Annotated in this window: 55 protein-coding genes (2 of these 55 running past the window's edge); 15 read left to right on the top strand and 40 right to left on the bottom strand. The window is 68.9% G+C overall.

Features of this window, described 5'->3' with window-relative positions:
- From ABDC25_RS04775 to ABDC25_RS04755, 5 genes are all read right to left on the bottom strand, one after another.
- Positions 1 to 575, bottom strand: partial view of a UvrD-helicase domain-containing protein gene (locus ABDC25_RS04775; protein ID WP_347125080.1) — the 5' end (the start) only. Its footprint begins 1,900 nt before the window's first position; 575 of the gene's 2,475 nt are visible here — the first part of the coding sequence; it begins with the start codon at positions 573 to 575; the stop codon falls past the left edge of the window.
- 89 nt (positions 576 to 664) lie between these two features.
- On the bottom strand, positions 665 to 1,276 hold the full coding sequence (locus ABDC25_RS04770; protein ID WP_021198877.1) for a LysE family translocator: 612 nt from the start codon (positions 1,274 to 1,276) through the stop codon (positions 665 to 667).
- A 165-nt stretch (positions 1,277 to 1,441) separates the two neighbouring features.
- The gene (locus tag ABDC25_RS04765; RefSeq protein WP_347125077.1) at positions 1,442 to 4,558 is read right to left on the bottom strand and encodes a lamin tail domain-containing protein; all 3,117 of its coding nucleotides are present in this window, start codon (positions 4,556 to 4,558) and stop codon (positions 1,442 to 1,444) included.
- A 262-nt stretch (positions 4,559 to 4,820) separates the two neighbouring features.
- Entirely contained in the window at positions 4,821 to 5,840 is a 1,020-nt protein-coding gene (locus ABDC25_RS04760; RefSeq protein WP_021198879.1) for an ABC transporter permease, read from the bottom strand.
- Complete coding sequence (locus tag ABDC25_RS04755; RefSeq protein WP_021198880.1) at positions 5,837 to 6,796, bottom strand: ABC transporter ATP-binding protein; 960 nt, start codon at positions 6,794 to 6,796, stop codon at positions 5,837 to 5,839. The genes ABDC25_RS04760 and ABDC25_RS04755 overlap by 4 nt, the downstream gene beginning before the upstream one ends.
- Positions 6,797 to 6,885: 89 nt before the next feature.
- Here ABDC25_RS04755 and ABDC25_RS04750 point away from each other — a divergent pair, with 89 nt between their 5' ends.
- Both ABDC25_RS04750 and ABDC25_RS04745 read left to right on the top strand, forming a co-directional pair.
- Positions 6,886 to 7,284 (top strand): YccF domain-containing protein, encoded by a 399-nt coding sequence (locus ABDC25_RS04750; RefSeq protein WP_021198881.1) that lies wholly within the window; start codon positions 6,886 to 6,888, stop codon positions 7,282 to 7,284.
- Positions 7,285 to 7,338: 54 nt separating this feature from the next.
- Complete coding sequence (locus tag ABDC25_RS04745; RefSeq protein ID WP_167253289.1) at positions 7,339 to 7,800, top strand: hemerythrin domain-containing protein; 462 nt, start codon at positions 7,339 to 7,341, stop codon at positions 7,798 to 7,800.
- 23 nt (positions 7,801 to 7,823) lie between these two features.
- Here ABDC25_RS04745 and ABDC25_RS04740 read toward each other — a convergent pair whose 3' ends face one another.
- Positions 7,824 to 8,810, bottom strand: coding sequence for a glycerophosphodiester phosphodiesterase family protein (locus ABDC25_RS04740; protein ID WP_347125074.1), 987 nt, complete (start codon positions 8,808 to 8,810; stop codon positions 7,824 to 7,826).
- Positions 8,811 to 8,901: 91 nt separating this feature from the next.
- Here ABDC25_RS04740 and ABDC25_RS04735 point away from each other — a divergent pair, with 91 nt between their 5' ends.
- Positions 8,902 to 9,828: a Bax inhibitor-1/YccA family protein gene (locus ABDC25_RS04735; RefSeq protein WP_021198884.1), complete on the top strand. Its 927-nt coding sequence runs from the start codon at positions 8,902 to 8,904 to the stop codon at positions 9,826 to 9,828.
- A 168-nt stretch (positions 9,829 to 9,996) separates the two neighbouring features.
- Complete coding sequence (locus ABDC25_RS04730) at positions 9,997 to 10,269, top strand: GlsB/YeaQ/YmgE family stress response membrane protein (RefSeq protein ID WP_021198885.1); 273 nt, start codon at positions 9,997 to 9,999, stop codon at positions 10,267 to 10,269.
- A gap of 79 nt (positions 10,270 to 10,348) precedes the next feature.
- On the opposite strand, the gene ABDC25_RS04725 is transcribed toward ABDC25_RS04730, so the two are convergent.
- The gene (locus ABDC25_RS04725) at positions 10,349 to 11,647 is read right to left on the bottom strand and encodes an RNA polymerase sigma factor (protein WP_347125071.1); all 1,299 of its coding nucleotides are present in this window, start codon (positions 11,645 to 11,647) and stop codon (positions 10,349 to 10,351) included.
- A 24-nt stretch (positions 11,648 to 11,671) separates the two neighbouring features.
- Positions 11,672 to 12,100, bottom strand: a complete 429-nt coding sequence (locus ABDC25_RS04720; RefSeq protein ID WP_029258591.1) for a YciI family protein — start codon at positions 12,098 to 12,100, stop codon at positions 11,672 to 11,674.
- 130 nt (positions 12,101 to 12,230) lie between these two features.
- On the opposite strand from ABDC25_RS04720, the gene ABDC25_RS04715 reads away from it, so the two are divergent.
- Positions 12,231 to 12,896, top strand: a complete 666-nt coding sequence (locus ABDC25_RS04715) for a DNA alkylation repair protein (protein ID WP_021198888.1) — start codon at positions 12,231 to 12,233, stop codon at positions 12,894 to 12,896.
- Positions 12,897 to 13,003: 107 nt separating this feature from the next.
- Here the strand turns inward: ABDC25_RS04715 and ABDC25_RS04710 are convergent, their stop codons facing one another.
- Genes ABDC25_RS04710 through ABDC25_RS04700 form a run of 3 tightly spaced genes read right to left on the bottom strand, consistent with a single transcriptional unit; the run spans position 13,004 to position 16,496 of the window.
- On the bottom strand, positions 13,004 to 14,392 hold the full coding sequence (locus ABDC25_RS04710) for a glycosyltransferase (protein WP_347125069.1): 1,389 nt from the start codon (positions 14,390 to 14,392) through the stop codon (positions 13,004 to 13,006).
- A gap of 8 nt (positions 14,393 to 14,400) precedes the next feature.
- Complete coding sequence (gene guaA / locus ABDC25_RS04705) at positions 14,401 to 15,987, bottom strand: glutamine-hydrolyzing GMP synthase (protein WP_021198890.1); 1,587 nt, start codon at positions 15,985 to 15,987, stop codon at positions 14,401 to 14,403.
- Positions 15,984 to 16,496 carry a DUF3817 domain-containing protein gene (locus ABDC25_RS04700; protein WP_021198891.1) on the bottom strand — a complete coding sequence of 171 codons (513 nt, stop codon included), beginning with the start codon at positions 16,494 to 16,496 and terminating at the stop codon, positions 15,984 to 15,986. Before ABDC25_RS04700 ends, guaA begins: the two co-directional genes overlap by 4 nt.
- Before the next feature lie 120 nt (positions 16,497 to 16,616).
- On the opposite strand from ABDC25_RS04700, the gene ABDC25_RS04695 reads away from it, so the two are divergent.
- Positions 16,617 to 17,240 carry a glyoxalase gene (locus ABDC25_RS04695; RefSeq protein ID WP_029266983.1) on the top strand — a complete coding sequence of 208 codons (624 nt, stop codon included), beginning with the start codon at positions 16,617 to 16,619 and terminating at the stop codon, positions 17,238 to 17,240.
- 70 nt (positions 17,241 to 17,310) lie between these two features.
- Here the strand turns inward: ABDC25_RS04695 and ABDC25_RS04690 are convergent, their stop codons facing one another.
- The 3 genes from ABDC25_RS04690 to ABDC25_RS04680 form a co-directional block, all read right to left on the bottom strand.
- Positions 17,311 to 21,900 (bottom strand): ExeM/NucH family extracellular endonuclease, encoded by a 4,590-nt coding sequence (locus tag ABDC25_RS04690; RefSeq protein WP_347125066.1) that lies wholly within the window; start codon positions 21,898 to 21,900, stop codon positions 17,311 to 17,313.
- A 267-nt stretch (positions 21,901 to 22,167) separates the two neighbouring features.
- Entirely contained in the window at positions 22,168 to 22,929 is a 762-nt protein-coding gene (locus ABDC25_RS04685) for an SURF1 family cytochrome oxidase biogenesis protein (RefSeq protein ID WP_347125933.1), read from the bottom strand.
- 59 nt (positions 22,930 to 22,988) lie between these two features.
- A complete protein-coding gene (locus ABDC25_RS04680) occupies positions 22,989 to 24,104 on the bottom strand; it encodes a GuaB3 family IMP dehydrogenase-related protein (RefSeq protein WP_021198895.1) in 1,116 nt (371 codons plus the stop codon).
- A gap of 74 nt (positions 24,105 to 24,178) precedes the next feature.
- Between ABDC25_RS04680 and ABDC25_RS04675 the strand changes: the two genes are divergently transcribed.
- Positions 24,179 to 25,264 (top strand): FAD-dependent oxidoreductase, encoded by a 1,086-nt coding sequence (locus tag ABDC25_RS04675; protein WP_347125064.1) that lies wholly within the window; start codon positions 24,179 to 24,181, stop codon positions 25,262 to 25,264.
- 13 nt (positions 25,265 to 25,277) lie between these two features.
- Here the strand turns inward: ABDC25_RS04675 and ABDC25_RS04670 are convergent, their stop codons facing one another.
- The 12 genes from ABDC25_RS04670 to ABDC25_RS04615 form a co-directional block, all read right to left on the bottom strand.
- Positions 25,278 to 26,966 carry an ATP-binding cassette domain-containing protein gene (locus ABDC25_RS04670; protein ID WP_347125062.1) on the bottom strand — a complete coding sequence of 563 codons (1,689 nt, stop codon included), beginning with the start codon at positions 26,964 to 26,966 and terminating at the stop codon, positions 25,278 to 25,280.
- 97 nt (positions 26,967 to 27,063) lie between these two features.
- Positions 27,064 to 27,615: an OsmC family protein gene (locus tag ABDC25_RS04665; RefSeq protein WP_347125060.1), complete on the bottom strand. Its 552-nt coding sequence runs from the start codon at positions 27,613 to 27,615 to the stop codon at positions 27,064 to 27,066.
- Positions 27,616 to 27,718: 103 nt separating this feature from the next.
- Positions 27,719 to 28,081, bottom strand: coding sequence for a type II toxin-antitoxin system VapC family toxin (locus ABDC25_RS04660; protein ID WP_347125931.1), 363 nt, complete (start codon positions 28,079 to 28,081; stop codon positions 27,719 to 27,721).
- On the bottom strand, positions 28,081 to 28,329 hold the full coding sequence (locus ABDC25_RS04655) for an AbrB/MazE/SpoVT family DNA-binding domain-containing protein (RefSeq protein ID WP_021198899.1): 249 nt from the start codon (positions 28,327 to 28,329) through the stop codon (positions 28,081 to 28,083). The genes ABDC25_RS04660 and ABDC25_RS04655 overlap by 1 nt, the downstream gene beginning before the upstream one ends.
- Positions 28,330 to 28,365: 36 nt before the next feature.
- Positions 28,366 to 30,171, bottom strand: coding sequence for an ATP-binding protein (locus tag ABDC25_RS04650; RefSeq protein ID WP_347125058.1), 1,806 nt, complete (start codon positions 30,169 to 30,171; stop codon positions 28,366 to 28,368).
- Positions 30,168 to 30,515 (bottom strand): response regulator, encoded by a 348-nt coding sequence (locus tag ABDC25_RS04645; protein WP_021198901.1) that lies wholly within the window; start codon positions 30,513 to 30,515, stop codon positions 30,168 to 30,170. The genes ABDC25_RS04650 and ABDC25_RS04645 overlap by 4 nt, the downstream gene beginning before the upstream one ends.
- On the bottom strand, positions 30,512 to 30,655 hold the full coding sequence (locus tag ABDC25_RS04640) for a hypothetical protein (protein WP_021198902.1): 144 nt from the start codon (positions 30,653 to 30,655) through the stop codon (positions 30,512 to 30,514). Before ABDC25_RS04640 ends, ABDC25_RS04645 begins: the two co-directional genes overlap by 4 nt.
- On the bottom strand, positions 30,652 to 32,139 hold the full coding sequence (locus tag ABDC25_RS04635; RefSeq protein ID WP_347125055.1) for a glycosyltransferase: 1,488 nt from the start codon (positions 32,137 to 32,139) through the stop codon (positions 30,652 to 30,654). Before ABDC25_RS04635 ends, ABDC25_RS04640 begins: the two co-directional genes overlap by 4 nt.
- On the bottom strand, positions 32,139 to 32,852 hold the full coding sequence (locus ABDC25_RS04630; RefSeq protein ID WP_021198904.1) for a PHP domain-containing protein: 714 nt from the start codon (positions 32,850 to 32,852) through the stop codon (positions 32,139 to 32,141). Before ABDC25_RS04630 ends, ABDC25_RS04635 begins: the two co-directional genes overlap by 1 nt.
- Positions 32,849 to 33,838, bottom strand: a complete 990-nt coding sequence (locus tag ABDC25_RS04625; RefSeq protein WP_347125053.1) for an ATP-grasp domain-containing protein — start codon at positions 33,836 to 33,838, stop codon at positions 32,849 to 32,851. The genes ABDC25_RS04630 and ABDC25_RS04625 overlap by 4 nt, the downstream gene beginning before the upstream one ends.
- Positions 33,838 to 34,878 carry a response regulator gene (locus ABDC25_RS04620; protein ID WP_029258603.1) on the bottom strand — a complete coding sequence of 347 codons (1,041 nt, stop codon included), beginning with the start codon at positions 34,876 to 34,878 and terminating at the stop codon, positions 33,838 to 33,840. The genes ABDC25_RS04625 and ABDC25_RS04620 overlap by 1 nt, the downstream gene beginning before the upstream one ends.
- A gap of 143 nt (positions 34,879 to 35,021) precedes the next feature.
- On the bottom strand, positions 35,022 to 35,336 hold the full coding sequence (locus ABDC25_RS04615) for a DUF2277 domain-containing protein (RefSeq protein ID WP_029258604.1): 315 nt from the start codon (positions 35,334 to 35,336) through the stop codon (positions 35,022 to 35,024).
- 153 nt (positions 35,337 to 35,489) lie between these two features.
- Between ABDC25_RS04615 and ABDC25_RS04610 the strand changes: the two genes are divergently transcribed.
- Positions 35,490 to 35,954, top strand: coding sequence for a hypothetical protein (locus tag ABDC25_RS04610; RefSeq protein WP_081860083.1), 465 nt, complete (start codon positions 35,490 to 35,492; stop codon positions 35,952 to 35,954).
- A 71-nt stretch (positions 35,955 to 36,025) separates the two neighbouring features.
- On the opposite strand, the gene guaB is transcribed toward ABDC25_RS04610, so the two are convergent.
- A complete protein-coding gene (gene guaB, locus ABDC25_RS04605; RefSeq protein WP_021198909.1) occupies positions 36,026 to 37,528 on the bottom strand; it encodes an IMP dehydrogenase in 1,503 nt (500 codons plus the stop codon).
- A gap of 317 nt (positions 37,529 to 37,845) precedes the next feature.
- Here guaB and ABDC25_RS04600 point away from each other — a divergent pair, with 317 nt between their 5' ends.
- The 4 genes from ABDC25_RS04600 to ABDC25_RS04585 all read left to right on the top strand — a co-directional run bounded on the left by ABDC25_RS04600 (position 37,846) and on the right by ABDC25_RS04585 (position 41,918).
- Positions 37,846 to 39,129 carry a branched-chain amino acid ABC transporter permease gene (locus ABDC25_RS04600; RefSeq protein WP_347125929.1) on the top strand — a complete coding sequence of 428 codons (1,284 nt, stop codon included), beginning with the start codon at positions 37,846 to 37,848 and terminating at the stop codon, positions 39,127 to 39,129.
- Between the two features lie 5 nt (positions 39,130 to 39,134).
- Complete coding sequence (locus tag ABDC25_RS04595) at positions 39,135 to 40,112, top strand: branched-chain amino acid ABC transporter permease (RefSeq protein WP_021198911.1); 978 nt, start codon at positions 39,135 to 39,137, stop codon at positions 40,110 to 40,112.
- Between the two features lie 67 nt (positions 40,113 to 40,179).
- Positions 40,180 to 41,148: an ABC transporter ATP-binding protein gene (locus ABDC25_RS04590; RefSeq protein ID WP_136024563.1), complete on the top strand. Its 969-nt coding sequence runs from the start codon at positions 40,180 to 40,182 to the stop codon at positions 41,146 to 41,148.
- Positions 41,145 to 41,918, top strand: coding sequence for an ABC transporter ATP-binding protein (locus tag ABDC25_RS04585; RefSeq protein ID WP_021198913.1), 774 nt, complete (start codon positions 41,145 to 41,147; stop codon positions 41,916 to 41,918). The genes ABDC25_RS04590 and ABDC25_RS04585 overlap by 4 nt, the downstream gene beginning before the upstream one ends.
- A 92-nt stretch (positions 41,919 to 42,010) precedes the next feature.
- On the opposite strand, the gene ABDC25_RS04580 is transcribed toward ABDC25_RS04585, so the two are convergent.
- From ABDC25_RS04580 to groES, 3 genes are all read right to left on the bottom strand, one after another.
- Positions 42,011 to 43,267: an ABC transporter substrate-binding protein gene (locus tag ABDC25_RS04580; protein WP_021198914.1), complete on the bottom strand. Its 1,257-nt coding sequence runs from the start codon at positions 43,265 to 43,267 to the stop codon at positions 42,011 to 42,013.
- A 144-nt stretch (positions 43,268 to 43,411) separates the two neighbouring features.
- Positions 43,412 to 44,341, bottom strand: a complete 930-nt coding sequence (gene rarD, locus ABDC25_RS04575) for an EamA family transporter RarD (RefSeq protein ID WP_029266996.1) — start codon at positions 44,339 to 44,341, stop codon at positions 43,412 to 43,414.
- Between the two features lie 178 nt (positions 44,342 to 44,519).
- A complete protein-coding gene (groES, locus tag ABDC25_RS04570) occupies positions 44,520 to 44,816 on the bottom strand; it encodes a co-chaperone GroES (RefSeq protein WP_017203655.1) in 297 nt (98 codons plus the stop codon).
- Positions 44,817 to 44,974: 158 nt separating this feature from the next.
- Here groES and ABDC25_RS04565 point away from each other — a divergent pair, with 158 nt between their 5' ends.
- On the top strand, positions 44,975 to 46,180 hold the full coding sequence (locus ABDC25_RS04565) for an SAM-dependent methyltransferase (protein WP_167253267.1): 1,206 nt from the start codon (positions 44,975 to 44,977) through the stop codon (positions 46,178 to 46,180).
- Positions 46,181 to 46,187: 7 nt separating this feature from the next.
- Here ABDC25_RS04565 and ABDC25_RS04560 read toward each other — a convergent pair whose 3' ends face one another.
- The 10 genes from ABDC25_RS04560 to ABDC25_RS04515 form a co-directional block, all read right to left on the bottom strand.
- On the bottom strand, positions 46,188 to 47,051 hold the full coding sequence (locus ABDC25_RS04560; protein ID WP_152525863.1) for a hypothetical protein: 864 nt from the start codon (positions 47,049 to 47,051) through the stop codon (positions 46,188 to 46,190).
- Positions 47,052 to 47,421: 370 nt separating this feature from the next.
- Positions 47,422 to 48,561, bottom strand: coding sequence for a hypothetical protein (locus tag ABDC25_RS04555; protein ID WP_347125047.1), 1,140 nt, complete (start codon positions 48,559 to 48,561; stop codon positions 47,422 to 47,424).
- 3 nt (positions 48,562 to 48,564) lie between these two features.
- Entirely contained in the window at positions 48,565 to 49,050 is a 486-nt protein-coding gene (locus ABDC25_RS04550) for a hypothetical protein (RefSeq protein WP_021198919.1), read from the bottom strand.
- Positions 49,047 to 50,114 (bottom strand): tRNA (adenosine(37)-N6)-threonylcarbamoyltransferase complex transferase subunit TsaD, encoded by a 1,068-nt coding sequence (gene tsaD, locus ABDC25_RS04545; protein WP_021198920.1) that lies wholly within the window; start codon positions 50,112 to 50,114, stop codon positions 49,047 to 49,049. The genes ABDC25_RS04550 and tsaD overlap by 4 nt, the downstream gene beginning before the upstream one ends.
- Positions 50,111 to 50,599, bottom strand: coding sequence for a ribosomal protein S18-alanine N-acetyltransferase (rimI, locus tag ABDC25_RS04540; protein WP_347125045.1), 489 nt, complete (start codon positions 50,597 to 50,599; stop codon positions 50,111 to 50,113). Before rimI ends, tsaD begins: the two co-directional genes overlap by 4 nt.
- Positions 50,596 to 51,219: a tRNA (adenosine(37)-N6)-threonylcarbamoyltransferase complex dimerization subunit type 1 TsaB gene (gene tsaB, locus ABDC25_RS04535; RefSeq protein WP_347125043.1), complete on the bottom strand. Its 624-nt coding sequence runs from the start codon at positions 51,217 to 51,219 to the stop codon at positions 50,596 to 50,598. Before tsaB ends, rimI begins: the two co-directional genes overlap by 4 nt.
- 59 nt (positions 51,220 to 51,278) lie before the next feature.
- On the bottom strand, positions 51,279 to 51,650 hold the full coding sequence (locus ABDC25_RS04530) for a flagellar assembly protein FliW (protein WP_347125041.1): 372 nt from the start codon (positions 51,648 to 51,650) through the stop codon (positions 51,279 to 51,281).
- A complete protein-coding gene (locus tag ABDC25_RS04525; RefSeq protein ID WP_029258616.1) occupies positions 51,647 to 52,528 on the bottom strand; it encodes a flagellin in 882 nt (293 codons plus the stop codon). Before ABDC25_RS04525 ends, ABDC25_RS04530 begins: the two co-directional genes overlap by 4 nt.
- Positions 52,529 to 52,541: 13 nt before the next feature.
- A complete protein-coding gene (gene flgK / locus ABDC25_RS04520; protein ID WP_021198925.1) occupies positions 52,542 to 53,951 on the bottom strand; it encodes a flagellar hook-associated protein FlgK in 1,410 nt (469 codons plus the stop codon).
- Between the two features lie 13 nt (positions 53,952 to 53,964).
- Complete coding sequence (locus ABDC25_RS04515; RefSeq protein WP_021198926.1) at positions 53,965 to 54,447, bottom strand: flagellar protein FlgN; 483 nt, start codon at positions 54,445 to 54,447, stop codon at positions 53,965 to 53,967.
- Between the two features lie 196 nt (positions 54,448 to 54,643).
- On the opposite strand from ABDC25_RS04515, the gene ABDC25_RS04510 reads away from it, so the two are divergent.
- Together ABDC25_RS04510 and ABDC25_RS04505 are read left to right on the top strand one after the other, a co-directional pair.
- Positions 54,644 to 55,444, top strand: a complete 801-nt coding sequence (locus ABDC25_RS04510) for a sigma-70 family RNA polymerase sigma factor (RefSeq protein ID WP_029267007.1) — start codon at positions 54,644 to 54,646, stop codon at positions 55,442 to 55,444.
- 108 nt (positions 55,445 to 55,552) lie between these two features.
- Positions 55,553 to 55,639: the 5' portion of a flagellin gene (locus ABDC25_RS04505; protein WP_021198928.1), read on the top strand. It continues 744 nt past the right edge of the window; the window shows 87 of its 831 coding nt (coding positions 1-87); its start codon is at positions 55,553 to 55,555; its stop codon lies beyond the right edge, outside the window.

Here is a 55,639-nt window from a genome sequence, read left to right as displayed (position 1 = left end):
AAGACGCGCTCGGCTGGGTCGCTCATGTTGGCCTGACGCGCATACGACTCGGCATCGGACAGCTCGTTCTTCAGCTTCGAGATGCGCGACTGCACGGACGCGGGTGTGAGCCCGTAGGCATCGGCCTCGTGCTCTTTGACCAGGCGCTTGAGGAGAGCCCGCGAATCGCCCGAATCGTAGATGGTGAACGACTTCGTGTACCCGAACTGCTCGGCCTCGCGACGCAGGATGCGCACGCACGCGGAGTGGAACGTGGAGATCCACATGCCACGGGCGGCATCGCCGATCAGCCCTTCGACACGCTCGCGCATCTCGCCCGCGGCCTTGTTGGTGAAGGTGATCGCGAGGATCTGGCTCGGCCATGCCTCTCGGGCCCGCAACAGCGAGGCGATGCGGCGGGTGAGCACGCTCGTCTTGCCCGATCCGGCGCCCGCGACGATGAGCAGCGCCGGGCCGCGGTAGGTGACGGCCTCGAGCTGCTGAGGGTTGAGGCCGGCGAGGAGATCGTCCTGCCCCGGGGCTCCCGACGAGCGAGGACCGGCGGAGGAGGGGACGATGAGAGGAGCTTCGGTCATGGCCCTATGAGTCTAGGCGTCGGCACCGACACCGCGGCACGGCCTCGCGCCGTCCGGAGGCCTGCTCACGACGCGGCGTCCCGAGCAGGCTACCGGGTCTCCAGCGCGAGACGTCCGGCCAGGAGCACGTACGTCGCGGCGAAGGAGCGGCGCAGCCACGTCATGACCCTCGGTCGCCCCAGCACCTGGGCGCGCATGGTGGCCGCGAAGACGCCGTACAGCGCGAAGACCACGAACGTGAGCGCCATGAACACCAGGCTGAGCCCGACCATCTGCCAGGTGCCGTTCGGCGTCTGGGCCGGGACGAACTGGGGCAGGAAGGCGAAGAAGAAGATCGTGAGCTTGGGATTGAGCACGTTGATGAGGACAGCGGTGCGGATCACTCGCCAGGACGACAGCGGGGCGACGCTCTCGTCGGCCTGGATCAACGACTTGTCCCTCATGGTCTGCCAGGCGAGGAACAGCAGATAGGCGATGCCGAGCCACTTGATGGTCTCGAACGCGATCGCGGAGGCGTTCAGGATCGCTGCGAGCCCCGTGATCGCGGCGATCATGTGCGGGATGACACCGAGGGTGCAGCCGAACGCGGCGATGACTCCGGCTCGGCGACCTCGCGAGATGCCCGCCGCTATCGAGTAGACGGCACCGGTCCCCGGCGTCGCGACGATCACCAGGGTGGTCAGCAGGAATGCGATGCTCATCGACGGCCCTCCGCGCGCGGTCCTTCCGCGCCTCCCCCATGTCTAGCGGTGCCGGTGCCCTGCGCGCATCCTCCGCTGCAGATGATTCACGCGGAGCGGCGGGCACGTGACCGTCCGGCCGCCGGAGGGGGCACACGAGCGCACGCGCGCGCCCCCTCCCATGGCTCATGCCGTGCGCTTGCGCCGCACGGCCACCGCACCGGCGGTGAGCAGCATCAGCGCCAGTGCGACGGCGGCGACGGGGAGTTCCGCACCGGTCGTCGCCAGCCCACCGACCCCTGCCCCGGCCTCTCCCCCGGCCCCGGCCCCGCTACCCGCCGCGACGCGGAGGTCCGCCCAACCGAGGAGCGCGCCGCTCGCGTCGAACACCGCGATCCTGTGCGCGCCGAGCGGAGCGTTCGCCGGGACGGTCACCGAGATGGTGCCCGCGTCCGTGAGCGTCCCCGACGCGATCCGCGTCGGGTCGGAGTACATCCACACCGACACGTCCGTTCCCGTGCCGCCGGCCCCGACCGTGATCGTGACCTTCTGCCCGCGGGTCGCGACCGACGGGTCCACCGTCAGACCGTGGCGATTGTCGTCGACGAGGCCGGTGCCCGGGAGCGGCGGGGTCTCGCCGCCGGGGGTGCCGTCGTCGACTCCCGGCAGCGTTCCCGTGCGCAGCGCCTCGGAGGCGAACCCGTCGGCGAACCACCACACCGGGCGCTGTCCGTCGACCGACAGCGAGGCCGGCGCGGTCGCGAAGCCCTCGTTGTTGATGTCGGGCATCCCGGCAGGGCGGGCGTAGTGCACGAGGCTCGGCTGCCCGGTGCCGTTCAGCGTGATCTCGGCGGAGCGGCCCTGGCAGCCGTCGTCGCACACGGCCCACAGGGTGTTACGCACGGTGTCGTAGTCGAGCGCCATGACTCCGGTGAGACCGGGAGCGATCTCCGACACGAGCGTCGCGGAGCCGTCGGCCCCGAGGGCGAATGCGTAGACGTGACCGTTGTCCTCGACCGCGACGAAGAACAGCCCGTCACCGTGACCGGCGTAGTCCTTCGGGTCGTACGCCGCACCCGTCCTGTCATCGAAGAGCTTTCCGGCGAGCGCGGCATCCGGCACCCACTGCACGGCCTCCATGCCGAGGTTCGCCCCGACGGCAGGAAGCAACGCGGTCAGATCCCATTCCTGCTGGGCGACGAGATCGCCGTCCGAGGCCTCGGGGTCGACCTTCAGCACCACGTTCTGGTTCACGCCCTTGGCGCTGTTGTCGCGTTCGGACGCCACGTAGACGAAGCCGTCTCCGTCGACCGTGATGCCTTCGGTGTCGGGGCCCGCGGCGCCCGGGTTCGCGGCGTCCTTCTGGAAGCGCACACGCTTGCCCGCATCCCAGCCGTCGACCTTCTCGACCGAGCCGTCGGCGTGCGCCTCGAGCTTCCAGATACGGCCTTGTCCGTTGTCGACCGCCCAGAGGAACGCGCCGTCGGCGGTCTCCTGCACGTCGAGCCCCGAGCTGTCCTCGAGGAACGTCGGGATGCTGTCCACCACGCGCACCTCGGCAGAGCCGGGCCACGGCGACACGGCGACCTCACCGGTGCACACGTTCGCGGTGCCCTTCGTGGGCGCTGCGGTGACGGCGAACGCGCCGCTCGTGTCGGGGCAACGCCCCCAGGTGGTGGCGGCGTGGCCCGCACCCCAGGTGGTCTCGTCCACGAGCAGGTCGCCGTCGAACACCCGCACCGCATCGCCAGCGCCGAGGCCGAAGCCGAGCTGCGCCCGCTCGATCACGAGGTACTCCCCCGCACCGATCGACGTACCGGCCGGGATCGCGTACGCGTGGGTGTCGTCGTCGTCCTTCACCACGATGCCCGACACATCGAGCGCCGTGCTCGTCGGGTTCACGAGCTCCACCCAGTCGTCGGGCGAGCCGCCGTCGGATTCGACCTCGTTGATGCGCACGGGGTTGCCGCAGGCGTTGCGCAGCCCCTTGGTCGAGACCGCGATGTCGACGAAGTCGCCGGTGGCATCAGCGCAACGCGCGAGGACCCCTGCGGCATGCGCGGCGTACACGTGCTCATCGACCGTGTTGCCGTTCGCGTCGCGGATCGACACGGTATCGCCGTTGCCGAGACCGAAGACGAAGTTCGTGGGCTGGTCGAAGACGAAGTAGCCTCCGGGCTGCAGGATCGTGCCTGCGGGCAACGGAGTGGTTTCACCGGCGTGGCCGACGGGGTCGCTGTCCATCACGGTCCAGCCGGAGAGGTCGACCGCCGTGCTGCCGGTGTTGACGACCTCGACCCAATCTGTGGTGTCGCCGTTCGACTCGATCTCGTTGATCACGACGTCGGGCATGACGCACGAGTTCGTGGCGCCCGGGGTCGGGTGCGCGAGCACGAAGGAGCCGACGCCGTCAGGGCAGCGCGCCAGGGTGGCCGCGGCGAAGTCGCCGTCGATCGCCGCGTGCCCCTGCCACGGGAGCGTGTCGTCGATCATCGCGCCCGAGGTGTCGTAGAGGCGGATGCGGTCGGCGCTGCCGATGCCGATCGGCTCGCGGAATGCGGCCTCGACGCCTCCGGAGACCCCGACCGTACCCTCTTCGACCACGAGGAACTGTCCCGCGCCGATCTGCGTTCCCGGGAGGAACTGCCAGCGGTGATCGTCCGAGTTGTCCCGGATCTCGTAGCCCGAGATGTCGAGCGCAGCGGTGCCGGGGTTGTAGAACTCCACCCAGTCGGCCGGCTGCGAGTCGACCTCGTTGATCACGATGGAACCGGCGACAGGAGCAACCTCGCAATCGTTCGCAGCGCCGGGCGTCACCTGCGTCGCCGGCGCCCAGGTACCCGTGCCGTCAGGGCAGCGCGCCCACACCGACAGCGGCGCGGTGTTCGCATAGGCATAGGAGTCGACCTCGGTGCCGTCCGGGTCGAAGAGCACGACCTCGTCGCCCTTGCCGAGCCCGAACGCGAAGTCGACGTCCTTCACCAGCACCAGGAACTCCCCCGGGGCGAGCGACGTGCCATCCGGGGCCGCGCCGAAGGTGTCGCGCTTCTCGTCCGCGATCTTCCACCCCGCGAGATCGACCACCTCGGTCCCGGCGTTGTAGATCTCGACCTGGTCGGCGAGGCCGGTCGCCGCGTCGTCGTAGACGATCTCGTTCAGGACGAGACTCGGAGCGGTCGACGTCGCCACGGACGGGCGGATGCCGGGGTCGGCGCCGATCGCGGCGATGGGAGTGGCGAGCAGGGCGGCGGCGCTCAAGGCGCACACCGCCGTGACCGCCGCTGCACGGTGCAGGCGGGGCATGGAGGACTCCTGGGTGGCTGGGCCGGCAGACCCCAGGGTGCAGGGCCGGACCGGAGGGGGGACTCAGTCGGGTACCCGCCCAGACCACCGACCCCACGTGGCCGCAGAGGATCCGCCGAGTGCACGGCAGATGAACGGAAGGTGGCCATCCGCTGCCCACGCCTTCGCCGTTCCCGGTTCCCGTCCCGGTCGCACTTGCCGCCGCATCAGAGCGTCCGGAACGGCGGGTGGTGCGACCGGAACGTGCCCGAGGGGAAGAGCCTCAGGCGATGCGCGTGCCCGGGGGCAGCCGGCGAGCCGGCGTCCGCGTGCGCGCCCATGCCCCCGCGAACAGCGAACCCGCGATGACGATCTGCACCCCCAGGCCGACGAACCAGCTCGGCACCGTCGAGTCGATCACCTCTTGGGGTGTGCGGTACCCGCCACCGGGGTCGCACTCGTCCCAGCGCTGTTCCAAGGGCGAGAGCTGCGCGCTGCGCAATCCGTACTTGATCTGACCGAACATGTCGACGGGATAACCCCCCGTCGCGTACTCGGTCGGGGTCGCGTCGGCGAGCACGACGAACGGGTTCGCGGCGAGCGTCCACCACACCAGATCGAACCGAGGCACATCCTGGGTGCTGTTCACCTCCCAGCGATCACAGTCCGGCGTGCCGTTCGCGTCGTACGGGCGCGAGTACACGGTCGCTTCGCTGCGCACCGCCATGCCGCCGAGTCCGAACACGATGAGCGTTCCGAACACGAGCGCGGCGACGACCAGGTAGGTCGTCGCGACCGAGAACAGCGGACGCGCGATGAGTCCGCTCAACCCCACTCCGATCGCGGCCACGATGATGATCTCGGCCGCGAGCACGAGCAGGGAGATGAGCAGCACGGCCGGGTTCGCTCCCCCACCCAGCAACGACAGGGCCAGGAACGGCACCGCGACCACCAGGAAGGCGCCGCCGGTCGCCACGGCCGCGACGAGCTTGCCGAGCATGATGTCGCCGGTCGACGCGGCGGTCACCTGCACGGCCGCGAGCGTCGCGGCATCGCGATCCCCGTTGATCGCGTTGCCGCTGAGCGTCGGCGACACCAGCACGACCAGCAGCAGCACGATGTTGACGACGATCGAGTAGACGCCGGCACCGACCGCATCGCCCCAGGAGTACACGGCGAACGAGAGCCCCGTGACCCCGAGCAGCACCAGGGCGAAGACCCCGAGCAGCACATACCAGCCCACGCTGCGCAGGCGCTGGGTCAGTTCGAGTCGGGCGATGATGCCGATGTTCGCGAGGCTCATGCGCCCGCCTCCGTTCCGGTGGATGCCTGGGGTGGTGTCGCATGATGCAGGTTCAGGAACGTGTGCTCCAACTGGTTCTGCGCCGGAGCGAACTCCACGACCGGGAGCCCCGCCTCGATCAGATGCCGAAGGGCCTGTGCTGCGGCATCCTCTCCCTCGAATCCGACGAGCACCGCTCCGCGATCCTGCGAGAGGGATTCGGGGGCGATGCCGAGATTCGAGGCCACCTGCCAGGCATCGGCCTTCATCCGATCCTCGGTCGCACCGGCGAGACGCACCCGCCACGCGCGCAGCATGCTCCGCGCCGGTGCGGCATCGACGACGGCACCGGCGACGAGGAAGACCGCGTCGTCGACGACCTCTTCGAGCTCCGAGAGGATGTGGCTCGAGATCAGCACGGTGCGCCCCTCCGCCGCGAAACGGCGCAGCAGCACCCGCAGCTGCACCCGCGCCTCCGGGTCGAGACCGGAAGCCGGTTCGTCGAGGAGCAGCACCTGCGGGTCATTCACCAATGCGCGTGCCAGGCCCAGCTTCTGCTTCTGCCCTCGCGACAGCACCTTGGCCGGGGAGTCGGCGAGTTCGGTCAGCCCGACGAGGGCGAGCAGCTGCTCCGCACGGACCGCGGCCTGCGGCTTCTCGATGCCGTACAGGCGGGCGGTCGTGACGATGGTCTCCCGTGCGGTGAGCGACGGCCACGCACCGAGAGCGTCCGGCATCCATCCGAGCAGGCGTCGTGCGGCGAGCGGATCGACGGAGGGGTCGACGCCTCCGATGCTGATCGTCCCGGTGTCGGGAGCGAGGAGGGAGGCGAGCATCAGCAGCAGAGTGGTCTTGCCTGCTCCGTTCGGCCCCACGAGGCCGGTGACGCGGCCGGGCTCGGCTCGGAGAGTGGCGCCCCTCACCGCCTGCACCGTCCCGAACGCTCTGCTGACGTCTTGCACCACGATTCCGGTCATGCGGTCAGTCTGGCATCCGGAGTCCGTCGCCTCCGGGACCTCGGGGCGGATGCTCAGGCCCGGCAGCAGAGGGGTGACACAATCAGCTCATGCGCACGATCCTCAACATCATCTGGGTCATCCTCGCCGGCTGGGCCCTGTTCCTCGGGTACGTCCTCGCCGGCATCCTGCTGTGCATCCCGATCATCACGATCCCCTGGGCGATCGCCTCGTTCCGCATCGCCGCCTACGCGATCTGGCCGTTCGGCCGCGAGGTCATCAGCAAGCCCACCGCGGGTGTCGGGTCGTTCCTCGGCAACGTGCTGTGGGTGATCCTGGCCGGCTGGTGGCTCGCGATCGGACACATCGTGTCCGGAATCCTGCTCTGCATCACGATCATCGGCATCCCGATGGGCATCGCCGACTTCAAGATGGTCCCGATCTCGCTCATGCCGCTGGGCAAGGAGATCGTCTCCACCCGCCGCGGCGCCTTCGACCGCACCCTCTGAGCGGGAATCCGCCGACACGGGCCCGCTCTGCACCGGCCCCTCTACACTGGCCCGATGGATGCCGCCCGTCTGATCGCGTGGGATCAGGAGCTCCGATCGGCGCATTCGCGTCTGCGCGCCGCGCTCGCCGCCACGCGCGACGCCCTCGACCACGGCACGGACGTCCCCGATGCCGCATCGGAACTCGTGCTCTACTGCGTCGGATTCTGCGCCGCCCTCGACGGCCACCACGGCGCCGAGGATCGGCAGCTCTTCCCTGCTCTGCGCGCGGAGCATCCGGAGCTCGGCGGGATCATCGACAAGCTGATGCAGGATCACTCGATGCTCGCCCACCTGCTCGACTCGCTGCGCGGTGCAGCCGAGCGCGGCGACGATGCGACCGCGATCGGCGGTCACCTCGACGGGATCGCCGCGATCATGGAATCCCACTTCCGTTTCGAGGAACGCGAGATCCTCGAGCCCCTGCGCGCCCTGATGCTCGAGAGCGACGTGCAGAGCGTGCTCGGACCGCTCTGACGCCGCGGACCTGCGCGACCGCATCAGCTGCGGAAGAAGGCGACGCCCAGATCCGGATGATCGACGAACACGCCGTCCACGCCCTGACGTGCGATGACGCCCCACTCCGCCTCGTAGTCGCCGTAGGCGCCGCGCCCACCCCGGCCGCGGAACTCCGCCGCGAGGAAGGCGTTCTCCGGCCGGCACGTCCATGTGAAGACCTGCAGACCTCGTGCATGCGCATCCGCGACGATCGTGTTGCCCCGGTCGAGCAGCATCTTCTTGCTCACGCTGATGCCGTCGACCTGTCCGACGAGGGCGTCGAGCCCCTCCGGGGTGACGGTCTCCCTGTACGTGCGGGCGTGCGTGCCCTCGGCCACCAGGAGGTCGTACGGACGCCCCGACGCCTCGATCAGGTAGATGTACGATGCGGAGATCCCGCGTTCCCGCAGCTGCCCGAGCACGGTCGACTCGAAGCACTCGATCACCAGCGGCAGCTCCCCCTCGGCCCATCCGGCGTCGCGCAGCTCGCGGTCGATGAGGGGGGCCAGGTCGAGGCCGATGCTCGCGAAGTACGTGGCGTGCTTGACCTCGAGCACCACGCCGATCTCGCGTCCATGCTCCGCCGATCCGTCGCGCACGATGTCGAGCACATCGCGCAGGCGCAGGATCTGCTGGGCGCCGTCGAAGCTCGCGCTCGATGCCCGCACCTCGGGCAGCCGCTCGCGGATGCGCAGGGTCGACAACTCGTCCCACGTGAAGTCCTCGCTGAACCATCCCGTCAGCGCCTGCCCGTCGACGCGCTTCGTCGTCTTGCGGTCGGCGAACTCCGAATGTTCCGCGACGTCGGTCGTGCCCGAGATCTCGTTCTCGTGCCGCACGATGAGCACGCCGTCCTTGGTCGCCACGACGTCGGGTTCGACCGCATCCACCCCCATGGCGAGAGCGAGCTCATAGGAGGAGCGGCTGTGCTCCGGGCGATAGCCGGGCGCACCGCGGTGCCCGATGACGAGGGGTGATTTCCTGGGCACGCTCTCAGCGTAGAACACCCCGGCGATGCGCCCTCCCGAGTATCGTGGAGGAAAGAGACCTACTACCCCCCTTTTGGAGTGAGGCCCACCAATGAGCAACTTCGCTTTCAACAACCCTGCTTTCCAGCAGCAGGACCCGCGCAACGTCGCGACGTACCCGGGCGGACCTCAGGCTGCCCAGGGCGCGCAGAACGCCTCGCTCCAGCACGGGGCGATGGACGCTGCGGCCAACGCACAGCTCGAGGGCATGTACGCCGCCCCGCCGGCCGGAGCGATCGAGACCGACCGCATGTCGGTCGAGGACACGGTCTGGAAGACGGCCGGCCTGTTCGGCATCCTGCTCGTCACCGCCGCGATCGGCTGGGTGCTGACGCTCGGCGGCCTGGACGTGCCGCGATATGACCCGTACAACCCCGCGCCCGTCAGCATGCTGCCGTGGATCGTCGGCGCGCTCGGCGGCTTCGTGCTCGCGATGGTCATCACCTTCACGTCGCGCAAGAAGGTCCGGCCCGCGCTGATCTTCGCCTACGCGGCGTTCGAGGGCCTCTTCATCGGTGGCATCTCGGCGTTCTTCGAGGTCATCTACCCCGGCATCGTCTTCCAGGCGACGCTCGCGACCGTCTCGGTCGTCGGGGTGACCCTGGCTCTCTTCGCGAGCGGCAAGATCCGCGCGTCGAAGAAGGCGACGAAGATCTTCATGATCGCGATGATCGGCTACCTGGTCTTCTCGCTGCTGAACCTGGTCCTCATGTGGACCGGCGTGCTGCCCCAGGGCCAGGCCTTCGGCCTGCTGAGCGCCAACATCTTCGGCATCCCGCTCGGTGTCATCATCGGCGTGCTCGTCGTCATCATGGCGGCGTACTCGCTCGTGCTCGACTTCGATCAGATCCAGCAGGGCGTCCGCAACGGTGCTCCCCGCAAGTACGGCTGGCTCGGCGCCTTCGGCATCATGGTCACGGTCGTCTGGCTCTACGTCGAGATCCTGCGCATCATCGCGATCGTCCGCGGCAACAACTGACCGCGCACCGATCCGACCGCGTCGAGAGGCCCGTCTCCCCTGGGGAGGCGGGCCTCTTCGCACATCCAGGCATGTGTGCGCAAGGGGTTGGCACGCGAGCAGCGATGTCGGCACTCTGGATACCAGAAGCCCCGGCACCCCGGGGCTCCCGATCCACAGGAGCTGACCATGAGTTTTCTCGGCTTTCTTCTTCTCGGCCTCATCGCCGGAGCCATCGCCAAGCTGATCCTTCCCGGCAAGCAGGGCGGCGGCTGGTTCATCACGCTGCTCCTCGGCGTCGTGGGCGCACTGCTCGGCGGCTGGCTCGGCAGTCTGATCCTCAACCGTCCGCTCACCGAGTTCTGGGACCTCGGCACCTGGCTCCTCGCCATCGCCGGTTCCATCATCGTGCTCCTGATCTACGGCCTGATCGCCGGTCGCGGCCAGAAGGCGCGCAGCTGACGGCATCCGCCGTCGACGCCACGCGCGTCACCCTGATGCCCGTCCCCTTCGGATGCCTCGCGCACCCGAAGGGGGCGGGTCATTTCTGTGCCCCTCGTGCCTTCCGCTCCAGCAGCGATCTCTCCCGATCATTGCCGGCGAGTCCGGCGGCGACGGTGAACTCGCTCCGGGCTTCCTCCTCGCGCCCGAGCCGACGCAACAGTTCGCCGCGCGTCGCGGGCAGCAGGTGGTAGCCGCGCAAGGCGCCCGAACTCGACAGCTGGTCGATGATGAGCAGAGCGGACGCCGGCCCGGTCCCCATCGCCACCGCAGCCGCTCGGTTGAGCTCGACCACCGGCGACGGAGCGAGCCGCCCGAGCGCCTCGTAGAGCAGCACGATCCGTTCCCAGTCGGTCTCCTCGACAGACGCCGCCACGGCATGGCACTCGGCGATCGCCGCCTGCAGCCCATAGGCACCGCGCCCGCGTCCGAGAGCATCGGCGGTCGCCAGCGATGCACGTCCACGCGAGATGCGGCCACGATCCCAGCGCCGACGGTCCTGATCGGCAAGCAGCACCGGGTCGCCGTGTCGATCAACGCGCGCCCCGAATCGCGCGGCCGTCAGCTCCATCAGCGCCAGCAGGCCGTGCACCTCGGGTTCCTGCGGCATCAGCGCGGCGAGCACGCGCCCGAGACGGATGGCCTCGTCACTCAGCTCGGGGCGCATCCAGTCGGGCCCGCTGCTCGCGGCGTGGGCCTCGTTGAAGATCAGATACAGCACGCCGAGGATCGCACCGATGCGCGGCGCACGCTCCTCGCGGGAAGGCACCTCGAACGGGACGTTGGCGGCGGAGAGCGTCTTCTTCGCCCGCACGATGCGCTGCTGCACGGTGGCGGTCGGCACGAGGAACGCGCGGGCGATCTCCTCGCTGGAAAGCCCACCCACCACCCGCAGCGTCAGGGCGACCTGCGCCTCTTTCGAGAGCACAGGGTGGCAGGAGATGAAGATCAGGCGCAGCACGTCATCATCGACGGCGTCCGGATCCCACAGCAGGTCTCGCCCCTCCCGCTGCTCCTGCTCCAGGTCGTGTGCGAGAAGGGCGACCCGCCCGTCCAGACGCTCCTGTCGACGCCACCGATCGATGGCCTTGCGTTTCGCGACCGCGGTCAGCCAGGCCCCGGCCTTGCGCGGGACGCCGTCGACCGGCCACTGCCGCAACGCATCCACCAGCGCCTCCTGAGCCAGGTCCTCCGCGAGGCCGAAGTCACCGACCATACGCGTCAGAGCTCCGACGATGCGGGCGGACTCGATGCGCCACACGGCGGCGACGGCGCGCTCGGCAGACCCGGTATCGGGAGCGGAACGCGCCGTCTCGCTGTGTGGGGAAGAGTCCGTCACTGCTGTGCCGTCACTGCTGTGCCATCACTGCCGTGCCGCGCGCTGAGCTGCTTCCTCGCGCCAGCCCTCTTCCTTCTGGATCCACTCGTTGTCCGCCGGGAAGTCCTCGACGCCGGTCACGCGACGCACCTCGAGGTACGACCCACGTCCGAGAGGCGCACGGCTGGCCCACTCCGCCGCCTCTTCGCGCGTGGGGACCTCGATGATCCAGAAGCCGTTGAACAACTCCTTCGTCTCGCCGTAGGGGCCGTCGGTGATGAGCGGCTTCTCGGTGCTGAAGTCGACCACGAAACCCTCGGCCGCATCGGTCAGGCCCTCGCCCGCGACGAGCACTCCGGCCTTGATCATCGACTCGTTGTACTTGCCCATGGCCTCGATGACCTGCTCGAAGGGCATGTCCTTGTAGGCCTCGACGGCCTCGTCGGTCGCGCGCATGATGAGCATGAACTTCATGATGTTCTCCTTGTTCGAAGGGCCGTCTCTCGACCCTCTCATCAATGACGTCGAACGGGAACGGCCCGGATCGACATCATCTCGGAATTCTCTCTGAAGAACTTCTCGGGGCGGTCGTAGACTCGCTCCCGTGACCGCCGCAGACCTCGTGCAGAGCATCCGATCCGCGCTCCGTGATGAGGCCGATCCGGAGCTGGCACCCGCGCAGCAGGCGTACATGAAGTCGGCGCTGCCCTTCCTCGGCGTACGTGTTCCCGGGGTGCGAGCCGTGACGCGTGGGCTCGCGCGCGAGGTGACGGACACGGCGGTGTTGCGCGGTACGGCACTCGTGCTGTGGCGGGAGGCGGCATTTCGCGAGGAGCGCTACGCCGCCAGTGCTCTGATGGCTCTGCGTCCGGTGCGAGCCCGACTCGACATGCTCGATGTGCATGAGGAGATGATCCGCACAGGAGCGTGGTGGGATCACGTCGACGAGGTCTCGCATCGGCTCACCGAGACGCTCGATGCGCACCCTGCCGAGATGACGCCGGTGCTGCGGACGTGGTCGCGCGACGACGACTTCTGGGTGCGCCGGGCGAGCATCATCTCCCAGCTCGGACGCAGAGGTGCCACCGATCGCGAGCTGCTCGCCACTGTGATCGAACCGAACCTCGCCGACACCGAGTTCTTCATCCGCAAGGCCATCGGCTGGGCGCTGCGCGAGCTCGGCAAGACCGACCCGGCGTGGGTGCGAGCCTTCGTCGAGTCGCACGAGCTGTCGCCGCTCTCCCGCCGCGAGGCGCTCAAGCTGCTCTAGATCACGCTCCGGTCGCAGTTCCTGCCGCGCGGGCCGCCGTGAGGCGACAGAAAGTGCGACCGGAGCGGTCAGCCGGAGCGGTCAGGCGACGCGGTCAGGCGACCCGGTCAGACGCGACGGGACGGGCGCGCGGCGACGTCGGCGATCGCCGCGGTCAGGGCGTCGAGCGAACGCTGCGGGCTCCAGGCCGCAGCAACCGACGGGGCCTCGGCGCTCAGCGCCGCGAGCCGATCGGGGTCGGTCAGCAGCGCGCGGATCGCCTCGCCCAGCGCCTCGACGTCGCCGCTCGGGACCAGGACGCCACCGCCCTGTTCCAGCACGTCACGGATGCCGTAGCGGGCGTCGTATGACACGACAGGGGTCCCATGCAGGAGTGCCTCGACGATCGACAACGGCTGGCCCTCGAAGGCGGTGGCCGTGACGATCATCGACGCCCGATCGAGCACGGTGCCGGGCGAATCGGTGTAACCCGCGAGCAGCACGCGGTCCCCCGCGCCGAGCTCCTCGATCAGCGCGCGCAGCCGATCCTCTTCGGGCCCGCCGCCCCAGATCTCCATCCGGGTTCCGGCGACGTCCGCGGCGAGGAACGCCCGGATCGCCTGATCGATGCGCTTGCCTGGCGCGAGACGACCGAGCACGACGACGAGCCCGTCTTCGCGGAGGTCGTCCCGATGCTCCACCGGGGCGATCGGGTTCGGCACCACGACATGAGAAGCCGCGGAGCCGAAACGCGCCACGACATCGTCGCGCTGGGTGGTGGTCGGCCAGATGACGGCGTCGAAACGGTCGGTCAGCCGGAACCAGCGCGTCCAGAGCGTGTTCATCGGAGCATCCGGGGTGTACGGCGCCTCCATGTGCATGGTGTGGATCGGGTGGACGATGCGCACACGCGGATCGGACCAGTCGGCGATGAGCTCGCCGAGCTGCCGGGATTCGCAGATCACGACGATGAGACGATCACCGAACGCGTCCGCGACGTGCTCGAGCCAGGCCCGGTAGAGCCCGCGGAACCCGTGCAGCGCCCCGACCACCTCGCCTGCGGCGTCGTGGACGAGAACGGGTTCCTCGGTCAGATGCCAGTCCGGATTGCCGGGGATGATCGGTAGCGCGGCGAACGGCCGGCCGTCGACATCCGTCAGCACGCGGTACTCGACGTCGGGGTCGGCGGTCACCGCGGGGTCGGCGGCAGCGCGCAGCCAATCGGCCGCTCCCCCACCGGAATCCGTGGCCTCGTCGAACAGGTTGCGCATGCGTGAGGGGTCGACGAGCGCCCCCTGCTCCGCGAACGTCCGACGTTGCGCGGCATGATCGGCAGCCGTTCCCGGGTCGAACGTGAGCAGCTGCGGACCCGCCCCCTCCGCGACCCCGGCCTCGGCGAGCTGCCGGGCACGTGTGAGCGTCGCGATCGTGTAGCCGCCGTCCATGCCCGGGATCAACCGACTGGACAGCACCACGTACTCGGCGTCGGGAAGCACCGGCGCCGCACCGGGGAGCATGGCGCTCCCTACTCCCACTCGATCGTTCCCGGCGGCTTCGACGTGACATCGAGCACGACGCGGTTGACGTCGCGCACGCCGTTCGTGATGCGGTTCGAGATCTTCGACAGCACGTCATACGGCAGACGCGTCCAGTCGGCGGTCATGGCGTCTTCGCTCGACACCGGGCGCAGCACGATCGGGTGGCCGTAGGTGCGGCCGTCGCCCTGCACACCCACCGAGCGCACGTCGGCGAGCAGCACGACGGGGCACTGCCAGATCTCCTGGTCGAGGCCGGCCTTGGTCAGCTCCTCGCGGGCGATGGCGTCGGCCTCACGCAGAATCTCGAGACGGTCAGCGGTGACCTCACCGATGATCCGGATACCGAGGCCGGGCCCCGGAAACGGCTGGCGTCCGACGATCGCCTCGGGGATGCCGAGCTCGCGACCGATCGCGCGGACCTCGTCCTTGAACAGGGCGCGCAGCGGCTCGATCAGCTCGAAGTCGAGGTCGTCGGGAAGGCCGCCCACGTTGTGGTGCGACTTGATGTTCGCCGTGCCCGCACCACCGCCGGACTCGACGACGTCGGGGTAGAGCGTGCCCTGCACGAGGAACTTCACGGGAGCGCCGCCCGAAGCCTTGGCCTCGGCGACCAGGTCGAGCTGCACCTTCTCGAACGCACGGATGAACTCGCGTCCGATGATCTTGCGCTTCTCTTCCGGGTCGGTCACCCCCTGGAGGTGGCCGAGGAAGGTCTCTGCCGCGTCGACCGTGATCAGACGCACGCCGGTGGACTCGACGTAATCCTTCTCGACCTGCTCGCGCTCGCCCTTGCGGAGGAGGCCGTGATCGACGAAGACCGCGGTGAGCTGGTCGCCGATGGCCTTGTGCACCAGTGCCGTGGAGACGGCGGAGTCGACACCGCCGGAGAGCGCGGAGATGACCCGAGCGTCGCCCACCTGCTCGCGGATGCGCTCGATCTGCTCGGCGATCACGTTGCCGCTGTTCCAGTCGGACGCGAGGCCCGCGCCCTTGTGCAGGAAGTTCTCGAGCACGCGCTGACCGTGGTCCGAGTGCTTGACCTCGGGGTGCCACTGCACGCCGTAGAAGCCGCGCTCCTCGTTCGCGAACGCCGCGACCTTGGTCGCATCCGTCGTCGCGAGCACGTCGAAGCCCTCGGGGGCCTTGGCGACCTGGTCGCCGTGGCTCATCCAGACGTTCTGCTCGGCCGGCTGACCGCCGAGCAGCGTCCCGCCGTCGCCGGTGATCACGGCATCCGTGGCGCCGTACTCGCGCAGACCGGTGTTCGCGACCTCGCCGCCCAGCGTCTGGGCCATGTACTGGAAGCCGTAGCAGATGCCGAGGGTCGGCACCCCGAGGTCGAAGACCGCCGGGTCCAGCTTCGGCGCTCCCTCCTCGTACACCGACGAGGGGCCTCCGGAGAGGATGATCGCGACCGGGTTCTTGGCGGCGATCTCCTCAGCCGTGGCGGTGTGCGGCACGATCTCGCTGTACACACCCGCCTCGCGGACGCGGCGGGCGATCAGCTGCGCGTACTGCGCGCCGAAGTCGACGACGAGCGCAGGACGCTGCTGGGTCTCGGACTGTTCGGTCAACGGACACCTTCCGGGGCGGGGGCGGAGGCCTCGGCGGCCTCTCTGGTGGCGAGATAGGTCTTGACTTCACGGGCGACGACGGCCTCCATGAAGAACGACAGCAGCGGCACGACGCCGCCGAGCGCGAGCAGGATGAAGCGCGGGAACCGCCAGCGCATCAGGCTCCACATGCGGAAGCACGCGAAGAGGTAGACGACGTAGAACCAACCGTGCGCCACGAGGATGAACAGCGACAGGTTGAATCCGTCGCCCAGCGAGGTCATCTCGCAGGAGTTGGTCATCGGGGCGAACAGCGACCACCACTGGCAGTCGGGCCCGGCGAGCACGCCGGCGAACCAGAGCGGTCCTCCGGAGCCTCCCATGAAGAGCTCGAGGTGGATCGGCGTGTACTTGAGCACCATCTCGGTCAGCAGCAGGAGCAGCATGACTCCTGTGATGATCGACGCGATCTGGTAGAACTTCAGCGCACCGCGGATCGCCGGAAAGCTGGCGACTTTCGGTTCGGGCATGCGTCCAGTCTAGCCGCCGGGAAATCGTGTCGAATCCGGGCACCATCGTGCGGAGAGAGCGCTGCGCATCGGTCAGGAATCGAGAAGCACGCGGGAAGACGCGCTCGTAGCGTCGTCGACATGAACACCACGATCGATTCCCTCACCCTCGACGTCCCCGACGTGGACGCCGCCCGCTCGTTCTACGCGCACGCGTTCGACCTCGGCGATCGCCTGCGATTCCGCACCGCGGATGCCGACACCACCGGCTTCCGCGGCTACACCCTGTCGCTCGTCGTCTCCCAGCCTGCGAATGTGCGTGCACTCGTGGATGCCGCGGTCACCGCCGGCGCCACGGTGATCAAGCCCGTGTCGAAGTCGCTGTGGGGCGTCGGCGGCACGATCCAGGCCCCGGACGGCGCTATATGGAAGGTCGCGACCTCGGCGAAGAAGGACACCGCTCCCCCGAGCCGGACGGTCGACGAGATCATCCTCCTGCTCGGAGCGGACGACGTCGTCGCATCGAAGACCTTCTACACGGAGCGCGGCATCCCGGTCGGCAAGAGCTTCGGCCGCAGCTATGTGCAGTTCGACACCGGAGCCGGCCCGATCGGCCTCGGCCTGTACCGGCACGCATCCCTCGCGAAGGACGCGGGCGTGCCCGCCGAAGGATCCGGCTCGCATCGGATCACGGTCAACGGCGTGCTCGGCGCTGCGGTCGACCCCGACGGATTCGTGTGGGCTCCCGTCGCAGTCGACGCCTGAATCCCGGACGACGTGGCGAAGGCCGCCGGGAGAGTCCCGACGGCCTTCGCCTGTGTCATCCCCTACCCGATCAGAACCACCGGGTCAGCAACTCCCAGAGCCAGTCGAGGATCGCACCGATGATGCCGCCGGCACGGTTGACGGTGACCGTGGCGGTCGCCGCGTCTCCATCGGCCTGCGACGCCGCCACGGTGTACTTGCCCGACGGGGCGCTCTTCGGCACGGTGACCGAGGTGCTGAACGTACCGTCGGCGCCGACCTGGACGGTGCCGACCTGCACCGGCTTGCCCTTCTTCGGGCGCAGCTCGATCGACACGGTCTCGCCGGGCACGTAGCCCTCACCGGTGACCTTGAGGCTCTTGCCCGCGGTCACCTTGGACGAGCCGAGGGCGATCGTGCCGGCGAACTCGGCTTCTCCCGCGATCGTGAACGGCACCTGCACCGTGGTTCCGGTACCGGCGACGTTCACGGTGAGCACCTGCTCGCCGAAGACACCGGACGGAACCGTGAAGGTCAGGCTGGCGCGCCCGCCCTCGTCGGTGGTGTCGACGACCGCCGGGTCGACCGCACCGGCCGCGAGCTGCGTGCCGCCGAGCGACAGCGACACCTCACCCGGAGCCGGTTCGCCCGCGCTGAAGGCCAGCGAGGAGAGCGACACGGTCACCTGGTCGCCGGCGCTGTAGCCGTCGGCATCTGCGGGGCTGACCGCCACACCGACCGCGCGCTGGGCGTAGTCGGGGCTCGCGGTCTTGTTCGCGTCGAACCAGTCGACCATGGACTGCAGGTCGACCTTGCCGGTGTCACGCTTGCCCGTGCCCTCCTTGAAGGTGAAGAAGTTGTCTCCACCGGCCGCGAGGAACGAGTTGGCGGCGACCGTGTAGTTCTTCGCCGGATCGAGCGGGGCACCGTCGAGGGTGATCGAGGTGATCCGCGAACCCTGCGCTGCGGCGGGATCGTAGGTGTAGACCAATCCCTTCGAGACTCCGAGCTTCAGGAACGGACGAGCCGAGCCTGCCGGCTGCCACTGCTCCTCGAGCACGCCCTTCAGCTGCGCCCCCGTGAGCGTCAGCGTCACGAGCGTGTTGGCGAACGGCTGGACCGTCGCCGCCTCACGGTAGGTGACGTTGCCGTCGGGGTCGGACGCGCCGGCCGACGCGTACGTGAGGTTCGCCCGGATGCCGCCTGGGTTCATGATCGCCACATCAGCGCCCGTGGACCACTTCTGCACATCGGCGACGAAGTTTCCGATGGTGGACTCGCCACCGCGGTTCTCGGATCCGTTCGTCTGACGCGCGCGGTTGAAGTCGGCCGTGATGTCGCCGACCTTGATCGCACCCAGCACATCGGCCTCGGCCTTCGCCTTGGCCACGATGTCCGCGACCTCGGGGACGGCCGGGTAGAGCGGCTTGCCCGCAGCGGTGAGGGGCTTGATCTCGTTGGTGATCGAGATCAGGTCCTTCGTCTTCGGGTCGACCTTGATGTTCATCAGGCCCAGGTTCTCGCCGTACTGCCCCGCGGAGACGACCGGGCGGCCGTCGATCACGTGGTTGTAGGCGAGGTGGGTGTGCGCCGACACGATGGCGTCCACGTCGTCATCGACCCCGTAGACGATCTCGCCGAGGGGCGAGTCCGGCGTGATGCTGGAGAGCTCGACGCTGGACGCGCCTTCGTGCACGAGCAGGATGACGACATCCGCCTCGCCGTTGGACTCATCGCCGTCGCGCAGGTCGTCGGCCACCGCGTTCACGGAATCGACGATGCTGCGGACCTCGAGGTCCTTGATGCCCTCGGGCGAGACGAGCGAATCGAGGTCTTCGGTGACCGCACCGACGAAGCCGACCCGCACGCCGTCGAGCTCCTTCACCCAGGCCGGTGCGAGCGCGGGCTCGCCGGTCTCGGTGACGAACACGTTCGAGGAGATGTACTCCCAGTCCGCGCGCTCCTGCACGCGATCACGCAGGTCTTCCCAGCCCTGATCGAACTCGTGGTTGCCCGCCGCACTGACGTCGAGGCCGGCCGCGTTGAGCGCGTCGATCGTGGGGTTGTCGTCGTTGATGAACGAGGTGAACGTCGACGCGCCGATCAGGTCGCCGGCACCGGCGAAGATCGTGTTCGGGTTCGCCTCACGGAACTGCTTGACCGCACCGGCCAGGACCGCCGCACCCGCCGCAGCGCCGTCGGCCTCGATCCGACCGTGGAAGTCGTTGACCGTGACGACGTCGATGCTCACCGGCGGGATCTCCGAGGAGACGCCGACGATGATGGGGTCGTGGTCGCTGGAGCGGTAGGGCGTTCCCTGCTCGGTGGCGCCGAACGCGTAGCCGCGGTCGCTCCATTCCGGGGAGTTGATGCCCCACACGCCCGCACCGGTGATCGACGAGGCGAGCGACGGCGACGCGATCACGTGGTCGAGCGAGCCGAGCTCGCCGTCGAACGCGTACGTGTACTGGCCGGAGGCCTTGTCGGCGACCAGGTCGCTCCACCCGTTCGAGGTGAACACGTCGATCGGATCTTCCTTGCCATAGGCGTTGAAGTCGCCGATCAGCAGCATGTCACCGCTGCCGGTCGTCTGCTCGAGCTGGTCGGTGAAGGCGAGGATGGCGTTCGCCTGCTTCACGCGGTCGGCGTTGAAGAAGCCCTGTCCGTCGGCCGGCTCCGCTCCTGCTCCCTCGGGCGGCGACTTCGACTTCAGATGGTTCGCGACGACGGTGACGACGCGGCCGTCGATGTCGAACGCCTGCGCGATCGGCTCGCGGGCGTTGCCCCACACGGTCTCGTCGGTGACGGTGACGCTGTCTCCGACCCGCTTGACCGCATCCTTCTTGTAGATGATCGCGTTGGTGATGAAGTCGGTCGTCGCCGCGTTGTTCAAGGCGGCGGGAGTGGGCACGTAGCCCCACACGTCGCTGCCGGCGTCGGCGTTGAGGCCGGCGACGAGGTCCTTGAGGGCGGTGTCGATGGGCTTGCCCAGCTTGACCGAGTTCTCGATCTCCATGAGCGAGACGATCTCGGCGTCGAGCCCGTTGATCGCCGCGACGATCTTGGACTTCTGGATCGCGAACTGCGCCGCGTTCGCCGCACCTCGGGCGTTGGAGTTCTCGCTCTTCAACGTCGTGAAGTAGTTGTAGACGTTGAAGGACGCGACCTGGACGTCGCCGCCCACGGACGGCGCGCTGTCCGTCCGCGGGTTCGTCGCCTCGAAGCCGACCTTGAGGTCGGCCGACGAGGAGTCGTCGATCGGCACGACCGGCTGCAGGCGCCAATCGTTGAAGCCCCACTGCAGCACGTAGCCGTTGTCGCCGAAGTCGACGGTGTCGCCGTTGCGGACCACCGTGTCCTTCGTGAAGTAGGGCTGCTCGCCGGGGTGGCCGCTGTTGGACACCTGGATCGACCAGCCGTCGTCCAGCAGGATGCGGTTCGCCCGGTTCGCCGCGGCGATCGCGGCAGCCTCGGCACCGGGACGCGTGGTTTCGGTGCTCTTCACGGCGAGTGCGTCACCGGCATTCAGCCAGAGCGTGCCGAAGTTGAAGAGCTGGTGGCTGGAGGCGAGACGGTAGGTCCCCTCCGGAGCCACGTACATGTTCTCGAACTGCTCGCGGTCGGCTCCCTGCACCGCGGCGGGCAGCGGTGTGACGGCGGGAACACCGACGCCTGCCGTGACGACGGAGACGTCGGCGGCCGCGGCCGGGTTGATCTGCGTCTGTCCGAAGTACTCGCTCACAGAGCCCGTCACCGAGACGAGGTCGCCGATCGCGAGGGTCGGGTTCAGCGCGTTCAGGAAGACGAAGACGCCATCCGAGGCACCGGGCGTCGCGTCGGTCGCGCCGCCGGAGCCCTGGGTCTGGATGACGATGCCCTTGTAGCCGCCGGTGCGGTAGTCGGCAGTGACCACGCCCTCGACCTGCACGGTCTGCCCGTTCAGCGGCGAGACGTCGGTCGTGCCCTGGACCTCGGCGATGGTGGCCGTGGTCGGATCCGTGCCCGGACCGGTGCCAGGGTCGGTGTCGCCGGAGTTCTGCGGGGTGATCGTGGGCGAGAGCGTGAAGTCGGCGCTGTTGACGTCGGTGTCGACGCCGCCTGTGCGGTTGAGCGACTTGACGTCGGTGTTGCCGGAGGGCGCGGTGGCCGCCGTGCCCTCGAAGGTGTTCGAGGTGCCGTAGCCCAGCAGGTCGACGACGCCGTCGACGCCGACGGCCGAGCCCGGCGTGAGGCTCACGGCCGCGGTGCCCTCGACGAGCGCGAGCGTACCGTTGGTCCCGCTCGGGGTCAGGGTGCTGACGGCATCCGGTGCGGGCAGCTCGGCACCGTTCGCGCCGTTGCTGTTGCCCTGCACCAGGTAGTAGCCGCCGGCGGGGATGACGCCGGTGAGCGGAGCCACGCCGTTGAACGCGGCCGTCCCGTTCGCCGAGCGGTACTGCAGCGACATGCCGTCGAGGGTGATCGGAGCCGAGGTGGGGTTGTACAGCTCGACGAACTTGTTCTTGAACGCCGCTCCCGCGCTGCCGCCGGAGAGATACGCCTCGTTGATCACCACCCCTGTGCCCGAGGTGTCGGCGGTGGCGGGAACGGCGGCCAGCGAGCCGAGGCTCAGCGCGGCGACACAGGTCACGGCGAGAGCGCCGATGCGCCCTCGACTTCTACGGTGCGAGACGGGAGCCATGCGGTTCCCCTCGTCTGGAGCGGACATCATCGGTGCGGTCTCCTCGGTCGGGTTCGACACTTCTCAGGACTGTCACGGCACACAGGGGAAACTCCCAGCGTGCTCACATGGTTGCGAGCATACGGAGCGGTCCGGACATCCTCAACGGAGTTTTCCGATTCGTCATCGAGCGATCACCGGATGGCCGGAACGACCCCTGACGAAGGTCACTACCCACACACGATGGCGCACAATTGCGCACATGAACGCGCGCGGATGCGCGTGAGATCAGGCGGTGGTGCCGCCCTGCGCCTCGTCCTCGAACTCCTCGACCTCGCGCTCCCAGGCATCCTTCGCGAGGCGATACCAGAGATAGAACGCGAAGCCGGCGAAGATGGCCCACTCGACCGCGTAGAAGACGTTGAGCCAGTTGACGGGAGACATCTCATCGGGTGCCGGCGAGGAGATGTCGACCAATCCTGCCGTCGCCGTGGTCGAGGCGAGGTAGGGACGGTAGACGTCGAGTTCCTCGACATCGTGCCAACGGCTGAGGAGCGCGGCCGGCGACATGCGATCCAGCCGCTGCGGATCGGAGTGCGGCGGTACACGGGGACCCTCGTCCGAGATGATGCGTCCGGTGACCTCGACCTCGGAGCCGTCGGCGCCGGCTTCCAGTTCTTCCACGGCCGCGTCAGCCGTCTGCTGATCGGGAGCCCAGCCGATCGCGACGGCGATGGAGGTGCGCTCGGCGACCCGCAGCTGACCGGTGACCCAGTAGCCCTCGACATCGTCGTTGAAGCGGCTCGACACCACGATGAAGTCCCCGGGAACCCAGGTGCCGGTGGTCTCGACCCGCTGACCCACGAGCGGCTCGGGCAGATAGGCGCCCGGCTCGAGGACGTCGGTGAGCTGCTGGACCTGCTCGGTGGCACCGGGAGCGGGCGGATCGGTCTCGATCGCGCGCTCCAGCTGCCACTGTCCGAGCCAGGCGAAGATCCCGGCGACGAGGAGGCAGAGCAGGAGCATCCCGATCCAGCGTCCCCGCAGCATGACCTCGCGGAGAGTCGGGGGGAACAGAGCAGGAGTGGTCACGGTGGAGCGCAGGACCCTCAGGCCTCGTACGGTGCGAGCACGACCTCGACCCGCTGGAACTCCTTGAGGTCGGAGTATCCGGTGGTCGCCATCGACTTGCGCAGCGCACCGATGAGGTTCGCGGTGCCGTCTGCCACGGGCGCCGGGCCGTAGAGGATCTCTTCGAGCGTGCCGATGCCGCCGACCTCGACACGGTGGCCGCGCGGCAGCTTGGGGTGATGCGCCTCGGGCCCCCAGTGGAAACCGTGGCCCGGTGCGTCGGTGGCACGGGCGAGCGCGACGCCGAGCATGACCGCGTCGGCGCCCATCGCGAGAGCCTTGACGATGTCGCCGGAGGTGCCCACGCCGCCGTCGGCGATCACGTGCACGTAGCGTCCGCCGGACTCGTCGAGGTAGTCACGGCGAGCGGCGGCGACGTCGGAGACTGCCGTCGCCATCGGCGCGTGGATGCCGAGGGTGGCGCGCGTGGTCGACGCCGCTCCCCCGCCGAAGCCGACGAGCACACCGGCGGCGCCCGTGCGCATCAGGTGGAGGGCCGCGGTGTAGGTCGCGGCACCGCCGACGATGACGGGCACGTCGAGGTCGTAGATGAACTTCTTGAGGTTGAGGGGCTCTGCGACACTCGACACGTGCTCGGCCGACACCGTGGTGCCGCGGATCACGAAGAGGTCGACGCCGGCGGCGGCGACGGTGTCGTAGTACTCCTGAGTGCGCTGCGGGGTGAGGGACCCTGCGACCGTGACGCCCGCTTCGCGGACCTCGGCGAGGCGACGGGTGATGAGCTCGGGCTTGATCGGCTCGGAGTACAGCTCCTGCATCCGCACCGTCGCCCCGGCATCGTCGAGACCCGCGATCTCCGCGAGCAGCGGCTCGGGGTTCTCGTAACGCGTCCACAGGCCCTCGAGGTCGAGGACCCCGAGTCCGCCGAGCTGACCGAGCATGATCGCGGTCTGCGGGCTCACGACCGAGTCCATCGGCGCGCCGAGCACCGGGATCTCGAAGCCGAAGGCGTCGATCGTCCAGGCGGTGGACACGTCCTCCGGGTTACGCGTGCGCCGCGAGGGCACCACCGCGATGTCATCGAACGTGTACGCGCGGCGTGCACGCTTTCCTCGGCCGAGCTCGATCTCCATGGTCACCCCACCAGCCTACCCGGCGGCCGGACGTGCCCGTGCTGGAAGACTGGCTCCGAGACCGGGAGGACGACATGAGGACCGAGACCGTGGACGTCGTTGTGGTGGGCGGCGGCGTGATGGGGCTGGCGACGGCGTGGGAGCTGGTGCGACGAGGACGTCGTCCCGTCGTGGTCGACCGGTTCGCACGCGGCCATCATGAGGGCGCTTCGCACGGGGCGACCCGCAACTTCAACAACGCGTACGACGAGGATCACTACCTCGATCTGCTCGTGCGCGCCCGCGCCGGGTGGGATGCACTGGGCGACGTCGACGGCGAGCCGCTCCTGCGCCTGCACGGACTCGTCACCCATGGCCACCCCGACCTCGCCGCGGTGCACGCGGGGCTCGACGCTCGCGGCATCCCGAGCGCGGTACTCTCCCCCGCCGAGGCGAGCGCCCGGTGGCCGGGGATGCGCTTCGACGGCGACGTGCTGTGGTCCTCCGACGCCGGGGTCGTGCGCGCGACGGAAACACTCCGCGAGCTGGAACGGCGGATCGTCGCCGGGGGCGCAGAGGTGCGCTGGAACATGCCGGTCGCGCACATCGACGAGCACCGGGACGGCGCCGCGGTCGATCTCGCCGACGGCAGCCAGCTGCGTGCGGAGGTCGTCATCGTGACCGCCGGCGCGTGGACGCAGAAGCTCCTCGCCCGCTTCGGCCTGCCGCGACTCGCCGTCACCGAAGAGACGCCGGCGCACTTCCGGCCGCTGACCGACGCGACCTGGCCCTCGTTCAATCACTACGTCGATCCCGCGGCATACCCTGCCACCGTCTACGGCATGCCGACGCCCGGCGAAGGCGTGAAGGTGGGTTTCCACCGCGTGGGAGATGAGGTCGACCCGGACGCCCGACCGCACCTGCCCACGCATCAACGCGCGCTGGCGGACTACGTGCGCGAGTGGATGCCGGGGCTCGACGCCGCATCCGCCGTGCCGATCAGCTGCACGTACACCTCGACCGACGACGGGACGTTCGTGCTGGATCGCCGAGGCCGGATCGTGGTGGGCGCCGGATTCTCCGGTCATGGCTTCAAGTTCGCCCCGGGCGTCCGCGGGATCCTCGCCGACCTCACGATAGATCCCACCGCGCGCGCCGCTGCGCCCTTCCGGTTGCCCTGATCCGCGCCGGACGTCAGCGTGTGCGCGCCACCCGCTTCTCGTCCCACACCGGCTCGTCGGATTCGTACACGTCCCCGTCCGATCCGAACACCAGGAACCGGTCGAACGACCGCGCGAACCAGCGGTCGTGGGTGACGGCGAGCACGGTGCCCTCGAATCGTGCGAGCGCCCGTTCGAGCGCCTCGGCCGACTCCAGGTCGAGGTTGTCTGTCGGCTCGTCAAGCAGTAGCAGCGTCGCCCCGGAGAGCTCCAGCAGCAGCACCTGGAACCGCGCCTGCTGTCCACCCGAGAGCGAATCGAACGTCTGCTGAGCCTGCCGCACGAGGCCGTACCGGTCGAGCGCCGAGCTCGCGGCATCACGCGGCATCCCGGCGCGTCGATCGTCGCCGCGGTGCAGGATCTCGAGCAGCGTGCGTCCGACGAACTCCGGATGCGCATGCGTCTGCGCGAACAGGCCGGGTACCACGCGCGCACCGAGTGCGGCTGTGCCGGTGTGCTCCACCGCGCTCAGCTGCTCGCCGGTCGCGGTGACATGGCCGAGCGTCGCATCGGGATCGCTGCCGCCGCGCGCCAACAGCCGCAGGAAGTGCGACTTCCCCGATCCGTTCGAGCCCAGCACGGCGACCCGGTCGCCGTACCAGACCTCGGCATCGAACGGACGCATGAGCCCGGTCAGCTCCAGCCGCTGCGCGACCACCGCCCGCTTGCCCGTGCGCGCGCCGCGCAGTCGCATGTCGAACTCCTGCGCGGGCGGCCGCTCCTCAGGCGGGCCGGCTTCCTCGAACTTGCGCAGACGGGTCTGCGCCGCCTGATACCGCGACGCGAAACCGTCGTTCGCCGAGGCTTTCACCTTGAGGTTCGCCACCAGGGTGCGCAGCTTCTCGTGCTGCTCGTCCCAGCGCCGGCGCAGCTCGTCGAGCCGGTCCATCCGGTCGATCCTCGCCTGCTGGTAGGTGCCGAAGCCGCCACCGTGCACCCAGGCCGTCGCGCCGGCTCCCCCGGGTTCGAGGGTGATGAGCCGATCGGCCGCACGAGCGAGCAGCTCGCGGTCGTGCGACACCAGCAGCACGGTCTTGGGCGTCTGACGCAGTTGTTCCTCGAGCCAGCGCTTGGTGGGCACGTCGAGGTAGTTGTCCGGCTCGTCGAGCAGCAGCACCTCGTCGGGCCCCCGCAGCAGCGCCTCGAGCGCGAGCCGCTTCTGCTCACCCCCGGAGAGCGTGGTGAGCTCGCGATACCGCGCCCGCTCGTACGGCACCCCGAGGGCAGCGATCGTGCACTGGTCCCAGACGGTCTCGTGCTCGTAGCCTCCGGCATCCGCATACTCGGCGATCGCCGACGCGTAGGCCATCTGCGTGTCGTGCTCATCGCGTTCGATCAGCGCGTTCTCCGCCGCCTCGAGCCCTTCGGCCGCCGTGCGGATGCGTGCAGGAGCGACCCGCACCAGGAGCTGCTGGACGGTCTCGCCCGCCTCACCGTGACCGACGAACTGGTCCATCACGCCGAGTCCGCCGTCGATCGTCACCACGCCGTCATCGGCCGTCTGATCGCCGCGGATGATGCGGAGCAGGGTGGTCTTGCCCGCGCCGTTCGGGCCGATCAGCGCGCTCGTCGAGCCGGCGCCGACGCGAAAACTCGCCTCGTCGAGAAGAGGTCTGCCGTCGGGGAGCGTCAAGGAGACGCTGGATACATCGATAGAGCCCACGGTGCGTGGCCGTCCTTCCGCCCGCGCATGCCGAGCCGACCAGGCTATCAGCAGGAGCGGGCATGCTCCACACCGCGGCCGGAGATGCTCCGAACGGTCAGACCAGAACGCTCGACGTCGGCACGGGAGCGGCGAAGAGATCGAGCACGGGGCAGTGCGCGTCGACGACGGTACGCAGGTTCTCGTACTCCTCCGGGGTGTTCGGGCCGGTGATGTCGACCGCCACCCGCACGTCGTGGAATCCTGCACGCCCCGACTCGTCGAGGCCGAACAGCTTGCGCACGTCGAGGTCACCCTCCGCAGTGATCTCGATCCCGTCGATCGTGAGCCCGAGAGCCTGGGCGTAGAGCCGGTACACGACCACCTGACACGAGACGAGCGCACCCAGCGCATACTCGACCGGGCTGGCCGCCACGTCGTCACCCGCGAGCGCGCCCGGCTCGTCGACGATGAAGCGGTGCTTGCCTGCGCGGATCTCGGTCGCCACGGAGCCGATGCCGCGCCCACTGACCCGATACGTCAGCCGGGCATTGGCGTCGTCCGCCGCGATCCGGTCGTTCCACGCCGATCCGGCGTCGGTGAGGCGCTGCGCGCGCTCGGGGGTTGTGACATCGGCGACACCGGCGAGCTGGTCCTGGAGAAGAGTCATGGCCCGACGGTAGCGACCATCCCGCGTGCGCTGCCGGCCATTCGTCATCCGGCTTCACACCGGGACACGCAGCGTCACGACGCCGAGGTGTTCTCCGCTCGGGTCAGCGTCGCAGCTGCTCGATGCGCTCGGACTCGCCCCACGCGCGGTCCGCCGTGAGAACGGGCATGTCGAGACGTCGCGCGAGTGCGAGGCACAACCGATCTCCCAGTGAGAGTCCGCTCCCGCGCTCCCATGACTCCGCGGCGGCTTCGGCGTCGCGCTGAGACACGGGTTCCACACGCACTCGATAGCTGAGCAGCAAACCGGAAGCGACCCCCCAATCGGCACCGGATGCGCGCACCTTCTGCGCGACCTCCGACCAGTTCGCCGCTCCGATCACCGACTCATCGAGGACTTCCTCGACCCGATCGGCGCCCGGCTCTCCCTGCAGGAATGCGAGGAGCGCTGACGCATCGACCACCATCACGCAGCCGCGTCCTCGGAGTTCGCTGATCTGCGTCGCTCTGCAAGAAGGGACTCGAGAGCGTCCTTCCCTTCCAGCTGTGACCTCACCAGCGCCTTGGCTTGCTCCCGGGTGACGAGAATCACGCCTCCCGCCGTCTCGATCATGAGCAGGGGAACCCCCTGCTCCCAGTGCTGACGGGCACGGAGCTCGGCAGGGACCACCAGGCGCCCACGGTCGCCCATCGGTGCAACGAATGTGGTACCCATGCCCCGAGAGTACCACCCTCCAGCTCGATGAGGGACTCAGTCGGGCCGGCTCAGGCTCATCAGCACTTCGGTGCGAGGCGCTGCCGGCAGGAAGAAACGGAACTCCGTCCCGACACCCTCCTGACTCGTCACGTCCATCGTCCCCCCATGCGCCAGCACGATGGCCCGGGTGATCGTGAGGCCGAGCCCCACCCCCGGCACCGCGTTGCGCGTCGCGGTCGATGCACGGAAGAAGCGGGTGAAGAGCATCCCCTGCTCGTCCTCCGGAATGCCCACTCCGGTGTCCGCGATCGAGAACTCCACGCCTCCGTCGAGCGTCCGCACCCGAGCGGTGACCGTACCGCCTCGCGGCGTGAACTTGATGGCGTTCGAGAGCAGATTGTCGATGGCCTGCCCGATGCGACCAGCGTCGACGAAGACGGGGATCGCATCCGTCCCGACTTCGGCCACGAGATCGATGCCCTCGCGCTGCGCATGCGGCCCGGCCGACGTCACGGCCGATCGCACCAACTCGGCGACGTCGGTCTCCTCGCGCTCGAGCGGGAACCGCCCCGACTCGACCTGCGCCGTGAAGAGCAGGTCGCCCACGAGGGTGAGCAGACGCTGCGCGTTGCGCTCGATGATGCCGACGAACTCCTGCTGGTCATCGGTGAGCGGCTGCCCCGGATCGTTCTGGAGCAGATCGAGGAAGCCGATGATCGCGCTGAGAGGCGTGCGGAGCTCGTGCGAGATCATCCCCACGAACTCATCCTTCATGCGGGCGACCTCGACGGCCCTGGTCTCGTCGGTCAGCACGAAGAGGTAGCCCTGCTGTGCGCCGGCGCCGTCCTTGTGCGGGCTGACCGTCACGCGCGCCGGAACCGTGGTGCCCCCTGCCGTGACCACCTCGATGTCGCTGTCCACCGTCGACCCGGCATCGGCCTGCGCGAACAGCGCTTCGATCCCGGCGGCGAGCTCGGCATCCCGCGGAGGATTCCCCCGCACGACCTGCGCGTCCTGCGCGTTCTCCGCGGCGAGCATCGAGAGCACGGCGGTGGAGAAGAAGCGATCGATGCGCACGTCGCGGAGCGCCTCGTCGACCGGCAGCCCGAGAAGCCGCACCGCGCCGGGGTTCCACGCCGTCACGATGCCGCGCCGATCCGTGGCGATCACCGCCTGTGCCGTGATGGACGACCAGAGGCTCTCGAACGAGTCGAGCAGCTCACGGTACTGACGCTCCTTGTCGCGCAGCTGCACGATCATCGCGACGTTCTCCGACAGCGCCCTTGTGCGTTCGGCGACGAGCTCCTCCGCCTGCTCCACGCGCATGCGCTGCTGTCTCGAGAGCTGGTTGATGACCGCCGCCACCGCCGAGAACACGAGCGGTCCGACCACACCGCGCAGCCATTCGACCGAGGTCTCGGGCGGGTCGGTGAAGTACGGCATGAGCAGGGCGATCGAGGTCAGCCCGCCGACCACGAACACCCAGCGGATTCCGGGCGCCGCGGCCAGCCAGACCACGGGGAGGAGCACGAGCGAGGAGAAGAGCGAGGTGGCGCCACCGGTGCCGGTGCGGAAGAGGCCGAGCCCGGCGATGTCGACGATGGGGATGAGGAGGACGGCCCATCCGTCGATCGTGCCGCGCGCGGTGAGCACGGCGGCGAACGCGGTCGCCGCGAGGACCACCGCGATTCCCGCCACGGCCGGTGCGACGTGCGTGATCGGCAGGTCGGGGACCCACCAGGTCAAGATCGCCGCGATGACGGTCGCGATGACCGTCGGTGCCTGCTTGAGCAGCGGGCTCGGGTTGTCGAAGACCTGATACCAGCGGTTCTCCGCCCGGTCGAGCGGAGTCGCCCTCATCGCCGCACCGTCCCCACGATGGCGTGCAGGTCGGAGCCGGTGATCGGCTTCGGCAGGGCGGCATCGGCCGGCGGATAGTCGGCGGCGTCGAGCACGGAGCTGATCACGAGGAAGCACTCGGGGAACCGCTCCTGGACCAGCCGCGCGCACTCCTGACCCGAGATGCCGGGAAGGATGAGGTCGAGCACCGCCAGCACGGGATCGATCTCGGGGAACGCCGCGATCGCCGACTCCGCGTCGCGGGCGATGAACACGTCGAAGCCCTCACGATCGAGGTATCGACGCAGCAGGGCGGCCTGGTCGGGAGCGTCCTCGACGACGAGGGCCAGCGGCCTCCCGGTCATCGAAGGAACAGCTCTCGCACGACGACGATGATGACGACGACGACCAGGGCGAGCAGGGCTTGAGGGATCAGTCGCCGCTCGCGTCGGGCGTCCGCGGCGATCTCCTCGACTTCGGCATCGTGCGACGGGGTTGCGGTCATGAGTCGACACGTCCGATCTTCTCGGTCTTGATCCAGGAGGCGTCGGCTCGACGCCATTCTTTGATGTAGGAGTCCACGGTGATCGCACACAGCAGCGACCCGTATCCGCAGATGTACAGCAGCAGACCGGCGAAGAACCGTCCACCGGGAAGAGGCTCCACCGCGCGCGCCAGCCAGATGCCGAGCATCGAGATCGGGCCCCACAGGTAGAAGATCACGGCCCAGACGAAGCGGGATTGATCCGTCAGCCCCAGCCCGACGGCGGTCAGGAGCGATTCGAATGCCCAGGGGAAGAGGGCGATCGCCATCAGGATCAGGGCACCGAGCCCCGGGAACATGATCGCCTCGCGCCAGGAATGTCTGCCGGTCCGCGGGTCGAGCTGCACGGAGTAGAGCATCGAGAAGAGGTAGATGCAGGCCGCGGAGATCCACATGAAGCGGAAGACGAACTCGGCGATGTCGCTGTGCAGGACGAGCAGTGCGAGCATCCCCGCAGCCGCGAGCAGCATGAAGGCGGGCAGCAGCAGGATCGTGAACCAGGCCAGCCCGAAACTGAAGCTGCCCAGGTTGTGTTCGCGGCTCGGGCGGAACCAGAGCTTGCGGTAGATCGAGGTCAGCTGCACGTTGCCCCGCGCCCAGCGCAACCGCTGCTTCCACAGGCTGTCGATCGTGCGCGGCTCCTCGGCCAGCACGACCGCGTGCGGCTCGAAGACCATCCGACGTCCCTTGAGCTGACCCTCGAAGGTCGTCATGGTGTCTTCGGCGAGCGTGCCCGTCGGGATGCGTCCCCCGATGGCCTCGAGGTTCGCCCGCGAATGCAGCTGCGCGCCACCGGCGAGGCAGGCGATCGCACCGCCCACGTTCTGCACCCGGCGGGCGGAGAGCTGGCCGATCACGTACTCGATCGCGATGAACCGGGTGAGGTAGTTGCGGTCGCGGCTGCCCTCAGCGATGTACGCCGTCACCGCGCCGACCTTCTCGTCGGCGAGGTGCCTGGTGAGCTTGCGCAGCGAGTCGCGCGCGAAGATCACGTCCGCATCCATGATGAGCACCGCTTCGGTCCACGAGTCGGCGAGGACCACATCGAGACCGTGGTTGAGCGTGTGCGCCTTGCCCTCGCCACCCTTCTCGCGCCGCAGGTGCACGACGCGACCCGGATGGGCCTGCGCCTTCGCGCCGACGATCGCCGGGGTGTCGTCCGTGGACGCATCGTCGACGACGAAGACCCGGAGGCGTTCGGCGGGATACTCCAGCTGCAGCAGTCGTTCGATGGCCGGACCGATCACCGCGCCTTCGTTCCAGGCCGGGATGATGACGGCGACGTGCGGGTGGTACGGCGCCGCCTTGCCGTAGTGATTGCGGAACGCGTGCAGCGGCAGCACGAGGAACTGCAGCCCGGTATTGATCACGGGCAGCGTTCCCACCAGCACGCAGAGCAGGAGGACGATGACCAGCACGGCCTCCAGCACCGAGAGATCCGTCATCACGACACCTCCATCGCGTCGAGCAACGCGATCACCCGGGAGTATCGGCCGACCTCCGAGGCGTCATGACTGTCGGTGGAGGCGACGATCTCGCCGCCGACGCGCCGCAGGGCGGTCAGTGCCGGGACGCCGGGGCACCCCCACTTCTCGTTGACCTCGACGAGGGTGTCGGTCTCGGCGGCGGCCCGGGCCCAGGCTTCCGTCCGCTCCGGGCCGAGATCGTCTTCAGACAGGCCGATCTTCGGCAGGATCGAGAAGCAGTGCGCGAGCTGGTTCCCCGGGTACCGGCGCATCGTGGCGACGAGCGCCTCGACGAGCTGATCGAGCACATCGTCGGTCGCCCAGCCGGCGGCGATCCGCTCCCGGACCGCCGAGGGCCCGAGAGGACCGGCCGCACCGGGGAACTGATGATCGGCGATGAGGATGCGGTCGATCCCGTCCGGGAGCGTCGGGATGTCCAGCGTTCCCGCGGCGTCGAGGATCTTCGCCTCCACTCCCGTGAGCACCGCGAGACCATCCGGCACCCGGAGGGCCCGCACCGCAGCGAGGTACTCCGGCACCCAGGTGGTGCCCTGTCGCACGTGATCGACCAGACGCAGAGTGGTGAGTCCCGCGGCCGCTGCCGCCTCGACGTTCTGGGCGAGCGTCGATACGGCATCGTCCGAGAACGTCGAGTGGACGTGGTGATCGCCGCGAAGCAGAGCGTGGCTCACAGCTCCTCCTGGTGCCCTGCATGGGCGGAGACCAGCACGTCTTCGATCTCGACGATCACGTCCTCCAGGAAGCGCACGGAAGCGACCTCACGGAACGGTACCTGCACCGGCAGCTCGCGCCCCAGGAACAGGTCGGCCACGAGCGACGGGATGTCGACGCCCGCGGCTATCGTCAGCGGCAGTGCCCCGGGAAAGCGCGGATTGACCTCGAGCAGCACGGCACGACCGGTGCGATCGCGCCGCAGCTGCACGTTCGCGACGCCGACCAGTCCGATCGCACGCGCGATCGATGCCGCCGTCTCCTCGAGCTCCGGGTCGCGGACGGTGCGCCCGGCGATCGCCACGCCGGAATCGACCCGGGCGCGGGTGCGGGGCACGGCCGCGACGACGTTGCCGGCGGCATCCGCGATGACGTCGACCGAGTACTCCTCCCCCGGGAGGAAGTCCTGCACGATGAGTCCCTCGTCCGTCGGCAGCGCCTCGAGAGCCGCGCGATCGGGGACGAGCCGCACGCCACGGCTCCCCGCGCCTTGACGCGGTTTGGCGAAGACCGGGAACTCCCAGTCGACGGCCTCGGCGTCACGTCCGGCGAGAACCGTGCGCGGGGTGTGTCCGGTCGGCGCGCAGCGCTCGGCGAGCGCGAGTTTGTCGAGCGCGGTGTTCAGGGTGTCCGCCGACGGAGCGGCCAGGACAGCGGGGGCCAGCTCCTCCCGGCGCTCGGCGAGCGCGATGAGCTCGACGTCGACGGTCGAGATCACCAGGTCGAGGCCGTCTTCCGCGACCAGGCGGGCGATCGCCGGCACGAAGTCGGCGTCCCTTCCCGGCGGCACCAGACGCCGCTGCACCGGTGGAACCAGGTAGATGCCGCTCGCCCAGCCGTCCATGTCGGCGGCGAACACGGTCAGATCGGATCGGCGCAGCAGCGACCGGATCACCGCCACTCCTGCCGGTCCCCCGGCACCGGTCACCAGCACCCGCTTGGTCATCAGCTCTCCCGTCGCGTGAGTTCGTGGGCGCCGATGAACTCGGCGGTCTCGCGGACCACTTCGAGAGGTTCGACCGCGGTGCCTCCGCCGAACCTCGACCAGTACCGGGCCGTTGCGGTGACGAACTCGGGCGCCAGGTAGTCGCGGCTCGCGGTCTGCGATCCGAAGCGCTCCAGCAGCCGCAGCTTCTCGTCGAGGTAGTGGTCGATGCGCACGAACCTCGTGGGACGGAAGTCGATCGTGGAGGACGGGCTCTGGTAGCAGGCAACGGTGCCCACGCGCCGCGTCGCGACGATGGTGGCCTCGCTCACGGCGCGGTGATCCTGATGGCGGTCGTGACTCGAATGCGTGTAGACGATCGTCGGCTGGATCTCCTGCACGACCTCTTCGATGATCCGCACCGTGGAGCCGCCTCCGGAGATCTCCGTGTCGACGAGGTCCTTCAGGAACAGACGGGCGCCCAACATGTCGGCCGCGGCCAGGGATTCGTTCTGACGGCTGTCGGCGTCGCCCCCTCTGGCCCCGCGGGAGAGCGTGAGGATGGTGATCTCATCGTGAGCCGCGGCGTGGGCCGCGAGCAGCCCGCCGACGCCGATCTCGACGTCGTCGGGGTGCGCACCGATCGCGAGCACCCGCTCGGGCTTGCGCGCCTCTTCACGGCGTCGCCGCCCCTCTTCGACGAGACGGGTGACCGCCTCCACGAGCTTGCCGTTGTCGAGCGGCTTGGTGAGGAACTCATCCGCCTGCGCCCGCAGAGCAGAGACGGCGTACTCCACCGAGACGTGGGCGGTCATCACCACGACCGGAACCGAGGGAACCGTCTTCCGCAACTCGGCGAGCAGTTCGAGCCCGTTGAGTCCCGGCATCTCGATGTCGGTGACGACGACGTCCGGACGCACTTCGGCGACGCGCTCCACAGCCGAACGGCCGTCTTCGGCGACGTCGACGATGCAGCCGGCTCGCCGCTCGAGCACGGTCTTCACGAGCAGGGCGACGTCCGGATCGTCATCGACGACGAGAACGCGAGGGGATTCCTCCATGTACAGCTCTCCTTGGGGAGGTTCCCTGACCGATGGGGGTCGGTCACGCGATCTCGATGCCCTTCAACACCGGGTCCGCAGGGAAAGTCGAGCGGGGTATGTCGATTCTGGCATACGGCACCGTCCTGGCGACGGCGCCTCTCCTACGCTCCGGCGCGGGCCGCGCGCTTCTCCTCCTGGAAGACCCGGATCGCCTCGTACCGCTCAGCGGATCGGGCCCGCCTCTTCGCCGCTTCGTCTTCGCGATTCTTCGGCGGCGCCGTGGTGACGAGCTCGCTCAGGAGCCGGCTGACGACCACGGCGATCTCACCGACGGCGCTGTCGAACGCCGGCTGGTTGGCTCTCGACGGGGTCGTGGTCCCGGCGATCTTGCGCACGAACTGCAGGGCGGCGTCGTGGCATTCCTCATCGGTCGCTGCGGGTTCGAGGTTGTTCAACGGGACGATGTTCCGACACATACCGGAACGCTACGCCGCCCCGCACGCAGACGGAAGAGGCCGACCGGAGGTCCACGGCGCGGAGGGGATGGTGCGGTCGTGGGGTGGTCGCTACGCTCGGGGGCAACCGGGACCGCCCGTGCGTTCCCTCCCGCCTCGTCGACAGGAAAGCACATGACCAACCCCCCGTTCCCCGAACCGCCAGCGCCCGACTCCTCGAACCCGGTGCCGCCGCCGGCAGCCGCCCCCACTCCGCCTCCGCCCGCCTCGGCACCGACCTGGGATACCGCTCCGGGCGCGGCACCCGCCTCCGGATACCCGGCTCCCGCAGCACCCGCGTATCCGCAGCCGGAACCGACCCCTCCTGGACGCGTGCTGTCCATCGTCGGCCTCGTCCTCGCGTTCGTGGCTGCACCGATCGGCCTCATCCTGAGCATCGTCGCCGTCGTGAAGCTCGGCAAGGCGGGGCAGCCGAAGGGACTCGCGATCGCCGGCATCATCATCGGCGCGATCCTGACCATCGCCGGCATCATCGGGATCATCCTGTTCGCGACGGTCATCGCCGGCCTCATCGGCATGTGTGCCGAGCTGGGCACCGGCGTATGGGAGGTCGACGGCGTCACCTACCGGTGCGGCTGAGCCACCCCCGACGAGAAGACGAGAGGGACCGGATGCGACACGCATCCGGTCCCTCTCGTCGTCTGTGGCGGCTACTTCTTGTAGTTCGGCGCCTCGACCACGATCTGCACGTCGTGCGGGTGCGACTCCTTGAGCCCCGCCGAGGTGATGCGCACGAACTTGCCACGCGTCTTGAGCTCTTCGATGGTGCGCGCGCCGACGTAGAACATCGACTGACGCAGTCCGCCGACCAGCTGATAGGCCACGGCGGAGAGCGGACCGCGGTACGGCACCTGCCCCTCGATGCCCTCGGGGATCAGCTTGTCGTCGCTGGGGACGTCGGCCTGGAAGTAGCGGTCCTTGGAGTACGAGGTCTGCTTGCCACGGGTCTGCATGGCGCCCAGCGAGCCCATGCCGCGGTACTGCTTGAACTGCTTGCCGGACTGGAAGACGATCTCGCCCGGGGACTCGTCGGTTCCGGCCAGGAGCGAGCCGAGCATCACGGCGTCGGCACCGGCGACCAGGGCCTTGGCGATGTCACCCGAGTACTGCAGTCCGCCGTCGGCGATCACCGGAACCCCCGCGGGACGCGCGGCGAGCGACGCCTCGTAGACCGCGGTGACCTGCGGGACGCCCACACCGGCGACGACGCGCGTGGTGCAGATGGACCCGGGACCGACACCGACCTTGACGGCGTCGACGCCCGCGTCGACCAGCGCTTGGGCGCCCTCGCGGGTCGCGACGTTGCCGCCGATGATGTCGATGTGCTCGAACGAGGTGTCGGCCTTGAGACGGCGGACGAGGTCGATGACGCCCTGCGACTGCCCGTTGGCGGTGTCGACAACGAGCACGTCGACACCGGCGTCGCGCAGCGCCTCCGCACGCTCCCAGGCATCGCCGAAGAAGCCGATGGCGGCACCGACGCGCAGGCGGCCCTGGTCGTCCTTGGTGGCGAGCGGGTACTTCTCGCTCTTGTCGAAGTCCTTGATGGTGATGAGGCCGGCGAGCTTGCCGTCGCCGTCGATGAGCGGCAGCTTCTCGACACGGTGCTTGGCGAACAGCGCGATGACCTCGCCCGCGGCGACGCCGACGGGAGCGGTCACGAGGTTCTCCCGCGTCATGACGTCCTTGACGAAGGTGGTCTGACGCTCGAAGCCCGAGACGAACCGCATGTCGCGGTTCGTGATGATGCCGACCAGCTTTCCTTCGTCGTCGACCACCGGAAGACCGGAGATGCGGTACTTCGCGCAGAGGTTGTCGACTTCTTCGACGGTCGCATCCTGCGTCGTCGTGATGGGGTCGGTGATCATGCCCGACTCGCTGCGCTTGACGCGGTCGACGTGCGCGGCCTGGTCGGCGATGGAGAGGTTACGGTGCAGGATGCCGATGCCGCCCTCACGGGCCATGGCGATCGCCATGCGGGATTCGGTGACCGTGTCCATCGCGCTCGACAGCAGCGGGGTAGCGACCGAGATGCGGCGCGTGATCCGCGACGAGGTGTCGGCCTCGCTGGGGATCACGTCGGTGTGCCCGGGGAGCAGCAGCACGTCATCGTACGTCAGTCCGACGAAGCCGAAGGGATCGTGCTGTTCCATGGATTCTCCTTCTGCGCGAGTCGCGCATGTCCGAGTGCGAGGGGGTGGTCGACGTCGGCCGGTGCGGGGCCGCGGCCCGTATGAAGATTCTAAGCGAGACACGCCCGAGAACATTCCCAGAGCCCCGTCGTTACCGGACTGTTGGCAGGGACCGTAGGCGAATCGCCGATCGCGCATTACGCTCAAGTGCGTCGTCCATCCCCGCGGTCGACCCGACACCGCGGAGACACAGCACTCAAAGTGGAGGTTGCGTGGGACCCACAACAATCGCCGTGCAGCGAAAGCGCCCCTGGGTGGTCGCGCTGCTCGCTATCCTCATGGCGCTCACCGCGTTCGTGTTCCTACCCCCCTCATCGGCTTCGGCCGAGACGACGGACGACGGGCAGGAGGTCACGGAGTTCTACTTCGCCGGTGTCGTCACCTTCGACGATCAACCTGTCGAAGGCGTCGTCATGTCCATCGAGGGCAAGGGCTTCAAGGGTGAGACCGAGACCGACGCCGAAGGCAAATGGCGTCTCTACGTGCCCGAGAAGGAGAAGTACACCCTGACGGTCGACGAGTCGACCCTGCCCAAGGGTGTGATCGTCGACGCGACCCAGTTGCCGGAGGGAACGCAGCCGATCGCGGGGACGACAGCCTCCTTCGAGGTCGAGTTCGGTCTCACCGGGACCAAGATCATGAATCTGTTCCTCGGCGAGGGCCAGCGGGTCACGGTCTCCTTCATCGACCAGCTGCTCTCACGACTGGTCGGCGGCCTGAACTTCGGCCTCCTGCTCGCACTCGCCTCGATGGGTGCCGCGCTCATCTACGGCACCACCCGGTTGTCGAACTTCGCGCACGCGGAGATGGTGACGTGGGGCGGTCTCGTCGCCCTGGTCACGACCACGTTCTGGCATCTCCCGCTCTGGCTCGGCATCGCCGCGGCCGTCATCGGCGGCGGCCTGTTCGGCTGGGCGCTGGATGCGGGGATCTGGCGTCCGCTGCGGCGACGTGGGCTCGGTGTCGTCCAGCTCATGATCGTCAGCATCGGACTCTCCCTGGCCCTCCGCTACGCATTCCAGTTCATCATCGGCGGAGGCACGTACCAGCTCCCCGGTGCCAGCCCCACGCCGATCCAGTTCGGTCCGATCTCGCTGTCGTACATCGACATGATCGCGATGGGCGTGAGCATCGTCGTGATCCTGGCGGTGGCGTTCTTCCTGACACGCACGCGGATCGGCAAGGCGACGCGAGCGATCTCCGACAACCCCCAGCTCGCCGCCGCCTCCGGCATCGACGTCGACAGGGTCATCCGCTACGTCTGGATCCTCTCCGGAACACTGGCCGCGATCTCCGGCATCCTCTGGGCCTACTTCCGCCCGGGTGTGAAGTGGGACATGGGCATGCAGATGCTGCTGCTGATCTTCGCCGCCATCACGCTGGGCGGTCTCGGCACGGCGTTCGGCGCCCTCGTCGGCTCCCTCATCGTCGGCATCGCGGTCGAGGTCTCGACCCTCTGGATCCCGTCGGACCTGAAGTATGCGAGCGCTCTCGTGGTGCTCATCGTCATCCTCCTCGTGAGACCGCAGGGTCTGCTCGGACGCAGGGAAAGGCTGGGCTGATCACCATGGACTTCGGAAGCATCTTCTCGAACACGGCCGTCTACCTGTTCAGCCCGGTCACGATCGCCTACGCCCTCGCGGCGACCGGCCTCGCCGTGCACTTCGGATACGCGGGTCTGCTCAACTTCGGCATGGCCGCCTTCATGGCCATCGGCGGCTACGGCTACGCCATCTCGGTGCTGAGCTTCGGCCTGCCCTGGTGGATCGGCATGCTCATCGGTCTGCTCGGCGGCGCGTTCTTCGCCGTCCTCCTGGGCATCCCGACGCTGCGCCTGCGTGCCGACTATCTCGCGATCGCGACGATCGCGGCCGGTGAGATCGTCCGCCTCCTGTTCACGACGCAGCTGTTCGACGAATGGACCAACAGCGCCGACGGCCTCGCGCAGTACAACGGCGGATTCCGCGATGCGAACCCCATCCCCACGGGCACCTACGGGTTCGGCCCCTGGATGTACAGCGCGAACGATCTCTGGAACCGCGTCTTCGGCGTGATCGTCCTGGCGGTCGCCATCCTCCTGGTGTGGGCGCTGATGCGCAGCCCGTGGGGTCGTGTGCTCAAGGGCATCCGCGAGGACGAGGACGCGGTGCGCTCGCTCGGCAAGAACGTCTTCGCCTACAAGATGCAGGCGCTCGTGGTGGGTGGTGTGATCGGCGCCGCGGGCGGGATCATCTTCGTACTCCCCTCCGCGGTCGTCCCCGGCAGCTACTCGACGTCGCTGACGTTCTTCCTGTGGACCATCCTCCTTCTCGGCGGCGCGGCCACGGTGTTCGGCCCCACGCTGGGAGCGGTGCTGTTCTGGGTGGTGTTCGCCTTCATGGCCAACCTGCTCCCCTCGATGGCGAAAGCAGGGCTGCTGCCGATGTCCGACAGCCAGGCATCGACGCTGGTGTTCGTCTTCGTCGGCATCGCGCTCATGCTGCTCGTGATCTTCCGCCCCCAGGGCATCCTCGGCGACAAGAGGGAGATGACCTTTGTCAAATGAACTGACCCCCGAACAGGTCCCCGGCCCCGGCGATGACGCCGCGACGGCTGCGCCGTCCACGGGGAGCATCCGCCGCCCGAAGACGACCGGCCTGACCAAGGGAGAGGTCAAGCCCGGCGTCGCCAAGGTGGATCCGATCCTCGTCGTCGACGCGGTCCAGCGTCGTTTCGGTGGCCTGACCGCCGTCGACGTCGATCACCTCGAAGTGCCCCGTGGCGCGATCACCGCTCTGATCGGCCCGAACGGCGCGGGCAAGACGACGCTCTTCAACCTGCTCTGCGGATTCGACAAGCCCAACAGCGGCACCTGGTCGTTCGACGGCACCAGCCTCTCCGGAGTGCCGTCGTTCAAGGTGGCCAGGATGGGGCAGGTGCGCACGTTCCAGCTGACCAAGTCGCTCTCGCTGCTGACCGTCCTCGAGAACATGAAGCTCGGTGCTCCGCATCAGCGCGGCGAGGGCTTCTGGTCGAGCCTGTTCCCCTTCCTCTGGCGCGCACAGGACACCGAGATCGAAGGCAAGGCACGGGAACTGCTGACACGCTTCAAGCTCGACGCCAAGGAGAAGGACTTCGCCGCGTCGCTCTCGGGCGGTCAGCGCAAGCTCCTCGAGATGGCCAGAGCGCTGATGAGCGATCCGACGCTGGTGATGCTCGACGAGCCGATGGCCGGCGTCAATCCCGCCCTCACACAATCGCTTCTCGACCACATCCTCGACTTGAAGGAGCAGGGGATGACCGTGCTCTTCGTCGAGCACGACATGCACATGGTCCGCCACATCGCGGACTGGGTGATCGTGATGGCCGAGGGCCGCGTCGTCGCGGAAGGGCCTCCCGACGAGGTCATGGAGAACCCGGCGGTCGTCGATGCCTACCTCGGTGCGCATCAGGACCTCGACCTGGGAGCGGTCACCGGGCGCATCCCCGTGCTCGAGGACGCCGCGGCGGTCAGACTCCGCGAGAAGATCGAAGCAGAAGCGGAGGCCGAGCTCGAAGCGAGCGATCCGGTCTCCGGGACCGAGGGGAAGGGCAGCGCATGAGCGCGGAGACGCCGACCAACGCACCGCAGGCCGTGCCGCAGGACGACGTCGTCGTCGAGCTGACCGATGTCCATGCCGGATACCTCCCCGGAGTGAACATCCTCAACGGTGCGAACCTCATCGCCCGCCAGGGGGAACTGATCGGGATCATCGGCCCGAACGGCGCCGGCAAGTCGACCCTGCTGAAGGCCATCTTCGGTCTGGTGAACGTACGCAGCGGCGACATCACGGTGAAGGGCGAGAGCATCGTGGGCCTGAAGGCCGACAAGCTCGTCCGGCGCGGGGTCGCCTTCGTTCCGCAGACGAACAACGTCTTCCCCTCTCTCTCGATCGAGGAGAACCTGCAGATGGGGCTCTACCAGAACCCCAAGATCTACACGGAGCGGCTCGAATTCGTGACCGGCATCTTCGCCGAGTTGGGAAAGCGGCTGAAGCAGCGCGCAGGCTCCCTCTCCGGCGGCGAGCGGCAGATGGTCGCGATGTCGCGCGCGCTGATGATGGACCCGTCGGTTCTGCTGCTCGACGAGCCGTCGGCAGGTCTCTCCCCCGTGCGTCAGGATGACGCGTTCATCCGGGTGTCCGACATCAACAAGGCCGGCGTCACGACGATCATGGTGGAGCAGAACGCCCGACGCTGCCTGCAGATCTGCGACCGCGGGTATGTGCTCGACCAGGGCAAGGATGCCCACGAGGGCACCGGGCGGGATCTGCTGAACGACCCGAAGGTGATCGGTCTCTACCTCGGAACGCTCGGCACCGACGCGGCCTGAACCGCCGACACCGACGCGGCGACACCACGACAGGACATCACACGACAAAGGCCCCGGATCGGATCCGGGGCCTTCGTCATGTGATCGTCTGATCAGTTGGTGCGGGTGATCATGTTGTCGGCACCGTACTTGTAGATGCCGATCGATGCGCCCTGCGGGTCGCCGGCCTCATCGAAGGTGATGTCGCCGGAGTAGCCGTCGTAGTCGGCCGTGCCGCCGTCGTTGATGATCTTGGCGCACTCGGCGAAACTGGTGCACTTCTTGCCGTCGCCGGAACCGCCCGAGACCTCCTGCATCTTGGCCGCGATGTCCGCGCCCTCGGTGGAGCCCGCCGCCAGCGACGCCAGAGCCACGAGGATGACGGCGTCGTATGCCTCAGCCGCGTAGGTGAAGTCCTTGACCTCGGGGTTGCCCTCGCCGGTCCAGTAGTCCTGCAGACGCGAGGTGAAGTCGTCCGCGAGCGCAGGACCGGCCTTGGTTCCCTGCGCGCCCTCGAGCGAGACCGGGATCTCCGTGCCGTAGTCGGACAGGTTGCCGTCGACCATGTAGAACTTGTCGGCCGAGATGCCGGCGTTCACCAGCAGCGGTGCGATGGTCTTGAACTGGTCGAACGACACGATCGCGACCGCGTCGGGGTTCTGCGCCTTGATCGACTCGACCTGCGCGTCGAACTGCGCGTCGCCCACGTTGAACGAGACCGACTCGACGACCTCGCCGCCGGTGCTCTCGAACGTCTTCGTGATGGCGTCGTTGAGGCCGGTGCCGTACGCGTCGTTCTGGTAGATGATGCCGAGCGTCTTCGCGCCGTCCTCGGCGATCAGGTTGCCGAGCACCTCGCCCTGCAGCAGGTCACTGGGGGCGGTGCGGAAGTACAGGCCGTTGTCATCCCACGTGGTGAAGTCGGGCGACGTGTTCGACGCCGAGATCTGCAGGATGCCTGCGCTCACGTTGCCGTCGAGGATGAGCTTGGAGACGCCCGACGCCGCGGCGCCGACGATGGCGGAGACGCCCGCGCCCTGCAGCTTGGTGATCGACGTCTCGTAGGCCTTGGTGTCGGTGTCGCCCTCGTCTTCGGCCGTCAGGTCGATCGTGACGCCGGCGGCGGCGTCGTTGACCTCCTGGACGGCGAGCCCGACACCGGACTCCATGGGCGGGCCGAGGAACGCCAGCGAACCCGTCTGCGGAAGCAGCGAACCGAGCTTGAGCGTCAGATCGGCGGCGGGCTTGTCGCTGCCGCCGCTCTCCGAGCTCGGAGTGCTGCTGCAGCCGGCGATGACGATGGCGGATGCACTGATCAGTGCGATCCCGGCGAAGACCTTCGCTGTGCGCGAGCCCTTCAATGCGTTCATGATGCTCCCTTGCGTAACTGAACGTGGATTGTGGCCACAATCGGGTGCTCTAACACTAGGGCGTGAGCTCGGCGCACAGGGGTCGCAAGTATCTCGGTGCGTTAACGATCCGACACCCGGTCCCTCTGCGGATGAGTCCGGGGATCAGGCGGGTTCAGCCCGCGGAATCCTGCGTCCCCGACGCGCCGCGAGCAGCAGGTCGACGATGAAGACGCCGATCGCGATCCACACGATGATGAAGCCCGCCCAGCGTTCGGCAGGCATCGGCTCATGCAGCACCAGGACACCGATGAGGAACTGCATCACGGGGGTGATGAACTGGATCATGCCGATCACGGTGAGGTTGATGCGTCGGGTCCCCGCGGCGAAGAGCAGCAGCGGGACGGCCGTGGCGACACCGGCGAAGGCCAGCAGCAGCGCATGCGCCCAACCGTTCGTCCCCATCGTGATCCCCGTGGTCTGTGCGACGACGATCAGCTGCACCACCGCGATGGGGATCAGCCAGAACGACTCCAGTGTCAGACCGCTGACCGCATCGACGGCAGGGCCGATCTTCTTCTTGATGAGTCCGTAGACCCCGAAGGACGCGGTGAGTGACAGCGCGATCCACGGGAACTCCCCGTAGGCGACGACGATCACGATGACGGCGATCGCGGCGATGCCGATCGCCGCCCACTGCAATCGGCGGATGCGCTCCTTCAGCACGAAGACGCCGAGCAGGACGGTCGTGATCGGGTTGATGAAGTAGCCCAGACTCGTCTCGACGACGTTGCCGCTGAGGGTTCCGATCAGGAACACCTGCCAGTTGACGTAGATCAGCAGCCCCGCGAGCGCCGTCCAGCCCAGCAGCCGGGGTTGCCGGATGATGACGCCGAACGCCGCCCAGCCGCGCATGACCGTGAGCAGCAGGAGGCAGAAGACGAACGACAGCAGGACGCGCCAGGCGACGACCTCCCACGGCCCCGTCGGCACCAGGAGGAGGAAGTAGAGGGGAAGCACACCCCAGAGGAGGTAGGCCCCACCGGCATAGGCGACGCCGGCGGTCTGCGCGGCGCGGGTGGTCTGTGGTGGCACCGCACAACCCTATGCCCGCGGCGGCGTCGCGAACGGCGCCGCCGGCCCGTCGATCGCAGTTCGGCAGGAATCGGACGCTCGCTGGCGGATGCAGAAGGGGCCCGGATGCGATACGCATCCGGGCCCCTTCGATGGCCTTGCCCGCCCCTCAGGAGAGACGGGAATCAGGTTCCGCAGATCAGCGGACGACGACCGCCAGGACGTCGCGAGCCGACAGGACGAGGAACTCGTCTGCGCCGAACTTCACCTCGGTGCCGCCGTACTTGCTGTAGAGCACGCGGTCGCCGACAGCGACGTCGAGCGGAACACGGTTGCCGTTGTCGTCGATGCGGCCGGGGCCGACCGCCACGACCTCGCCCTCCTGGGGCTTCTCCTTGGCGGTGTCGGGGATGACCAGGCCACTCGCGGTGGTCTGCTCGGCCTCGACCTGCTTGATGACGATGCGGTCCTCGAGCGGCTTGATGGAAACCGACACGGTCTACCTCTTCTTTCTTGACGCTGACACGAAAGACTTGTTCGCACTCTCAACCCGAGAGTGCTAATCCAGTCTAGGCGCTCGGCTGGCACTCACGCAATGCGAGTGCCAGTGCGCGCCGCAGTTCGACGACTCGCACGGGCAATTAGGCTGAGCGGGTGGAGATGTCCGAGCTGCGCGCCCTGCTGACCCCCGCCGGTCTCGAACTGCTCGACGCGGTCGGGCCCATCGAATCGACCGCCGATGTCGCCCGCACCGTCTCGCGGCTGCGCGCGGGCGGCCACTCCCCCGAGCTGGTCTCCGCCGTCGTCGGCCAGGCCCGCCTGCGCTCCAGGGCCACCGCGAAGTTCGGGCCCTTCGCCGCACGCATGCTGTTCACCCGCGCGGGGCTGGAGCAGGCGACGAGGCTGGGCGTCGCAGCCCGGCATGCGCAGCGGATCCGTCACGCCGGTTTCACCCGTGTCGCCGACCTCGGCTGCGGAATCGGCGGTGACGCCCTGGCCTTCGCCGGCGCCGGACTCGATGTGCGCGCCGTCGATGCCGACGACGTGACCTCGGCGATCGCCGCCTACAACCTGGCCCCGTTCGGCGACAGCGCGGTCGTCGACCATCGCACGGCCGAAGACGCCTTCTCGTCGCTGGACCCGGGAAGCGCGGTCTGGATGGACCCGGCCAGACGCACTTCGGGTCACAGCGAGACCCGACGCGTCTCGGCCGACGACTACTCCCCCTCGCTGGACTGGGCGTTCGAGGTGGCGGCTCACCATCCGACCGGTATCAAGCTCGGACCGGCACACGACCGCGACGCTCTGCCGGTCGACGCCGAGGCGCAGTGGGTCAGCGCCGACGGCAGCGTGGTCGAACTGGTCGTCTGGAGCGGCGCGCTCGCCCGGGAAGGGGTGCGGCGTGCGGCCCTCGTGATCCGCGACGAGCGCTCGCACGAGCTGACGGCGCCGGCGGACGCCCCCGATGAACCCGTGCGCGAGCTCGGCGCATTCGTGCACGAACCGGACGGCGCCGTGATCCGTGCGCGGCTGATCGGCGAGGTCGCCCGGAGCCTGGAGGCGGGAATGCTCGACGAGCACATCGCCTATCTGACCTCCGACGCGGCGTTGACGAGTCCTTTCGTGCAGTCCTTCCGGGTGCGCGAGACCCTCCCGGCCCACCCCAAGGCGATCAACGCCGCCCTGCAGGCGCAGGGCATCGGGCGCCTGGAGATCAAGAAGCGCGGAGTCGACGTGGATCCCGCCGCTTTCCGCAAGAAGCTCACGCTGCGTGGGGATCAGGAGGCGACACTCATCCTGGCCCGCATCGGCGATCAGCGCCGCGCGATCCTCGCCGACCGGGTGCCCGCAGCGAACTGACCCCCGCTCAACGCTCCGCGTCGCGACCCGGCGGCTCGACCACGATGGGGTCACCGGGAGGCGCGTCGACCCGGACGGTATCCCCCGGCTCCGCGCCGGTCACCGGCGCGTCGGTGATGGTCAGATAGGGCGTCTGCCACCTCGTGAACCGCGCCTCGAGCACCGACGAGCCGACGACCCCGCCGGAAGCCCCGTCGACGTCATCGATCCGCGCTTCGATCCCGGATTCCGCTGCCGCGTCGAGAGATGCGCACGCCGTCAGATCGACGGCGTCGACGACGAGGCACTTCTCGATCTCGCCCTCGTCCGAGAGACGGTCCCCGACCCACACCGGGGCCGTGCGGAAGTAGCCCACGATCTCGATCGTGAACGCGAACCCCTCATCCACCAGTTCCTCTGCCCGCGTGCGCTCGTCGCCCGCGAACTGCGAGGGCGCCGTGGAGGGCATCGACCAGTGCTGGAGCACGACCATCGGCTCCCCCGTCGTCGATACGAGCATCGTGGCGTTCACACCCCCCACGCCACGCGGGTCGCCGTCCGGGTCGTCGTCCGGCGCGGCGAGCGGCACGGGAAACGACACGCTCAGGCCGCGTCCGGTGTCGGCGACCGGCAGACAGTTCGACTGCGACTGTTCGCCCGCATCGAGGATCACGCACACGATGCTGCCGTCGTCCTTGGTCGCGTACCACGCCAGGGCCTCCTCGTCCCGAGCGACAGCACGGAGCGAGCCGGGGTCGAAGTCGGCCGCGGCGAGCACCTCTCGGCGTTCCTGCTGCGCTGCCGTGAGCGGGATGCTCCCGTCTCGTGGCGCGAACACGACCCCACCGATGGCGGTACCGAGCGCCAGAAGCAGGACGGCGAGCGCCGACACGCCCCACCGATAGCGCCGAAGGGCACGGCGAACCGCGCCCCATGACCGTGGCGCATCCACCGGCTCAGACTCAGGCGCAGGCTCAAGCTCAGGCACCGGCACCGGCACCGGCACCGGCACCGGCACCGGCTCAGGCTCAGGCTCAGGCTCAGGCTCAGGCTCAGGCTCAGGCGCATCCACCGGCTCAGACTCAGACAGAGGACGCTCCGGGCCGATGCTCACCGCGAGTGGCTCCGCAGGAGTCGGCGTGCTCGTCGACATCGCGGATCGTCGAGCGTCCTCGAGCTCGCGCAACCGCCGGATCTCGTCATCCGTCACCACACCGTCGCGGGCGTAGGCCCTGCGCCGGAGCGCGCGGAGCTCGTCGGCGTCAGCCTCCCCCTGCACTGCCGGCACCCCCCTCACGCCTGATCGTCAGAGAGGAGTTCCCGTTGCTCGCGGTCGGAAGCTCGAGGCGCACGAGCTCGCCGCTCGCATCGTCGAGCACGTTCAGCACCAGCGTGGCACCCTGCTCCTGCATCGTGAGTGCATCCGCGCAGACGCGCGGGAAGCGGTCGTCCGAGCCGTCGTAGATCAGGCAGGTCTGGAAGCCCTCGAGCTCCATCCCCGTCCACACCGGCACCTCTCCGTCGTAGCCGATGACCCAGAGCGAGTTGATCTCGAACCCCTGCCCGGCGATCCGCTTCGCCTTCTCCGCCTCCTCGGCGTTCTCGTAGATGACGCCGTTGGTGGTGCCGGGACCGTACTCCGACGTGTGGACGGCGACGGCGGGCTCCCCGGAGGGGGCGAACATCAGCTGCACATTGAGCTCGCGTCTGATCTCGTCCTTCGACTCCAGCGTGACCGCGCCGAAGAGCCCCGTCCTCTCGACCGTCTCGGTGCGCTCGCAGGTGGGCAGGGCCGACGGGGATGTCGCCACGAGCAGGCACGTGCTCTCTCCGTCGTCCTTGGTCGCCGCCCAGATGACCGCGCCCTGTTCCACCGCGAGGGCGCGCAGGGATCCCTGATCGTAGCGCCCACCCGCGATCAGGGCGCTCTGCCATTCCTGCTGCTGCGCGGTCAGGGCGACCGAAGCGGTGCCGGATCTGCCGAAGAGCATCCAGCCGCATCCCACACCGACGACCAGCAGCACCGCGACGGCGATCGCGGCCGCCCGCCAGTGCACGCGCAGCAGTGGGAGGACGCGCGGGGCGATGTCGTGCGAGGCTGCGTCGGCCGACGCCCCCTCCGCAACAGACGTCTCCGCATCCGACACCTCGGCGGCATGCGTGCCCTGGCGCTCGGTTCCGGCGTCCGGGAGATCGACCGGGGATCGTCCAGCCGCCTCCGACGCGGAGGAAGTCACGGCATCGACGGGTGACGCCTCGCCGCGCGGCGCGATCGGACGCGCGACCCGGCGCTCCTCCAGCTCGCGCAGTCTGACCGCGTCGGCGCCCGTGAGCGAGGAGTCCCGGGCATAGGCCCGCGCCTGCAGGGAGCGCAGTTCCTCGAGCTCCGCCGCGTCCAGCACCGGTCAGCCGAGTCTCTCGAACTGCATGCCGGCCCAGACCAGCCAGCCCAAGCTGTAGACCGTGGCGCAGAGACCGAGCACGAGCGCCCACCGCGCGATCGCCCGGCTCTCGACAGGGCGACGCAGCGACATGATCGCCGCGATCACCGAGACCACCGCGACGGGGATGCCCCAGCCGACGAAGAACGATGCCCCGAGAGCCACGATCGCGGCCAACAGCGCCCACGGAGCGAGACGGGTGTCGTCGATCGGCACGGATCCCGTCGACGGCTCCCACTCCGTGTCATCGGGCGCATCGATGTCCGGCCCGGTCGCGACGACCGGTTCGATGCCGACCGGCCCGGTCGGCATCTTGGTGTAGCCGTCACGGCGGGCGCCGGGCAGACGGGCGCTGCCGGCCGGATGCTCGACCTCGCCGCTGGGACGTTCGATGCGCGCCGCCGGCGTCGTCGAGGGTGTCGCCTCGGGAGAGCCGGACACGTCGCTCATGCCGACACCGCCTCCGCGATCTGGATCTCGGTCACGGGAAGCGTCGAGTCCGCACCGAAGTCCAGGGTGGACGGACGGCGGCCGGACGAGATCAGCTCGGCGGCGAGCGCCGCGATCATCGCGCCATTGTCGGTGCACAGGGACAGTGGCGGAATGCGCACCGTGACCCCCGCGGCTCCGGCCCGTTCCAGAGCGACCTCGCGCAGACGCCGGTTGGCGATCACGCCGCCTCCGAGCAGCAGCCGCGGCACACCGAGGTCGGCGCAGGCGGCCAGCGCCTTCGTGACCAGAACGTCCACCACTGCTTCCCGGAAGCTCGCAGCGACATCGGCGACCGGGACCTCGACCCCCTCGGCTTCACAGCGCTCGACCCAGCGGGCCACCGCCGTCTTCAGCCCCGAGAACGAGAAGTCGTAGCGGTGCTTCGCCAGGTCGGAGGCACGGGACAGCCCGCGGGGGAACCGGATCGCGTTCGGGTCGCCGTCGGCCGCTGCCCGGTCGATCTCCGGTCCGCCGGGATACGGCAGCGACAGCAGACGGGCGACCTTGTCGAACGCCTCTCCCGCCGCGTCGTCCATCGTCTCCCCCAGCAGCTCGACGTCGGTGGTGAGGTCGCGCACATGCAGCAGCGAGGTGTGTCCACCGGACACGAGCAGCGCGACGGTCGGATACTCGAGCGGAGCGGAATCGGCGGTGAGGATGTCGGCGGCGATGTGCCCGACCAGATGGTTCACCGCGTACAGAGGCTTGTCGAGCGAGACCGCCAGGCCCTTCGCCGCGCCGACGCCGACCATCAGTGCGCCGGCGAGCCCAGGGCCGCTCGTGACGGCGACCGCGTCGAGGTCGTCCAGGCGCACATCGGCCTCGGCGAGTGCCGCATCGATCGCCGGCTGCAGCGCCTCGAGGTGCGCTCGCGCGGCGACCTCGGGCACGACGCCGCCGTATCGCGCGTGCTCGTCCATGCTCGAGGCGATGGTGTTCGAGAGCAGGGTACGTCCGCGTACGATGCCGATGCCCGTCTCGTCGCAGCTCGTCTCGATGCCGAGGACCAGCGGTTCGCTCATGACTTCGCCTCCTCGGCCGTGGTGCCCGGCACCGGGTGACCTGGCAGTTCTCGACGCATCACGATCGCATCGACGTCGTCGGGCTGATAGTAATGCGGGCGGCGGGCGATCTCTTCGAAACCCTCGGCCAGGTAGAGCCCCTCGGCAGAGGGGTTGTCGGCCCTCACCTCGAGGAAGATCTCGCGCGCACCACGCTCCGAGGCCGCCGCGAGCAGCGCACGCAGCAGCGTCCTGCCCCGCCCCTGGCCGCGGTACTCGGCGAGCAACGCGATGGTCTGGACGTCGGCGTCGGCGCTTCCCTGCAGGGCGCGCACCCCGCCGTACCCGACCACCGCCCCCTCATGCTCGTCGACCAGGTACCGTCCGTGCGGGCTCGCCAGCTCGGCGGCCATGGTCTCCGAGCTCCAGGCGTCGGACGGGAACGACCGGTTCTCGATCGCCATGATCGCGTCGAGGTCTTCGACAGTGGCGTTGCGAAGCGTCATGTGCCCACCTTCTTCGGGGCGCCGGGGAGCGTGACGTCGGGGTGACGCATGTAGAGAGGCTCGTCGCCGGCGAGGGTGCGACCGGCCGCGAGCGCGCGTGCGCCGACCCGCGCCAGATCCGTCCCGGAGAGCGTCGCCACATCGATACGTCGGATGCCGTCGAGGTGCGCGTCGGCCTCTGTGGCCCGCACGAGCACGGTGTCGGAGACGATCACCGGGATGCCGTCGTCGTCGAGGCCGTGGAACACGGTGATGGCGACCTCGCGGCGGCGGGCGTCCGTCACGATCGCGAACGGTACGGTCGCGGCGTCGGCCTCGAGAGCAGTGAGTGCTGCCGCGAGATGGCTGGGGACGGGGATCACCGGCAGTCCGCGCCCGAGGGCGAAGGTGCGCGCTGCGGCGATGCCGATGCGCAGCCCGGTGAAGGGACCGGGTCCCATGCCCGCGACCACGTGGGTGATCTGGGCATCGCCCGCCTCGTGGAGAGCACGGACGAGGAGGTCGCCGATGACCTCGGCATGGCCGAGCGGGTCGACGGCACCGGCTTCGGCGCGTCGCGTCCCGTCGGCATCGATGAGGGCAACAGCCGTGCCCAAGGAAGTATCGACGGCAAGGATCACGACTCCAGATTAGCCGCCGTCCCCTGAGGAGAGCGGCCGACGGGAGCCCAGGTCCGGGGTCAGCCGAGCGGGGCGCGCAGCGGGTAGTCCTGATCCTCGAGGATCACCTGCGATGCGGCTCCCGTCGTCCGGTTGACGATCACCGGGGCGAGGAGATTCACGCTCACCCCCTCAGCGGACGGATGGGCGACCACGAGGATCAGCGCGTCTTCCGGCGATCCCAGCGCAAGCCCCTCCGCCTGCTCGTCGGTCAGGATCGGCGCGTACTCGCTCAGGACGCTCCGGGGATCGACGAGGTAGAGGCGCAAGGCGGAGTCGTCGACGGCGCGCATCGAGAAGAGCCCGTCGGATCCGTCGACGGGTGCGAGCGCGAAGTCGACGTGGGGGGCGAGTCCCGGCGGCGGGGCGAGGAAGGTCAGTGCGGCGGTCATCGGAGGAAGTCCATGAGCGAGGGCTGGAGGACGCGCGCATTCACGGCGAGCGCCGAGCGGTACACGAGCTCCTGTGCCTGCAGGCGCACGAGCACCTCGATCGAATCGACGTCCTCCACCGCCGTCCTGCGGGACTCGAGGGACACGGAATTCTGCACTGCCGCCTCCTTGGCGCGTTCGATCTGAGCCTGCCTGGTGCCCACGGAGCCCTGCACCGCGAGCATGGCCGTACGGCGACCGTCGATCTCGCCGAGACGGGGACCGACGTTCGTGCCGGATCGGAGGTCGGCGACGATCTTGTCGACGAGCGCGAAGACCGAGTCGTCTCCGGTGCCGTACACGGCGGCGCCGTCGGTGTCGACGCGGACGGATGCCGCGTCCGACACCCGTCGGGTGACCTCGGCTCCGGGCACCCCGCTGTGACTGTAATCGGCAGCGAAGGCCGCGGTGTCGGAGGTACCGGCGAACACGGAGCGTCCGAGCAGCCGGGTGTTGGCCTGGGAGAGGAGCTCTTTGCGGATGCCCTCGAGCTCGACGGCGAGGGCCTCCTTGGCGGTGGCGTCGAGCGCACCGTCGTTCGCTCCCTGGGCGGTGAGGTCGCGGACGCGCCCCAACAGGGCCGTGCTCGCGGTGATGGCCGTGTCGGCGGCGGTGACCCATGCCAGGCCGTCGTCGATGTTGCGGGCGTACTGCTCGGTGCGGCGCTGTTCGGCATGCAGTGCCAGTGCGGCTGCCGCGGCTGCCGGATCGTCGGATGGGGCGGCGAACGCGCGCTGGGACGTCGCCTGCTCCTGCAGACGCGCCAGCTCGGAGAGATTGGACTGCAGTTGACGCATGGCCGTCTGCGTCATCGCGGATGACGTCACTCGAGAGATCACGGTGCTCCTTCGCTCAGCGTCCGACGAGACCCGTGCGGTTGATGAGCACGTCGAGCGCCTCATCCACCGCGGTCATCACGCGGGCTGCGGCCTGGTAGGCGGTCTGGTAGGTGAGCAGGCTGATCGTCTCCTCGTCGCCGTCGACAGCCGCGACCGACTGTTGTGCGCCGACCGCGGCGACCGCAGCGGAATCGGAGAGCTTGGCGCGCTGCACGTCGGCGGCCGTCGCGACGCCGAACCGGGTGACCTGATCGGACCAGATCGCATCGGGAGAGCCGGCGCGCCGGCCGATCTGGGAGATCAGGTCGGCGTTCGTCGCGTCCAACGCCCCCGACCCCGGGGCGGCGAGCGCCAGTTCGGAGGCGGATCCGACCGCGACCTTCAGACCGAGCGCTGCGGATCCGGTGGCGGGGAGGGTGAAGAAGTCGCCGCCGGCCTGGCCCGTGGAGGTGACGCCCGCGCGGTGCTGCGCGTTCATCGCGTCGGCGAGGGCCGTCGCCACCGTGTCGTAGGTCGCCGCGAGTCCGGCGAGCATGCCGCCGTCGGCCGCGGGTGCCAGAACCGAGAGCGAGGCGCCGAGCTCGCCGCCGTCGATCGACACGGGGAGATCGGGCGCGGACGCCCAGGAAAGGCTGAAGCGCTGACCGGAGTCGATCGAGGCCGGGCCCGTCAACACGAGATGGCGGGCGTCGGAACCCGAGACCAGTGCGTTGCCCCCGAGGCGGACCGTCATCGTGCCGTCGGCCTCGATCGTGGCCGCTGCCCCGGACATCCTCGCCACGTTCTGCGCGAGGACGCTGCGCTGATCCATCAGTTCGTTCGCCGAGCGACCGGAGGCGAGCGCGTCGCGGATCTCGTCGTTGAGCACCGCGATCTGGTCGGCGGTCGCATTCACCTGCGAGACCGTGCGGTCGGCGGAGTCGCGGGCGTTGCTCCATTGCGTGGCGACGTTGCGATACCCGCCGGCGATGTGCGAGGCGAGCTCCTTCGCCGATTCGAGGATGCTCGATGCCGCCGCACCCGAATCCGGGGTGTTCGCGAGATCCTGCCAGCCCGACCAGAACTTCGACAGCCGCGCCGCGAGTCCGTTCGCGGTCGGCTCGGCCAGCGATGCCTCGATCGTGGTCGCGGCCACGGCCCGGGTGGACCAGTACCCCGAGGCACCGAGGGCGTCACGCACCCTGGCGTCGAGAAGAGCGTCACCCAGTCGCGCCACCCCGTCGATGGACACGCCGTGCCCCGGGAGGGCACCGACGCTGAAACGGCCGGTCTGCGCGATCGCGGCGACCGCGGAGGTCGTCACGCGCTGGCGCGTGTATCCCTCGGTCTTCTGGTTGGCGATGTTCTGCCCGACCACGTCCATGCCGCGCCGGGCGGCGGCCAATCCGCTGGCCGCCGTGTTCAGTCCACTGAAGGTCGACATGATCCCCTCTCGGTCACATCTCGGTGTCGATGATGCGCGCAGCGTCGTCGCGTGCGCGGTCACCCTTGGTCGTGTACTCGCCGGTGTCGTGTCCGAGTGCGGCGATGGTCTCCTGCGTGGCGCGGAGCACGCCGCTGAGCTGCTCGGCATTGGCGTCGCGCATCTGCTCGACCTCGGCGGCGAGCTTCGTGAGCGCGCGCAGGTGGTCGGCGAACACCTCCTGCCATGCGCCTTCGGGGGCGTGCGCGATCAGTTCGCGGATGGTCGTCGCGTCGGGAGCTCCCCACTCCTCGGCGACGGTCGCGACCTCGACGGTGCGGGCGAGCCCCGCGCCACGCAGCCTGTCGAGTACCTGATCGATCTCCCGCGCGGCAAACTGGATCCATTGGGATCTTCCGGCGGCGAGCAGCAACTGCTGCTCGTCGAGTTTGAAGAGCAGCATCTCGAGCAGTTCACGCTCGCGCCACAGCTGTATCGATAGTTCGTTGGCTCCCATGATCCCCTTTTCCCCAGTGATCGCCCCGCCTGACAACGCGGCCAAAGGTCACTATCGGCCAGCGCTCGCCTAACGTTACTATGTGGAACGGCGATGGACAGTTCTCCCCATGTACAGATCACGAGAAGTGTGATATGTGCATCTGTTCATCTCCTCGGAACTTCCGGAGTGCATCCAGAGAGGTGGATCATCCCCCATGTCGTCGCGCGCTGAGCGCAATCTGCTCATCGAGAGCAACCTCCCTCTGGTCGGATACCTCGCCGCCGAGACCCATGCCCGTGCCACCCATATCCCCCGCGACGAGCTCGCCGCCGTCGGAGCGCTCGCGCTCGTGACCGCGGCCGAGGCCTTCGACCCCGAGCTCGGAGTGCCCTTCGGCGCCTATGCCCGTCGTCGCATCCTCGGCGCCTTCGCCGACGAGATGCGCTCGATGGACTGGGCCTCCCGGGGCATCCGCAAACGCATCAAGGAGACCGTCGCCGTCCGCGAGACCCTGACCGCCGGTCTCGGCCGGACCGCCACGGCGACCGAGGTCGCCACGGCGATGGGCGTTCCGAAGGAGGTCGTCATCGAAGCGCTCGGCGATGCCGCCAGGACGCTCACCACCATCGACGATCCCTCGGCCCGGGACGTCGCCGCCGACATCCCCCTCCCCGAGGAATCCGCTCTGGTCGGGGAACGGCGCGAGGTGCTCGAACAGGCCGTCGCCGCCCTTCCCGAGCGGATGCGCCGGATCGTGCAGGCCGTCTACTTCGACGAGCGTCCGGTCAAGGAGATCGCCGAAGAGCTGGGCGTGACGCACTCGGCCGTGTCGCAGCAGCGATCGGAGGCGATCCGGTTGTTGCGCGACGCCCTGGATCGGTTCTTCGCCGAAGGGACCGCACCGACCACCACGACGCGGGTCTCCGCCGGCGCCCGCGATGCCTACTTCACACGGATCGCCGACGTCGCGGGTTCACGGATCGCCGGGGTCTTCCGCGATCCGGCACCCGCCTGAGCCGATTCCCGCACGCACGGCTAACGCCCGCGTCCCCTCCGCCGATAGGTGTGACCGGGAGACCACGGATGGTCTCCCGCACAACACCATTCACGGAGGAGAACCCTTATGGGTATGCAGATCAGCACGAACGTGTCGGCCCTCAACGCCTACCGCAACCTGTCCAACACCCAGAACGACCTGTCGAAGTCGCTC

Origin of the sequence: Microbacterium sp. SY138 (genome assembly GCF_039729145.1) — a bacterium.
Taxonomy (GTDB): Bacteria; Actinomycetota; Actinomycetes; order Actinomycetales; family Microbacteriaceae; genus Microbacterium; species Microbacterium maritypicum_A.
The sequence above is the reverse complement of the archived record's forward strand: the minus strand, read 5'-3'. Positions and strand labels throughout refer to the sequence as shown.

What these genes read in the sequence shown, in the direction of transcription:
- ABDC25_RS04770 (WP_021198877.1), bottom strand. Translation starts at nt 1,276, where the DNA reads ATGAGCATCGCATTCCTGCTGACCACCCTGGTGATCGTCGCGACGCCG.
- ABDC25_RS04765 (WP_347125077.1), bottom strand. Translation starts at nt 4,558, where the DNA reads ATGCCCCGCCTGCACCGTGCAGCGGCGGTCACGGCGGTGTGCGCCTTG.
- ABDC25_RS04760 (WP_021198879.1), bottom strand. Translation starts at nt 5,840, where the DNA reads ATGAGCCTCGCGAACATCGGCATCATCGCCCGACTCGAACTGACCCAG.
- ABDC25_RS04755 (WP_021198880.1), bottom strand. Translation starts at nt 6,796, where the DNA reads ATGACCGGAATCGTGGTGCAAGACGTCAGCAGAGCGTTCGGGACGGTG.
- ABDC25_RS04750 (WP_021198881.1), top strand. Translation starts at nt 6,886, where the DNA reads ATGCGCACGATCCTCAACATCATCTGGGTCATCCTCGCCGGCTGGGCC.
- ABDC25_RS04745 (WP_167253289.1), top strand. Translation starts at nt 7,339, where the DNA reads ATGGATGCCGCCCGTCTGATCGCGTGGGATCAGGAGCTCCGATCGGCG.
- ABDC25_RS04735 (WP_021198884.1), top strand. Translation starts at nt 8,902, where the DNA reads ATGAGCAACTTCGCTTTCAACAACCCTGCTTTCCAGCAGCAGGACCCG.
- ABDC25_RS04730 (WP_021198885.1), top strand. Translation starts at nt 9,997, where the DNA reads ATGAGTTTTCTCGGCTTTCTTCTTCTCGGCCTCATCGCCGGAGCCATC.
- ABDC25_RS04720 (WP_029258591.1), bottom strand. Translation starts at nt 12,100, where the DNA reads ATGAAGTTCATGCTCATCATGCGCGCGACCGACGAGGCCGTCGAGGCC.
- ABDC25_RS04710 (WP_347125069.1), bottom strand. Translation starts at nt 14,392, where the DNA reads ATGCTCCCCGGTGCGGCGCCGGTGCTTCCCGACGCCGAGTACGTGGTG.
- ABDC25_RS04700 (WP_021198891.1), bottom strand. Translation starts at nt 16,496, where the DNA reads ATGCCCGAACCGAAAGTCGCCAGCTTTCCGGCGATCCGCGGTGCGCTG.
- ABDC25_RS04695 (WP_029266983.1), top strand. Translation starts at nt 16,617, where the DNA reads ATGAACACCACGATCGATTCCCTCACCCTCGACGTCCCCGACGTGGAC.
- ABDC25_RS04690 (WP_347125066.1), bottom strand. Translation starts at nt 21,900, where the DNA reads ATGGCTCCCGTCTCGCACCGTAGAAGTCGAGGGCGCATCGGCGCTCTC.
- ABDC25_RS04685 (WP_347125933.1), bottom strand. Translation starts at nt 22,929, where the DNA reads ATGCTGCGGGGACGCTGGATCGGGATGCTCCTGCTCTGCCTCCTCGTC.
- ABDC25_RS04680 (WP_021198895.1), bottom strand. Translation starts at nt 24,104, where the DNA reads ATGGAGATCGAGCTCGGCCGAGGAAAGCGTGCACGCCGCGCGTACACG.
- ABDC25_RS04675 (WP_347125064.1), top strand. Translation starts at nt 24,179, where the DNA reads ATGAGGACCGAGACCGTGGACGTCGTTGTGGTGGGCGGCGGCGTGATG.
- ABDC25_RS04665 (WP_347125060.1), bottom strand. Translation starts at nt 27,615, where the DNA reads ATGACTCTTCTCCAGGACCAGCTCGCCGGTGTCGCCGATGTCACAACC.
- ABDC25_RS04660 (WP_347125931.1), bottom strand. Translation starts at nt 28,081, where the DNA reads ATGGTGGTCGATGCGTCAGCGCTCCTCGCATTCCTGCAGGGAGAGCCG.
- ABDC25_RS04655 (WP_021198899.1), bottom strand. Translation starts at nt 28,329, where the DNA reads ATGGGTACCACATTCGTTGCACCGATGGGCGACCGTGGGCGCCTGGTG.
- ABDC25_RS04650 (WP_347125058.1), bottom strand. Translation starts at nt 30,171, where the DNA reads ATGAGGGCGACTCCGCTCGACCGGGCGGAGAACCGCTGGTATCAGGTC.
- ABDC25_RS04645 (WP_021198901.1), bottom strand. Translation starts at nt 30,515, where the DNA reads ATGACCGGGAGGCCGCTGGCCCTCGTCGTCGAGGACGCTCCCGACCAG.
- ABDC25_RS04640 (WP_021198902.1), bottom strand. Translation starts at nt 30,655, where the DNA reads ATGACCGCAACCCCGTCGCACGATGCCGAAGTCGAGGAGATCGCCGCG.
- ABDC25_RS04635 (WP_347125055.1), bottom strand. Translation starts at nt 32,139, where the DNA reads ATGACGGATCTCTCGGTGCTGGAGGCCGTGCTGGTCATCGTCCTCCTG.
- ABDC25_RS04625 (WP_347125053.1), bottom strand. Translation starts at nt 33,838, where the DNA reads ATGACCAAGCGGGTGCTGGTGACCGGTGCCGGGGGACCGGCAGGAGTG.
- ABDC25_RS04620 (WP_029258603.1), bottom strand. Translation starts at nt 34,878, where the DNA reads ATGGAGGAATCCCCTCGCGTTCTCGTCGTCGATGACGATCCGGACGTC.
- ABDC25_RS04615 (WP_029258604.1), bottom strand. Translation starts at nt 35,336, where the DNA reads ATGTGTCGGAACATCGTCCCGTTGAACAACCTCGAACCCGCAGCGACC.
- ABDC25_RS04610 (WP_081860083.1), top strand. Translation starts at nt 35,490, where the DNA reads ATGACCAACCCCCCGTTCCCCGAACCGCCAGCGCCCGACTCCTCGAAC.
- guaB (WP_021198909.1), bottom strand. Translation starts at nt 37,528, where the DNA reads ATGGAACAGCACGATCCCTTCGGCTTCGTCGGACTGACGTACGATGAC.
- ABDC25_RS04600 (WP_347125929.1), top strand. Translation starts at nt 37,846, where the DNA reads ATGGCGCTCACCGCGTTCGTGTTCCTACCCCCCTCATCGGCTTCGGCC.
- ABDC25_RS04595 (WP_021198911.1), top strand. Translation starts at nt 39,135, where the DNA reads ATGGACTTCGGAAGCATCTTCTCGAACACGGCCGTCTACCTGTTCAGC.
- ABDC25_RS04585 (WP_021198913.1), top strand. Translation starts at nt 41,145, where the DNA reads ATGAGCGCGGAGACGCCGACCAACGCACCGCAGGCCGTGCCGCAGGAC.
- ABDC25_RS04580 (WP_021198914.1), bottom strand. Translation starts at nt 43,267, where the DNA reads ATGAACGCATTGAAGGGCTCGCGCACAGCGAAGGTCTTCGCCGGGATC.
- ABDC25_RS04550 (WP_021198919.1), bottom strand. Translation starts at nt 49,050, where the DNA reads ATGAGCGACGTGTCCGGCTCTCCCGAGGCGACACCCTCGACGACGCCG.
- tsaD (WP_021198920.1), bottom strand. Translation starts at nt 50,114, where the DNA reads ATGAGCGAACCGCTGGTCCTCGGCATCGAGACGAGCTGCGACGAGACG.
- rimI (WP_347125045.1), bottom strand. Translation starts at nt 50,599, where the DNA reads ATGACGCTTCGCAACGCCACTGTCGAAGACCTCGACGCGATCATGGCG.
- ABDC25_RS04530 (WP_347125041.1), bottom strand. Translation starts at nt 51,650, where the DNA reads ATGACCGCCGCACTGACCTTCCTCGCCCCGCCGCCGGGACTCGCCCCC.
- flgK (WP_021198925.1), bottom strand. Translation starts at nt 53,951, where the DNA reads ATGTCGACCTTCAGTGGACTGAACACGGCGGCCAGCGGATTGGCCGCC.
- ABDC25_RS04515 (WP_021198926.1), bottom strand. Translation starts at nt 54,447, where the DNA reads ATGGGAGCCAACGAACTATCGATACAGCTGTGGCGCGAGCGTGAACTG.
- ABDC25_RS04510 (WP_029267007.1), top strand. Translation starts at nt 54,644, where the DNA reads ATGTCGTCGCGCGCTGAGCGCAATCTGCTCATCGAGAGCAACCTCCCT.